The sequence below is a fragment of the Pseudodesulfovibrio nedwellii genome, from assembly GCF_027923765.1.
Lineage (GTDB): Bacteria > Desulfobacterota > Desulfovibrionia > Desulfovibrionales > Desulfovibrionaceae > Pseudodesulfovibrio > Pseudodesulfovibrio nedwellii.
On the sequence record NZ_AP026709.1, the window covers coordinates 3372374 to 3430044 of the forward strand.

Here is a 57671-nt window from a genome sequence, read left to right on the forward strand (position 1 = left end):
CCCTGAGCATATCCGTGCTCAGGGGCGTTTCATTATATCTGGGGGAAACAGCAGTACTGTGTGCTGCTACATGCTGTATTGATACTTCACGGCTGTCTTCATCGTGAATGTCTGCCCCTGAATGATCTTGGGCCGCTTTGTGAGGCCGCTTGCTGCCGTGATCGCTCGGAGGGCGGCGCGGTCAAGACGTTGATCGCCGGAGGAGCGGACCAGCCTGACATCGGTAAAGGAGTCGTTGGGTAAAATACGGAATGTGAAGAGGGCGTTGCCTATGAGACCTGAAAGGTCGCCGTTGCCGGGAAGAAATTTACGCCGTTCAATGGCCTCATGGACTTGGGTGAGAAAGTGCTTCACGGCCAGTCGCCGCAAGCGTTTGCCTGCGTCTTCACAATTCTCATCAGGGTCATCTTCCACAAAGCCCTGTTCAAGAGCAAGGGGATTGCCGGGGGTGCTGACGGAGACATCGAAATCCAGCGGGACAATGATTTGTTCCCCACCGACAACCGGTTCCTGATCCCAGTCCAGTTGCAACAGAAATATGTGGACCACGATCGAAATGGCAACGCAGGTGCCGAGAATCTGGCGCGAGGTCATTGATGTGCCTCGGCCTTTGCGGCTTCTTCTCCTTTGGTGCTGGTCGCGATAACGAGATTGCTGAATCCGTTGGACCTGACTAAATCCACAATGCGGACAAACTGTTCTACACGTGCCTGCGGGGCTGATTTGAGGAGAATGTGCGCTGGTTGTAGCGCGAGTGGCTGTGATGCCGTGGATTGCAGTTTGTAGGCGAGAGACAACAGGGTGATTGGCTTGGTATCACAAAAGACATCACCGTTGGTTCGCAGTTCTATTTCCATTGATTTGCCGGAAACCGGCTTGGAAGATTCGGCTGGCGGAAGTTCCATTTCCATGCCTTTTGCCGTGAATACGGTTGAAACAACGAAAAATATTAAAAGAATGAAGACGACATCCAAAAGTGGAGTGATGTCCGGTGAAGCAGGACGTGGTTTTTTCTGTTCAAAGGAAACCATGAAAAGACCTATTTGATCCCTTCAAGGAAGGTGTTGGTCATACGTTGCATGGCAAAGGCGTTTTTATCGTATTCACGACAAAACCAACGGTGTGCCAGAAGTGAAGGGATTGCGACACTTAACCCAGCGGCTGTTGTCAGGAGCGCCTGCCAGATACCGCCGGCAAGCATGGTAATATCGACGTTGCCGGACGCAGAGAGGCGGGAAAAAGCATTGATCATGCCGAGGACCGTGCCGAGCAGGCCTATGAGCGGGGCTGTGGTAGCAACTGTTGCCAGAAAATCCAGTCTGCGGCGGAATGAAAAAAGGACTTCTTCGCCGACACGATGGATTTTCTGTTCCTTTGCGGGGAGTGGCAGATCATTAAACAGTGCGTTGAAGAATTGAAGATAGGTCGGTGCAATGTCTTCTACTTCGTGCAGAGCTGCGTCGCTGCCTTGTGTCTGGAATAGATCAAAGATAGGTGTGAGTGCCCTGACAGAGGGAAGGCGGCGGGTGGTGAAAACAATAAATCGTTCAGCCATGACCGCAAGGGATGCAATGGAGAGGATAAGGAGCGGCCACATCATGAAACCGCCCTGTTGCAGCAGGTTCATGCATACCTCCGTTCAAGTTGTTCGAGCATGGTTACATCCATATTTTTGCCGATGGCCACAAGAAAGCTTTCGTCGTCAAATTTATTGCCGAGGCGGGAAAGTTCGTACCGCCCTGAGACATACTGTACTACTTCATGTTCGTCACTTTCTGCAACGTTCACGATTCCCTTGAGCCGAAAAACTTCCTTGGGGAGGTTGTCCAAGATTCCAAGAAGATCTTTTCGGCTCAAGGGTTCGTGAAAGGCAAAACGTCTGGATATGAATCCTTCCATGGCATGGGTATGGTTTGGGGGCGAGAGGAGGCCAGGAAGAAGACCTTCGACATTTTGCGTCAATGGATCGAAATCATAAAGAGTTCCCGGATTGATTGCGCCGTATTCGGTTTTAACCAGAAGAGCGCGGTTGTTCAAGGTGTGGAGGGTTTCGGTCAATGCCGTCTTCTCTTCAGCGGAAATCAAATCACATTTGTTGAGAATGATGGTGTCTGCGGCTTTTATTTGGTCGCGAGTGATGTCGCTTTCATTCAGCAGTGCCGGGGCGTTTTGTGCATCCACCAGAGTTGTGATGGAATCGAGCCGAACCTGCGGGCGCAATGTATCAATTTCGTTCAGGATATTGAAAGGATTAGCCAGTCCCGTTGTCTCTAGCACGATAACCTTGGGGCTGAATTGGGCATTGAGTTGCTCGATACCTTTAGAGAGATTACCTGCGAGTGTGCAGCACACACAACCTTCATCCAGTTCTATGATGGAATCGTCACCTTCAAGCAGTTTGCCGTCCACGCCGGTTTTGCCGATTTCATTTTGAATGATGGCGACTAGTTCGTCGCGTGCGGCGTGATACTCCAGAAGCTGGTTGAGAAAGGTAGTTTTGCCTGCGCCAAGGAAGCCGCTGAGAACAATGAGGCTGGGGCGGCTGTCAAAGGCGTATTCATGTTCACCGCTTTTGGCGATGGCTGAAAGGTTGTGTGTTTCCCACAGCAGGGCGGTGTCCAGAGGGGCCGGGAAGTGAGACCTCTCCGGTGCGCCGCCGCATGCGCTGAATTGCGGGATGATGGGAAATGCAAGTCTTTTTGATGTATCAACGTCTCCCCAGCCGAGAGTGTCGGTGAGGGCAGAAATTTTTTGGGAAATGGGGGATTGATTGCCCTGAGCATCGTAGGCAAATGCTTTTGCGGGGGATTCATTTCTGCCGAACCAGCACGGCGGTTCTCCTACGCAGTTGGAAATAGCCGCTCCAAGCACGAGCATAAAGTCCATGGCTATGGCGTGAGCCGGGATATCTTCTTCTGCCTGACCGGGGGCAATGACCCATTGTCCTTCTGAAGTGGCTATGCCGTCTTTGGCGACGCACAACTTGCGGTCAACGGCTGTAAGTTGCAGCGATATAGTGTCTTCATCCGTGCCAAGTGCCGTGGAGAGCATGCCGATGCGGAATGGTGCCGCCCATCCCTCGTTGGAGGAAAATTGACGGAGTGCTTCCGTGTAATCTGGCTGGACGACAGCCATATTGGCCGCAAGGGACATGGTGTCGAGCAGTGGTTCCTCTTCGGCGGGGAAATAATAGAGTCCGAGAACTGCGTGAAGCCCGTGTTCGTCGGTGTGTTCATTTTCGGTGCACAGGCCGAAGACACCGGGACGTGTGCGTACTCGCATGGTCCATGCCTGTTTGCCACGAGGGCAGACCGCCATGCCTTTCCAGCCGACCAGCCGTTTGAATTCATCATATTGGCATGCTGCCAGCAAACAGTTCACCACCATTTCCGGCATGTTGATCTGTTGGTCTCTGTTGCGCTGTGGGGGAAGGATTGCGGAAAGGTTCATGGGCGTTCTCGTTGTATGGCGTTCGGCCCGCTCAGAGAGCGGGCCGAACAGTTGGGATGGCTCGGAGGAATTAGCAGCCGAAGCTGATCTTGTCGCCGTTACCGAGGTAATCTTTTGAAGCGGACCGGAAGCGCGCGGTTCCACGCACGACCGGATATCCGGCTTCGATGAACTTCTTGGCGGTGAGGTGGCCGGTGCAATGGTTGCAGCCAATGCGCTCGAAGCCCCACTGTCCAAGGGAGATCACGAGGTCATCGTATTTGGGGTCCCAATCTTCAAAGGGTGAGATGTGCAGACCGCCATAGATGCCGTAGAACTTGTCTTTGTCGTACTTCAGGTTTGAGTAGGCAAAGTCGGCAAACTTCAGGATGCCCTGATGACAACAACCGGAGATGAGCACCAGCCCACGATCCTTGATGTTGAAGGCAAGGGAGGTTTCGCCGAATACGCGGTTGATGATGGGGACATCGAACTTGAGGAGTGCCATGCCCGGAATGATTTCCGTGACGGGCTTGTCTGCGATGACCAGATCTCCCTTGTAACCGGAGTCTTTGATGTACTGGAGGCCTTCTTCGTAGAAACCGTCGTGTACATACAAGGGAATACGGTTGTCGTATTTCATGGTGACGGGCAGACCCCAGAAGTGGTCCCAGTGCTCATGCGAGATGAACAGGGCTTCAATTTCTTGCTCCTGAAGCATCTTGTCGATGCCTTCACGTTTGAAGCTGTCTTCCATCCATTCATAGGACCAGCCGGTGTCCAGCAGGTACTTGTGGACGGTACCGTCGAGAGCTTCCACTTCGATAAGGCATGAATATCCACCCGGGTTGTCCGGGTGCAAAGCCAGTTTCTTTTGGATGTCCCATGCTTTTTTCAGGTCGTTGGGAAGCAGTTCCTTGATGGAACCAATGCCCTCTTTGTAGGAACCCTGCGCTGATCCCTTGCCGTTGGCAAATGGTGCCCAGTTCAGGGTGTATTGGTTGACAAGCAGGCCGCCTGCCTCGTGGATGTCGCCGATAAGGTGAGCATTGTTGAACCAACTGGTCTCGGAGATGTTGGTAATGCGGACGTTGCGGCATGCACCGAAGTCATGCTGTTTACGTTCCTTGTCGGGCATGGCGTCATAGGCCCAAGGGCTGTAGGAATACAGTCCCATTCCGGCGAATGCACCTGCGACAAGACCTGTTGCAGCGCCTTTTACAAAGTCGCGTCTGCTGATGTTCTTTTTATCGTTACTCATACTATTACTCCTTGTTCCCTGCGCTTACTTGATGATGGTGAAGTTGGCGCTGATCCACGGCAGGATCTTGATGATGGCGATGTACAGAATTGCGCCACCAGCCAGTCCGACAGCCAGACCCTTGGCAAGACCTGGGGTCCATTTCACGTCATGTGCGACGACTTCTTCTTTGATCTCTTCCAATTCTTCAGTGGTCTTGGGAACAGCCTTCCAGCCCGGCCAGCCATCCATGAACCAGACGTTGACCAGGAAGATGTTAATCAACCAGATCATGGGAATCATGGGGAACTGCTGGGGATGGGAGAAGCCTTTTTGGGTGCCGAGGAACAAGTGGGAAGTCTTATAGTAGACCACGTACACGAACACGGCGCCCAAAGCGGTCAGCAAGGTGCGGATGCACACGTTGACCGGGCGGCTGAATTTTGTCGGCCAGTTGTTGCAGTAGAAGGAGAGGTACAAGGAGGGAACCAGCCAGAAAATGGCCATTTCACCAACATGCAGCCAACGCCAGTCAGGAGCCATGAGGCGGCGGGTACCACGAATGGTTTCGCCCCAGACGAGGTCCTGAGCGTAGAACAGGAAGAAACACAGAGCCAGTGCAATACCGATGATTCCGAAGAAGGAAGCGGTACGACGCAGGTTGTCATTCTTGATCAGGTTAAAGGGATAGCGTTCCCAGATGGTTTCAAACAACCAGACGACGACGGTACAACACATGATCCATGCAATATGGAAGTTGCCGGAAACCGTGTTGGCGAAGTCTTCCCAGTAGGGAGGGCAAATGGCCGTGAACTTCTGCCAGGGGTAGAAGAGGATAGCCATGTGTGAGTGCATGGTCAGGAAGTAGACAATCATGCTGAAGAAGAAGGTGACGAGAACAATGGTGATGCCTCGTGCTGGCTGCTTCAAATTTTGCCAAGGCGCATTTTCGCAGGCCACAACCCAGCTCGGAGAAAGCCAGGAAGCGATGGCTGCGAACATCATGATGGCTTCGGCAGCATACTCAATGGAATAGAAATCGGTGAGGCCCATGGCTTCAAGGCGTGCGGGATCAAAGTAGGCGATACCATAGTTGCCGAGTACTCCAATGAAGAATCCCTTGATGAGGATGACCATGGCTGCGACACTGACGAGTATGAGTACCGCTCCCTTGACAAGTGGATGCGTTTTTTGGAGCCATGTTCGTTTGAACGGCCAGAAATCAAAGATATAAGCGACCCAAATAAACAGAATCAGCAGCCAGCGACAGACCATGTAGCCCACATAAGGGGTGTACATGCGCATAAGGCCGCGCGGATCCTGAAAAATCCACCATGTTGCATAAAAAAAGGCAAAAATGACAATCGTATTGATCAATGCCGGGATAGGCCCGTTCCAACGTTTGACCAGCTTTCGACTCTCAAGATAGCTGACACTACTGTTGTCCATGTTACATTCCTTTGGCGAGTTCGCTGGAGAGGGTGATCAATCCTCGTAAACCAACTATGCTCTTTTACAGTCTTTTTGACGTTCAGATTCCGAAACCAGTTTTTCCAATTGCCTAGGCGTTACAGTAGCCGGATCAATCCCGAGAGCCATGGCGCGTAAGAAACATTCATTCTCAGTCAGAGGAGCTTTTTCTGGCTCTTTCTGCTGACGAACGACATCCTCCACCTCCTCGGTGTGCCCTTTTCTCGGAATAAACCGGCTGAAAAATTCTCTTCGTTTCATGATGTGTGTTCTGGCTGCGAAATGGGTGATTTTAATTTTCTGGCAGGACCAGTTGGTGAAAGGTCTGCATGCATTGTTCAGCGAGGCTTTCCGCCTGTTCCGGTTGCCCATTTTTCAATGCGTTAAACAGCTCCACGTGATAGGCGAAAAGCGAGTCTATCTGTACCTCGGAAAGCCCTGTGCCGACGTGCTCAAGGTTTTGCGAAGCCACTGAAAGTTCATTCATCAACAGAATGAGATAATCGTTTTGGGAGGCCTCGGCCAAGGCCAGAAAAAAAGCGATGTATTGTCGACTGACCATGGAAAGGTCGAAGTTGACGATGGCCTCACCAAGTCGTGCCGTGGCTTTTTCCAGCGAGGCGATGTTCGCGGGAGAGAGGCGAAGAGCCTCGGCTTTTGCCAGTTTTGGGGCGACAAACATGAGAGTCTCAATCAACTGATGATTGGCGGTCTGACTTTTGCGTTTTCGCAGCATCTCCCAAGAAATGCGTCCCTGTTTACTTTTTAGATAACAGCCGCTCTTTTCCTTGATCTCAAGGTATCCCATGGTCTCAAGGTTGCAGAGCACCTCTCTGATAGTGTTGCGGCTTGTATGAAACATTTCAGCCAGTCGACGCTCCCCAGGAAGTCTGTCTCCTATGGAAAAGGAGCCTCCCTGAAGCATTGCGGTTACCTTTTGACAAAGTATGGGACGTTGTGCAGAAGCCATATCTGGTCCAACCAGTTTTGAGGTTTATTGAGTTTCTCCTTCCAATGAGATTGGTTTTATGAGCGATAAACCGTTGGTGCAAGGATTTTAACAAAATTGGACCTAAAACTGGTTGGACCAGATGGGGGCGGTCGGGATGATGTTTTGAATTGTCTGCTTTCTAAGCGCATGAAATAATTTGGCATAAAATATGCCTTTGTTGGGCTCCATGCATAAAAAAGTGCAGCTCACCAATTCATGTTTTGGTGTGCTGCACTTTTGATAGTTCTGTTTGGTTGGACCAGATCTCTTCCTTTATTTTTGTAGGCAACGCTCCAGATGTGTGAAGAACTCCTGGTGTAAAGCGGATAGAGGAGCGTCTGCGTCTGGGTCGTAACTTCCTTTCTGCGTTGAACAAAAAATGAGAACACTGGTCAGAATTCCATCTTCGAAAAAGGGCTGTGCATAATAGGAATGAATGCCGTGCGGGATGAAAAGAGCCCAATCAATGGGTTTGATGCTCTTTGATGTCTCCATAACAACATGGTTGTCGAGTTCGAAACGCACTATGTTTTTGGCAATGGAGCCTTCATATGGATGCACCAGGTCTTCCAGTTCTCCTCCGAATGGCTCTCCGACTCCTGTGACGGAAACAATTCCTTTGTCGATGAAGATTTTGGAAAGCATGATGGCTTCCGTGGGGGAGTTCTTCGGCAGTGCTTTAAGCATGCTTTCCAAGAGGGCTTTGACCGTAGAACATTTTCGCATGGCAGCACTGACAGTTTTGGATGGAAGGACTTCGTTTCCTCTGACTGGAACCCCTTTGCATGCCTTGCATTCATTGAGGTGCGACAGAGTGATCCAGAGGAGATTCTCTTCGTCGCGGGCGATGACTTGAATCCGTGCCGAACACTGATGGCTTCTGCCTATGCTGTCGGTCACATAGAGTTCACCATTCCAATAGTCTGAAAAGATGAGACTTTCATAGATTTGAAAGAGGTCTGTGCCGGGAGTGTCCTGCAACAGCTCCTGCAAATGAAGGTTGGTCAGTTGTTTTTTGCTGTACCCCAGCAATTGATCCGCTGCCGTGTTGACCATGCTGATGGAACGGTCAGTAAACCGGACAAGAAGTACGGGGTCATCAACGAGGTCGATCCTGACGGAAAGTCCAGGGCGGCCTTCTGTCGCCAGAATGGTACTGACATGAGAGGTGATATCCATGAGCACGCCTACGGAGCTTGTTGGGTGTTCAGGGTCAGGCATTCCCGCAAGTTTGAACCACCTATTTACTCCCTCATCCACTTGTATACGGAATACGCATGTCGCTTTTTGTCGATGGAGAAGCTGCTTGAGGCTGTGCTGAAACCGTTCTCGGTCTTCAGAGAGGACCAGCCGTTCAGCCGATTGCGGGTTTTGCATGATGGCTCGAACTTTTTCGCCATGCGGCTGGAGAGTGTGGGAATTGAGAAATGATATCTCTTTGCCAACAATATCAATTCTCCAGACAATGGCTGGAATTACTTCAAGATAGCTCTCAAGTCTTTTTCCCATCTCAGTACAGGAATCGGACTCGCCGTCCATTTGCTTCGACATTCTATTCCTTTGTCATCTAAATTGTTTTTAATATGAGACCGCCGTACTTATAAACGCCACTCATACTCCTTGGCAAATTGATTCATAGTGGCCTGACCAGTTATTGTTATCTATCAGAAAAAATGGTTTTTCTGGGCATATCATAAATTGATATCAATGTTGATGTTGCGAGGAGTGAGAATTGGAGAGAGAGGGGGCGAGGAGAAGGATAGGAAATGAGAATCCGCGCCCGAGAAGGACTTTCAGGCGCGGATTTTCCATGTTTTATTGCTGTGTATGTTCGTTTCTCAATCGTAGGGTGGCTGTGACCATGTTTCGCAGGGAGGCGAGAGTTTCAGGCCATGCCCTGGTCTTCAGGCCGCAATCGGGATTGACCCACAGACGTTCTGCGGGAATGACTTTCAGGGCTTTTTGCAGAAGCCAGTATATTTCGTTTGCGCCGGGAACTCTGGGGCTATGGATGTCGTAGACACCCGGACCGATTTCAGCGGGATATTGGTATGCGTTGAAAGCGTCGAGCAATTCCATGCCGCTACGGCTTGCTTCAATGCTAATGACGTCAGCATCCATTTCCGCAATGGATTTCATGATGACGTTGAATTCACTGTAGCACATATGAGAGTGTAACTGCGTACTGTCCTTGACGCCGCTGGACGCCAATTTGAAACAATCCACGGCCCATTGCAGGTATTCGTCCTGCTGGTCTTTTCGTATGGGCATGCCCTCACGAAGAGCCGCTTCATCGATTTGAATGACGTCGATTCCAGCTGTCTCAAGGTCCACAGCTTCATCACGAATTGTCAGTGCAATCTGGCGGCAGACTTCGCTTCGGGTGATGTCGTTACGGACGAAACTCCAGCATAGAATTGTCACTGGGCCAGTCAACATCCCTTTCATGGGTTTCTTTGTCAGGCTTTGGGCATAGACAGCCCAGTCCACGGTCATTTTTTCGGGACGGGATATGTCACCGTATATAATTGGAGGCTTGACGCATCGACTGCCGTAACTTTGGACCCAGCCGTTGGAGGTGAAGCAGAATCCTTTGAGTTGCTGGCCGAAGTATTCAACCATATCGTTTCTTTCCGGTTCGCCATGCACCAGGACATCAAGCTCCAATTCTTCCTGATGATTGACAACCTCTCGTATATGTCCTTGCATTGTTTTAATATACTGGCTTTCGGAAAGGGTGCCTTTTTTGTACTCTAGGCGGGCTTTTCGTATCTCGGCTGTCTGAGGATATGAGCCGATTGTCGTGGTCGGGAAGAGTGGGAGTTTGAGTCGATCCCGTTGAATGACAATACGTTCTGTGAAAGGGGAATTGCGGTTGAACATTTCAGGCGTGATTGCCTGCACTCTTTCGCGGGTTTGGTGATCAATGACATCGGGGTGAGCTGCTCGGGTAAGCAAAGCTGTCTTGTTTTCGTTGAATAACGATGGTGTTTCGGTGGTTGTTGCAGCGTGTTTCAGGGCGGCAACTTCCTCGCATTTCTGAATGGCAAAAGCCATCCACTGTTTGAGTGTAGGGTCCAGTTTTTTTTCTGCGGAGATGTCCACGGGAGAATGGAGGAGTGAGCAACTGGATCCGACCATGATGTGAGTGGCTTTGACTTTTTGGCGAACGATGTTCACTTGTCGTGCTGCAGCTTCAAGATCTGTTTTCCATATGTTCCTTCCATCCACGAGCCCCAGTGAGAGAGTAAAATGTGCTGGCAGCTTGGACAGAACTTCATCCAACTGGTTTGGTCCCCGAATCAAATCAATGTGGATACCATCAACAGGCAGAGACAAAGCCAGATCCAGGTTGTCACCGAGGTCGCCAAAGTAGGTCGTGAGCAGCAGGCGCGTGCTGTTGGTGACTGTACGCAGTTTGGAATATACGGACTGGAATGCAGTTTTGGCTTCGGCTGGGAGGTCGGTGCACAAAATCGGTTCATCAATTTGAATCCATGAACAATGTGCGGCGATTTCTGTGATGATTTCGCAATAAACATCAGTCATGTGTTCAAGGTGGTCCCATCGGTTGCAGCCATCAGTCTCTTTTGCAAGCAGGAGGAAGGTGAGCGGGCCGACAAGGACTGGTTTTGGCGAGTATCCGAGTCTTTTGACAGCTTTTATATCTGCCAGCAGTCGGGAGTTGTCCTTTTTGAAGGGCGTATTGGGGCTGAGTTCCGGGACAATGTAATGATAGTTGGAATCAAACCATTTGGTCATTTCCATGGCCGGAATGCTTTTCTCAGAGTTGCCTCTGGCCATATGGAAGTATGTCTTGCAGTCGACAGTATTCCCGTCATGCTGGAATCGTTGGGGGACTGCTCCAAGCATGGCGATAGTGTCTAGGATGTGGTCGTATAAAGAGAAGTCGCCGACTGGCAGCAGGTCCATTCCTGCCGTGGCCTGAAGATTCCAGTGGCGTTGCTTGAGTTCTCCGGCAGTGGAAACGAGTGCTGTTTCTGTTGTTTCCCCTCGCCAAAATTTTTCAAGTGCCCATTTCAATTCGCGGTTTTTCCCCATTCTAGGAAAACCCAATACGTGCGCGTTCATGTCTACTCCATGTTTCGGGTGAAAGACGAAGAGCGCGAGCCTCGGTTTGTTGGCAACAGAGAATGACACACCGGATGATATGATCCCGTGTCGTTATGAATATCTGCAACACCAACCTGATCGCGAGGTCGTTCGCTCTTTGGCAAGACGTCTTCTGGCTTCCGGCCCCATAGTGTTGAATCCCTTCCCGATAGCGGTGGTTTTCAACGGGTACTGCCGGTTACAGCGGCGCGTCCGCAGCGGTTTTTCACCGCTTTCCGTTTCTCGCCAAATCCTTATATCTAGATTTATTGATATTTGAGAATCCCATAAAAGGCAAGTCGGCTTTGTTCTGTGAGTCTGAAAAGTTGACAGAGGTGAGGTCTTGGCGGAGTTGAACGGTCTGTTTTTCGTATATAACAAGCTGTTTATTCGTCAGTTTTTTATTGTGTGTGCTCTGGGCTGGTGTGTCGTTCGATTTTGTTTTGTCACCTGTGTGTCTCTTGAATGTTTTGTTGGCGTTGTTTGTTTATGATTTTCTTGAATTCATCATTTGATTCAAACCGCATATTTTGCGGTGAAAGAACTTTTTATTTTGTCGTTTCAATTTCTCGAATTTGATAAATCCAGAGCTAACAGCTTGGAATTATATTTTATGTGACGGCAGACCTCTCAGAGTTTTTTTGGATCATATCGCTTTTGACTCAACAAATTTCATAAATCTGGTTGACTAAGTTTCATGCATGGTGCATTGCAGAGGCGTCGAAAGATAGAACGCCGTTCCACTGAGTGGAACAACTGATGCAGAACGGCACAGTAGGGATGAATAATCTCTGTAGTAATTTCAAAACGGGGATAATTTGAAGAGCTGATATAAAAAAATGATTTATTATTTAAAATTAATGAAACAAAATTACTCAAGGAGATAATTTTGAATACCAAGAGCCTATCAGCAAAATATTCTAGCGATACTGATACACATAAAGAATTGAACAGTTTAGTTTTCTGGGTGCCATTTTCACTTATTGCATTTTCTGTGATCATTGGTTTGATTCTGCCAGAGACATTTGGTCTTGTCGTTACGACTGGTCAGCAGTTTATCCTCAAAAATTTCAGTTGGCTTTTTTCAATTACAGGACTGTTTTGTTTAATAGTTATCAGCGTTGCATTCTTTTCCCAGTTCGGTAACATTGTCATTGGTGGTAAAAAAGCCAAACCTGTATTGAATAAGTGGCAATGGTTTTCCATTACGTTATGTACTACTATTGCTATTAATATCTTGTTCTGGCCCATCGTTGAACCTCTTCAGGATATGCTCGCACCTCCGCAGGCTCTCGGATTTGCCGCAAACACCTATGGTTCTGCCCGGTTCTCACTTGCTTCCATGTATATGAATTGGGGATTGGTTCCCTATTCCATCAACGCATTGCCCGCACTCGTGTTTGCCATTTGCTACTACAACCTGAAGCGTCCTTTCAGTTTAGGGTCTATCCTGTTCCCGATCCTTGGAGAAAGGGCAAACGGGAATATGGGCAAGGTCGTGGACATTGTCTCTCTTTATGCTTTGGCCTTGGGTATGGGCACTTCCCTTGGGACTGGCGTGCTCATGTTGTCCGGAGGACTTTCAAGAATTTTCCCATTCATTGAGAGTGCACCACAGACGTGGGGCATACTCATTATTATTGTTATGGTTATTTGCATTATTTCCTCCATCAGTGGTGTTCTGAAAGGGATGCGTATCCTTTCAGAACTCAATGCCAAGTTGTTATTTAGCTTGATGGCTGTTGTCTTTATTGTAGGGCCGACCGTCTTTATACTCGATTTCAGTGTTGAATCATTCGGTTCCTTTGTGGGGCACTTTTTTGAGCGGTGTTTGTTTACGGATTCGTTCCGTGTCGATTCCTGGCCGCAGAAGTGGACGGTGTTTTCGTTTGCGAACTACATGATTTGGGCACCGATTTCTGCCTTGTTCCTTGGTCGAATTTCCAAGGGGTACACAGTCAGGGAATTCATTTCAGTCAATGTCCTCTTTCCTATGGTTTATGTGTTCCTTCATGCTTCGGTTTTCAGCAGTACAGCAATTTGGCAACAGATTGTTGGTGGAGTGGATTTGCAGGCAAACATTGCTACCGGCATCGATGAAGCTGTGTATGTTTTGCTTGAAAATTTGCCTTTGGCGCACTTCATCATTCCTGTTTTCCTTTTTGCAGTGTTCATTTCCTTTATCACTGCTGCGGATTCAACCACTAACGCTATGGCATCCCTCACAACGAAGAATCTTTCTGAATCCAATCAGGAAGCACCGCCATTTCTCAAGATTGCTTGGGGAGTGATGATTGGGACTCTTGCATTTATCATGTTGGTCTTTTCAGGTCTCGATGGGATGAAAACTTTGACATATCTGGGTGGAGCACCGATCACATTGGTGATAATAGGGTCAGCGTTTTCCTTGATAAAGCTGATTCAGATGCAGAAGAAACTCGACATTCTGCAGTAATTCAATGGTTACGAAGGGGAGAGAGAAAATGTCTAATATCATCAGTTCGGTCGCAAGAGCGTTGGATGTCTTGTTGTACATAAATAGTCATAAAGATCCGGTGGGGATTTCAACCATCAGCAAGGATATGGGTATCTACAAAAGTACTGTATTCCGCACACTGGCAACACTGGAAGACAGGCATTTTGTGCAGCAGGACCCGGAAACCGGGAAGTATACACTTGGTGTCAGTCTGTTTTCAATGGCCAACAAGATCACGCTCTATGATGTGTTTGTTCCGTTCGTCAAAGAACTCAATTTGGAGTTCAAGGAGACAGTCAACGTATCGATGCTGGATAGAACGACCTCTGGACCGTACCAAAGTGTTGTCGTTGTAAAGGAAGATGCCGTTGATAACGTTCTGTCCGTCAGTCCGCAAGTTGGATCGAAAAACGATTGTTATTGTTCATCGGTTGGCAAGAGTCTGCTCGCCTTTTCGTCGGATATCTCCAACGAGACCCTGAAAAAATATGAATTTCAAAAATATTCTCCGAATACCATCAGCAGCTATGAAGAATTGGTCGCTGAATTGGCGAAGGTCAAACGTGATGGGTATTCTTTGGATAATGAAGAACAGGAAATCGGCCTCATATGTGTTGGTGTCCCAGTTTTTAATAAGAAAGGGGAAGCCATTGCAGCCATGAGTGTGTCCGGTCCATCCCAGCGCATCCAACATATCAATATTGAAAATGTCGTAACCAGATTGAAGCAGGTTGCGAGTGAAATAACGGAATTGGTTCAGACGTCAAGTCGCATCAAATAACTGAAACATCGAAGAGAATTAATTGTGAAGATACTTGCTATCAACCCCGGTGGAACGTCCACCAAAATCGCTGTCTTCAATAATGAAGAAGAGCTTTTCAGCGAGAACGTCATGCATCAGGAGTCGGAGTTGCACGACTTTGACTCCGTGTTTGATCAGTTTCGCTACCGCAAGGACGTCATCGTCGAGAGACTTCGGGCAAATGACTATCAGGTCGAAGATTTTGATTGCGTTGTAGGACGCGGCGGACTGCTCAAACCACTCGAAGGCGGCACGTATGAAGTCAATGACGCCATGATCGACGATCTGCGTAACGCCATAAACGGTGAACATCCCTCGAATCTCGGTCCTGTCATTGCCAAGGATATCGCCGATTCCATTGATGTTCCCGCTTTTGTCGTCGACCCCGTGTCCGTGGATGAATTTCTCGACATCGCGAAGATTTCCGGGATTTCCGATCTCCAACGTTCCAGTTGGATGCACGCGCTCAATCAGAAGGCTGTGTGTCGAGAAACTGCCGAGCGTCTCAACGGGAAATATCAGGATTTCAATTTTATCGTTGCGCATTTGGGGTCAGGAATTTCCATCGCTGCACATCTCAAGGGAAGCATGATTGATGGGAGCGGAGGTCGTTGCGACGGTCCGTTTTCTCCTGAACGATGCGGCGGTCTGCCGAGCTTTCCGCTGGTCGAACTTTGCTACAGCGGAAAATATACCCAGAAAGAGATGGTGAGCAAGATCAGCACCAAGGCGGGCATGTTTGATTACCTCGGTACCAAGGACATGATGGATATTGAAAACAGATACTTGGCCAAGGAAGAAAAGGTCGTGAACATACTGGATTCTTTCATTTATCAGACTGCCAAGGAAATCGCTGCATATGGTGCGTCACTGAGCGGTGACGTTGATCGAATTATTATCACCGGCGGCATCGCCCATTCGGCCTTGATTGTTGAGAAACTCAAGGAGCGGGTCGGCTATCTGGGCCAGTTCGAGGTCATTGCCGGTGAAAAGGAAATGACTGCACTGACTCTCGGTGCGCTTCGCGTGATGAGTGGAACTGAAGAAATTCAAACATATTAGCATGTAATTGGAGAATCTGTTGTGTTGAAAGATTTCAATGAATTAATCGAAAAAGCCAAATCCGGCAGACAATACAAGGTGTGTGTTGCCGCTGCCCAGGACGGAGAGCTGTTGCATGCCGTCAAGTTGGCTGTGGATATGGGATTCATGCGTCCGGTTTTGGTCGGCAATGAAAAAACAGTTCGTGATCTGGCCGCTGAAGTCGGGTTGACCGATTTCGAATTGGTCGCATGTGATGACGTTGACGAGTGCGCGGCTGTTGCTGTGGAAATCGTCAAGTCCGGTCGGGCTGACGTACTCATGAAGGGTATTATCAACACCGCGACCTACATGCGCGCTATCCTGAACAGGGAGACCGGTCTGCGGAACGGGAGCCTTATCAGTGCCTTGGCTGTTTACGATCTCAAGGAATATCATAAGCTGATTTATTGCAGTGACAGCGGGATAAATACTGCTCCTGATGTGGAGCAGAAGCAGGCAATTCTCGTCAATGCCCTTGGGGCCATGAAGCGCCTTGGCATGGATTGTCCCAACGTGGCTGCACTGACAGCAAGTGAAACCGTTCATCCGAAAATCCAGGCTTCAGTTGATGCCGATATGCTCGTGAAACTGGCAGAAAAGGGGGAAATTCCGAGTTGTGTCATTGAAGGCCCGATCGCTTTTGATGTGGCTTTTGATCGGCACGCGGCAGAGCACAAAGGTATCGACAGCAAAGTCAGCGGCGAGGTCGATTTGATTCTCGCACCTAACATTGAGACCGGGAATGCGCTTGGCAAATCCTGGTTGACTCTCAGCAATGCGAAATGGGCAGGGGTTGTGCTTGGAACGACTCATCCTGTGGTGCTCGGATCTCGTTCCGATACCGCAGAGGTGAAGATCAATTCCATTGCTCTCGCCTGCCTCCTGGCTCAGTCCTAGCTGTAGTTCATTCTTTAACTTGAGGAGAAATTGATGCAGGAAAGTAAAGGATTTAATGTAAAAACATTTGTCATCCTCTTTTTCATTGGCATGGGGTATGCCATCACTTACGCAGTTCCGTTTGTCCAGTACGTATTTTATGATACTACCATGCACGCTCTGGATGCGACCAATGCTCAACTCGGTACTCTTGTGGCCATCTTCGGCATCGGTAATATCGCCGGTGCACCCATTGGCGGTATCATTTCAGACAAGTACAACCATAAATTGGTTTATCTCGCCGGTTTGTTTGGAACATCCATGTTGTCTCTTTTGTGGGCATTCAATCTCAACTACGGCTTTTCGATCTTTATCTTTGCGGGCCTGGCGGTAACCGGACTGTTCCTGCTCTTCCCGGCACATATCAAGATCGTTCGCTCCTTGGTTGATGAATCCAAACAGGGTAAGGTCTTTGGTTTCGCTGAATCCTTCGCTGGTATCGGCAGCACCATTGTCAACGCTATTGCTCTGGCTATTTTCGCCAAGTACGCCAACGAAATCTTCGGTTTCAAGGCCGTTTTGATCTTTTTCTCCGTGTGTGGTGTCATTACTACCGCCATTCTGTATTACCTTATTGAAGATCCTAAAAAGGAAACGAAAGCTGAAGCTGCTTCCGGCAAAAGTTCTGACAAGATCACTCTCAAGGATTTCTTCATTGTTTTGAAGTGCCCCGGCACATGGTTTGCTGGTATTGCCGTCTTTTCCACTTATACTCTGTACTGCTCGCTGTCCTACTTCACTCCGTACTTCACCAACGTTCTCGGTGTTTCCGTGGTCTTTTCCGGCGGACTGGCCATTATCAGAACATACGGCCTCAGGTTTTTCTTGTGCCCGGTCGGTGGATATCTTGGCGACAAGATGAATTCTGTGACCAAGGTTCTTCTTTTCTCCTGGCTTGCATGTATCGGCGTGATCCTGACCATCATGTTCCTGCCTGAGCACACCGCCATTGGTATTGCCATCACTCTGATGCTGCTGCTGAGCGCATTCGTATTCACCGCTCGTGGTGCCATGTTCGCTGTTCCTTCCGAGGTTCAGATTCCCTTGAAGTATGCGGCTATCACCGGCGGTATCGTCTGTGCCATTGGCTATTCTCCCGACCTCTTCCAGTTCATCCTCTTTGGTAACTGGATCGATACTTATGGCAACGAAGCATACACCATGATCTTCACATACGACATCGTGATGACCGTTGTTGGTGTCATCAGTGCATTGCTGACCTTCAAGTACAAGAAGAGTCTTTCAAAGATGGTTGAAAAGGCAGCGTAATAAAAAGTCTGCTGTCTGAATAATATAACATAGAGGTTTGAAACGATTATGGATGTTATCACAGTCAAGGAAGAAAGATGCAAGGAATGCGGACTGTGCATTGCTCACTGTCCAAATGAAGCAATCTCTTTTTCCGACAAATTAAACAGTGCCGGTTACAGGCCTGTAGAAGTTGATGATGCCAAATGCATCAAGTGTGGCATTTGCTACACAATGTGTCCTGACGGGGTGTATGAGATCTCGCAGAAAGGCGAGTCAGGAGGAGAGAACTAAATGGGCGACATGATAAAAGGAAATATAGCAATCGCTGAAGCAGCGGTGAGGGCTGGCGTCAAATTGTACGCAGGGTACCCCATCACTCCTTCTACGGAGATTATGGAATATCTGTCCAAGCGTCTGCCCGAAGTCGGGGCAAGTTTTGTCCAGGCTGAAAGTGAACTTGCAGGTATCAATATGGTCATGGGTGCTGCCGCATGTGGCGTACGCGCTCTCACGGCTTCATCCGGTCCCGGCATCAGCCTCAAGCAGGAAGGCATTTCCTGCATCTCTGATGAAGAATTGGCCTGCGTTGTCATCAACGTGGTTCGGTACGGCAATGGACTTGGCACTCTTTATTCCGCACAGTGCGACTACCATCGCGAGACACGTGGTGGCGGTAACGGCGACTACCGTTGCATCGTTCTGTGTCCCGGAAGCATTCAGGAAGCAGTCGACCTTATGGCCACTGCCTATGAACTGGCTGAAAAGTACAGAATCGTCACTGTTATGATGACCGAGGGCGCACTTGGCCAGATGATGGAACCGTGCGAAATGCCTGATTTCATTGAGCCAGAAAAGCACCCTTGGGGATTTGACGGCAAGTATACCTATAAGAAAATCGGCATCTTTGATCGCAACTCCATGGATGAAGCTGTCGAACTGAACAAGAAGCATGAGACCATCAAGGCCGAAGAACAGCGTTGGGAAGAAGAAGGGTTGGAAGATGCGGATTACGTATTCGTTGCTTTCGGATTGCCCGGACGTTCCGTACAAGGCGCGGTCAAGGAATTGAGAGCCGAAGGTCATAAGGTCGGATTCATTCGTCCCATCACGACATGGCCATTCCCGGAGAAAGCCTTTGAAAACATCAACAAGGATGTGAAGGGTCTCATCTCGGTTGAAGCCAACGCCACCGGTCAACTCGTTGACGATGTCGCTCTGACTATCAAGAAAACAATCAAGGATCGCAACGTGTCTACATATTGCCTTCCCTGTGTGTATGGCATCCCCACCATTAAATTCACCAAGGAAGGGTTGCACAAGATTATGAGTGGCGAGATCAAGGAGGCTTACTAATGGCTAAAGCAAGAAAAGTGCCTGCCATCATTGATAACCCGATGTCGTTTTGTCCCGGTTGTGGGCATGGCATTGTGATCAGGCTCATAACTGAATGCCTTGAAGAGTTAGGGCAGGACCAGAACCTTATCTTCGCCCTTGGCGTTGGCTGTTCCAGCCTGCTGGGTGGTGGATTGGTAACCGATAGGTTGCATTGTCCTCATGGTCGTGCCTCCGCAGTTGCCACTGGTATGAAACGGGTTCAGCCTGAGAATACCATTGTCGCATATCAAGGTGATGGCGATGCCTACAGCATCGGAATTGCCGAGACCATCAATGCGGCTTACCGCAACGAGAACTTCACCATGATTGCCATCAATAATACCAACTACGGTATGACCGGTGGACAGATGAGTTGGACAACCATGCCCGGGCAGGTGACCACCACTTCGCCTTTGGGTCGTGATTGCGAAATCACTGGTAATCCTCTCAAATTCCCTGAGTTGGTCGCCAGCCAGTTCGATGTGGCTTTTGCCGCTCGTGGCGCCGTGACCTCTCCCAAGCATGTCAACAAACTAAAAAAGTACATCAAGAATGGTCTTGAGGCACAGTTGAATGGTGAAGGCTACTCGGTCATTGAAGTGCTGTCACCGTGCCCGACCAACTGGAAGCTGACTCCCTTGAATTCCATGAAACGGATCGACGAGGAACTTATCCCTTACTATCCGCTGGGTGTCTTCAAGGAAAGGAAGGAGAACTAGAATGCGTGAGATAATATACGCAGGTTTTGGTGGGCAGGGAGTGCTGACTTCCGGTCTGATCATGTCGCAGGTCGCTGTTTTTAAGGGCCAGAATGCAACATGGATTCCTTCTTACGGCTCTGCCATGCGCGGCGGAACTGCAAACTGCACCGTCAAGTACGGTGAGGACACCATCTATAATCCGGCTCAGGAAGAACCTGATGTGTTGCTGGCTATGAACGGTCCATCTTTTCAGATGTTCTATCCCATGGTCAAACCCGGTGGAATTATCGTGGTCAACAGTGACATGGTTGATTGTGACGTGAACGTCCGTGACGACGTGAATGTTTACAAATTGGCGTGCAGCACTTTGGCCAAGGAGATCAAGCAGCCCCGTGGCGCGAACGTTATCGCAGCCGCAGCCATAATCAAGCTGGCAGGCGATTTCTCCATGGAAGACGGAATCCAGGGCATGAACGATATGTTCAGAAAGAAAGGAAAAGAAAAATTCGAAGCCGGCAACATGAAGGCTTTTGAATGTGGGTATAACGCCGTTTAGTTTGCGAGCGGGCCTCCAGACGGATCGCACTCTGTCTGGGGGCCCTTATAGGCGGTTGTCGCCTAAACCATACAATGAAATTTGATGCAGACACCCTTTTTCATATGTACAGAAAAGTGTCGGAGCTCCCGCCCGATGCATTTCATAAGGAGTTCCTATGTGTCCTATTGATGTATTTATTGCTGATGTCAAGAATACGTTCCCGGAAGAAAGAGTCCATACGGAAGAGTTGTTGGTAAAGGCTTATTCCGTTGATGGTAGCCCTTTTGAGCCCATTGCCAAAGCGGTTGTTGATGTCACGACCCCGCAAGAACTGGAAGCGTTACTTCGTTATTCCCATGCCCACAAGGTCAGTTTGACTTTTCGTGGAGCAGGCACTGGTGTGAGCGGGCAGACTATTGCCGAAGAAGTCACTGTGCGACTTGTCGGTCCGCACTGGAAGCGTTTGGAAATTCTTGATGACGGAGAGCGGGTGCGCGCAGGATGTTGCGTTGTTGGTGGTGATATCAATGCGGCCCTTGTTCCGTACAAACGCCTCATGACGTCTGACCCTTCCTCGGTCAACAGTGCATTCATCGGTGGCATGGCTGCCACCAATGCGGCTGGTTTGAGCTGTACCATCGACAAGAATTTGTATCATATGATGACAGGTCTACACTTTACTTTGGTGGATGGAACCACTGTGAACACGGAAGACGAAGCTAGTGTGGCCGCTTTCAGGAAGAGTCACGCTAAAATGCTTCAGGACCTTCTCGATATTCGTGAACGGATTCTCAATGACGAAGTCATGGATGAAAAAGTCAGACGCAAATTTTCTATCAGGAACACGGCAGGTTACAGCCTGAATGCGTTTACTGATTACGAGGACCCTGTCGAGTTGCTTCAGCATCTTATCATTGGTTCCGAGGGTACCCTTGCCTTTATTCATTCCATCACGATCCGTACTGGTGTGCTCAAGCCCTTGCGTGCGACTGCTCTGGTCGGTTTCACGTCTCTTGACGAAGCTATTCAAGGCGTCCTGCGTCTTGAAAAGACGTGTGATATGTATGCCGTTGAATTTCTCAACTGTGTTTCGTTGAGCGCATTGATGCAGTTGCCGGAATTCCCGAATTCCCTTCAGGGGTTGGGTGATGACGGGTGCGCATTGCTTCTGGAAACACGCGGTGAGGATGCTGCAACGCTGAATACTAACGTCGGTCTTGTACTTGAAGCGCTGAGTGGAGTGGACGTTGCCGTCCAGCCCGAGTTCGTGATGGATCACGAAGTCTGCGAATCTTTGTGGAATATTCGTCGTGCCTTGTTCCCGATTCTTGCTGGTACCCGTGCTCCTGATGAATATGCATATTCCGAGGACTACTGCGTCCCCATTGAGAATCTGCCCCAGGCCTGTAGTTCTTTCGTGGAAATCCTTGCCAAGCATGGGTTCACCGAATCCGGTGTGCATGGTCATGCTTTACACGGCAACATTCACTTTTCGATTCCGCTCAGACTCAACGTGGAAGAAGATTTGGCCAGAATGGGTGAACTCATCGCCGAGGTTGGAGATGTTGTTCTGTCATTGGGTGGCGCCCTCAAGGCTGAGCACGGTACCGGTCGAGCCGTAGCACCGTTCGTTCGTCTGGAGTGGGGTGATGATTTGTATAAAGTAATGCAAGACCTCAAGCACGTCATTGATCCAGAGAACCTGCTCAACCCCAAGGTTATTCTCAATGATGATCCGCGCTGCCATCTGACCAATTTGAAATACGCCGGGCCGGTGGATAAGATTGTTGACACCTGTGTGGACTGTGGCTTTTGTGAATACGTTTGTCCTTCCAAGGAAGTTGGCCTCTCTTCCCGTCAGCGTATTTATATCCTGCGCGCCATCGCATGTCTGCGGGCTTCAGGCGATCTGACCAAGGCCGAAGCATGGCAAAAACTGTTTGACAAGAAGGGCCGCGACCTGTGTGCCACTGACGGACTGTGTTCCATGCGTTGCCCTCTTGGCCTCGACATCGCCGGATACATGAAAAAATTGCGTAACGAAGCACTGACGGAAACCGAGATTTCCCGTGCCGACAAGGTTGCGAAGCATTTCAAGCTTGTCGAAAGCACTGCTTCTTCCATGCTGCATGTGGCATCCGCTGCACATAAGCTCATGGGGCATACTTTGGCGACCAAGACGGCTCCCCTTATCAAGGGTATCACGGGCATGACTGTCCCTGATCTGCGTGAGATCAAATTAACCGGCGGTTCCACAATGCCGACTTCCAGGAAAACAAACGGTGAAAACAGGGTTGTTTACTTCCCATCCTGCGCGGTTCGGACAATGGGCTATGCCGACGATGGTGTTCACAAGAATGAGCCGCTTATCGATGTGACATTGCGTTTGCTGGAAAGAGCAGGATTCACGGTAATCATCCCGGACAAGACCAAGGGACTGTGCTGTGGTAAGGCTTTTGAGACCAAAGGCATGTTTGAGCAGGCTGATTATAAATCCGATGAGCTTGGAAGAGTTCTGCTTCGTGAAACCGGCAATGGAAGTATTCCGGTTCTGTGTGACACAAGCCCTTGCCTTGCGCGTATGAGGAAAACACTCGACGAGAGGCTTGATTTGTATGAACCGGCCGAATTCGTCTTGAACTTCCTTGCTGACAAGCTTTGCTTTACCAAGAAGACTCGGAGTGTTGCATTGCACCCGACATGTTCCACACGTGAAATGGGATTGGTTGAAACCCTTCGTCAGGTTGCAGAGAAATGTGTGACCGAAGTCGTCATTCCCGAAGAGATTCACTGCTGTGGATTCTCCGGTGACAAGGGCTTTACCCATCCTGAACTCAACGCCTCTGCATTACGCACTCTCGAAGAGAGCACCCGTGGGTGTTCCGAAGGGTACAGTACCTCCCGTACATGTGAGATCGGCCTGACACTCCACGGCGGCAAGACATACCGAAACATACTCTATCTTATCGATGAGTGTACAACCAACAAATAGCTGACCCCAAAGAGTGATGCCCCCATCACCTTGTCTTGAGGCATTCCCTTAACCGTGCCTCCAGTCACACCTCAACCTCTTTGGTTGGAACAGCTCACCCCCAAGACCGGCAGGCGCCCCCTGTCGGTCATTTTTATTTAACAATGATGAAAACAGGTGGTTTTAGGTGAGAAATTAGATTTTACCAAAGGAGGTGAAACACCTATTACAAAAATAGAAATGTGTTTTTACCGATTCTCAGGAAAAAACCCCACAGTGACATAAATCACTGCGGGGCTTCGTATTTTTGGAGCCAGGAATCGGAGTTGAACCGACGACCTACTGATTACGAATATGTTGGTGAGGATGTAGATGGTTGTTGTCTATATGCTTGAAAACGTTCTCTTTGTTTGGTTTGATCGGATTGTGGTATCTTTTGGATACTGCCGAAAATCGTCTAAAACTGCCTGAAATTGTCCGCAAACCTGCGTACAATGCGGACAATCTGCGTACACTATTTGGGTGGAGCGACTGACTGATTTTTGGTCAGTAAGTCATCGTCTTATGCCTCATAATTGTTCCACTTGGCTGCTTGAGTAGTTGGGTTCTATCTGTCCTTTGTATTTTTCTACTTCCATTTTTTGCAAAAACTATATAGCTTCCTGATCTAGGCGCTCACCGGAGTGCCGTCCCGTCCAAGCTGTTACCAGCATCCGGTTGCATATAGACAATTCACTCCATAGTCATGACCACTTAAATCGGTCTGCCAGAGCGGGGGGTGCAGAGCAAAAACGATTTAGGAGTTATTATGACTGCTGCCGACTCTACTCGTATTTCCAATCTTAAGCGACGCGCAAAAAAAATGCTTAAAGGCCTACAGGCTGGTGAGCGAAGTGCTACGCATGCGTTCCAACAGGATCGTATTGCGGAAATGCTTGGGTGCCCTGTTAATGATCTTGATTGCATCACATCTAAAGCCAAACACAAACATGCACTAGAGATTGTCGCCATCGCCGAAGGCTTTGAAGGCTGGCGTGATTTAAAGGGTTTTGAAAACCAAAACCGCCCCTTACTGCCTTGGTTTGCTCAACGCATGATGGAAGAGTGCATGAACGCAACAAGTGATCTCAGATCAATTCTTTCATCTATAGAAGAGTGTCCTGAAAACCTCATTTCAGATAGATTGAAGGAAAGCTGTTTGAGTGTGCAAAATTCAATTGATCTTGTGGCTTCGAACATTCCCAACATGGATTCTGCTATTCATCAATCGTGCTCCGAACTCAGTGATGCAAGCACAGAACTCTTTCGCTCTATTGTCATCTCTCCTAAAGGTGTCTCAGATAGTGTTCTTTTTACCTACCGAGCCGAGGATATTGTGAAATATGCTGAACTGTTAGTTCTCCTCGCCGAAAGAAAAGTCGCCTATGAAATACATGATGCATCCGAGTTTTGTTATCAACATGATGGAGCCAAGCGGTTAGGTCAGCTAAGTGAGTTGGAGAGCTCGATAAGCAAGGCCCAGAAAATGGCAGTCGATATCCAAACTGGAATTATTGTTAGCCCGCCGCATGATAAATTAAGTGAGTTTTGTGCTCATGGGTATATGGAAAAGGCGTGCATGGCTTTGGATCATCTTGCTAGAGTCACCCAGAAACGCCTGTCCGGGGATTTGCCAGCATGGCTTGTATCACGCTCTGCCATAACTATTCTTCAAGCGTTGACCTGGATAAAGGACGACGCAGAAAAGAATACCGGAACTCAAGTAGACCTCACCAGTCTAGACAAACTAAATTGGCAAATTCAGTCGATAAAAATGTTGGAATGGAAGATTACGACAGAAGCTCTAGTTGCACCTTAAGGACAGTCAATTGCTAGAATGTTTGTAGTTCGTGAGGGCTTTAAAATATTTAGTTTTTACTGCAGTTGGTAGCGAAATAAGCCGTTTCGCTTCTTGAGAACAATTAATCTGATGGGTGCAATATGAATTCACATGATGAAATGAAACAGTATCATTTAGATATGTATAATGAGTATGTTGAGAGAGGGTATGTTGATAAAATTGAGTCGCTCAAAGATATATACATTTTCGGACCTAGGAGTGGACAGAATTTAGATTATTTTCATAATTTATTGCCATTGGTTCTAGATACTTTTGGAGACAGAACTTTTAATGTGATTGAGCGATATCATCACCTTAAAGCAACACCTCTGAAAAAATGGCCTAATGGGACCATGAGTGTTTTTATTACTGCTGAGTCCATTTTGTTTAAAGGTAAAGTGGATGGATTTTTTACGTATAGAGATAAAAATGGTTTCACTTGTGAGTATCTTAGCGATGGTCATGGGAGAATAGATCGAGCCTTCAAGGTGAAGGCGGAATAATGGTAATTTCAGATGTTTGAGAATTGAAAAATAGCCCTCTACTGTTTGGTAGAGGGCTTTTATTTATGTGTTTTAGAAATGGGGCCACTGAGCGGTGTTTTAAGGTGGACAGCTTGAATCAACCTTGAGGAAAGTGTGCATTCTGGAGTGAGTTATTTAGGGTGTCCCGAATTACTGATTATTAGTCAGTAAGTCGCACTGGCCTTACGGCCACTTCTGGCGTGTATGGAGCACTCTGGCGATTTCCACATGCTCAGTTACCTTGTAGACCAAAACATACGACTGATCAGGGATCACAAGCTCTCGTGTTCCTTCCAGTTGACCGGGGCGCCCTGAGTTGGGGAATTGGGCAAGCAGTTCGACTGACGTAAAGAGCCTGTTGACGAGGTTCTGGCCTACGTCCTTTTCCTGCTTTTCAATGAAGTATCGGAGAATGGTTGCAATATCTCGATGGGCGCTATCTGCCCATTTAATCAACATCGTAGCCCATCTCCCTGATGGTGCTTTTCACCTGATCATGGGTAACAGTCTTTCCGGTTTCCAGATCATCCAATCCCTTGGTTACCTGCTCCCTGAACCAGAAATCATAGTCCAAGAAGTTGTCAACGGCTTCCTTGATGATGGAAGTGCGGGACTTGCCGAGCCCTTTTGCTATTTCATCCAAGCGAGCCAAGGTTTCGGCATCGAAACGTGCGCTGATTGATGTTGTTTGCATCCTCATCTCTCCTTTGTGTGCCACAAACGTAGCACAGGTTTTGTTCAGCGGCAAGCTCTCTCCTATTCTTGTCCGGTTTAAAAGGATGAACTGGTTCAAACCGTTTGAGCAGATGCAACGCCTCTATTGAGAGTGTAATAAATATGGTTGGTAGATCACCCTCAGAATAAGGAGTCGTTATGAACAGAGGCACTCAGTGGGGCAAGTTGGAGTTCAATGAAAGTGACGAGTATTATGAAGCCATGCTCCCGGATTATCAGTTACTCGAAAAATGGGATGAAGAGCATGAAGGTGGGGGGCAAGTCTGGTCTTTCAGTCTAAGGCAACTCACTCAGCAAATTGAAGATGAATTGATGTCTATGTGGAAGTCAAAGGTTGAGCTTGTCTATGATATTGGGCTTAAGCTGCATCAGTTTAGATCGGTTCTGTCCTATCGTTTTGAAGAAAGCGTCAATGAGCGTCTGCCTTTTAGTTACTCAACTGCATGTAACTATATAAACGTTTTCAAAAGGTTTGATTCGGCGCAGGATGCGGCCTTATTCGATTCAAAAGTCATGTACGCTATGGCAACCAAGAATTTCCCATATGAAGTAAGGAAAGACATGATTTCGAGAGCGAAGAAAGGGGAAGTCGTTACTCTTGAAGAAGTTCGTGATGCCAGGGATGCGGTTAGAAGGGAAGCTGCCAGTGGGATGAATGAAGAGAGCAATCCGATTGAACCCAATAAGACCCCATATATGGATCTGGCAGAACGGATCAAATCTTCATTGGAAGATATCGTTTCTGAGGTTGAAGAATTCTCTTTTCCTGATGCCTTGTCGGAGAATGAAGAGTGGAGCCAATTGGCTGTGTGGTCTTTGTTGGAGGAGCTCGGAAAGGTTTTTGAACCCGATAAGTAGAACTCCAACCGTTGGAGTTTTAGAATTGGCATTAGCCATATACTGTAAGCAAAATATATACATATATACTTTCATTATCCCCGTCTGGGGAGCTGTGGAGATGTTCATTGTACCAAGATTGGAGATTACAATACGAGAGCTATGCTGTTCAGAATGCCGCGCGAATACACCAAGGTATGGTTGCGAAGGCTTGTTCTCGAATAACAGCCGTTGTTCCGCACATACACAGAGTCACCATGTCTTTGAAAAAGGCACCAGTGAACCTGTTGCGTGCGCGTTTGCCTAAGTTCAGGCAACTTGCCCCAGATGGTAGGCGGTCGGGTTATAACTATATGGCCTTCTTTCATCTCCAGGGGATAGAGTTTAAAATTTACTACTGGAACAAACCCAAAAAAGCTGGAGCGATGATAGAAGTGACTAGTCCTAGCCCAGCATCTTTGGAGGATTTGTGGAAGAGGCTCAAAGCTCTGCACATGACTTCGGTGGAGTACGCCATCGATTTTAAGTGCAAGGAGGCGGCTGATGCTCCTTTGGTGCATTGGCTGCTTAGGCGGTATATTCGTTTTGCAAACTATACCGGTCCGGTTACATCTGCAGGCCGTGTCTTCACTGGGATTGACGATGAGGGAGATGAGAATAGCGTTTCTTATTTCTGGGATAATGTCAGGAAATATATTGCCGTAAAGATTTATGAGCGGGGGCTAGATCTCCCCGATGATGAGAAAAGGGACGGCAAGCCGTCTTGGTCAATGGACTGCTTAGATAGAGTTCGGCTAGAGTTTACGTTTAAAAATGACAAAGCGAAAGAGAAGCGCAAAAGGCTCAATGTAAAATACTTGAATGGATTTCGAAGATGCCCTCGGATGCTAGAATTGCTTGATGGACAATTTGCCTTCAGTGTTTTCAAGAAGGGTAACCATCTACCAAGGGAGTGGGATCATTACCCTGAGCTTGATGCATCTGGTGGAATAGAGTCTTTTCATGTTGAATGGCTAGCCGCAGCTAATAAGGTGAGCAATCCATACCAATGCTACCGAGATTCAGTGTTGATGGCTCCACTTATGAAGAAGATTCAATTGGCGTTGAAAGACTATGACCAGCGATGGACAATTCAAGCCGATAAAGCTCGGATGAAAGTTGGGACTTTTGAAGGGAAATTTTTGCAATGGGAAGTTATATAATCCGATGGTATGTAAATTGTTTAAAAAAAGGGGTCTGTGTTAGCGCATCAGCACAGACCCTAGTTTATGGATTATTGTAGTTCTCGAACAAAGCGTAGAGTGTCGTTTTGAGCTTCGACAGCGGACAAAACCATCAGCTCATTGTCGGCGGGGTTCATGGTGAGGCCTACCAATTTTCCTGTAGATAGTCTTAACGCCATGAAACAAACTCCATCTGCGTCAGCAGGTGTAAACTTCATAACATCAAGTGTGCTACGCCTTTCGTTAATGATCAAGGCATAAGGCTTATGCCTCATGTCGAAACCCCACTCTTCTCCGGTTGAATCGACAACCCAATAGGCGGATGCTTCTAATCGGAAGTCTGCTTCTGTATACTGCTTGGCCCCGCCTTGAGTGAAGAGAAGAACCGCCCCTCCAAGTACGATCGGGATGAAAAAGACCAGGACAGCTTTGGGCCACTCGAAAGCCTGTGCGCCCACCGGCAATTGCTTTTTGGCTTTGATGCCTGCGTATATGTTTACCGGGATTGCTGTAAGCGGGGTAAAGCTGATTGCTGCCAATATTAGGCCCTTCACCAACTGACCGTATCCGGCATAATAGGCCCCGCCAAAGAGCAGGCCCATCCAACTGAATCCTTTTTTCACTTCCGTGTTTTTCATGTCGTCTCCTATGTTTAATTGTGAGCTTGTGCCCTCTGATATGAATTGTATGGGGGTGCCGTTCCATTTTTCGGAATGGAGTGCATGTGGTGACAAATGCTTTGCAAAGGCATTTCTGTAGTGAGTGGAGTTTTCGATAGCTTTGTCTGTTAGGAGTTAATGAGTTTCTCCCAACGTCTGACCAAAGCCCACGACTCATGGTTTGGTTCTTCATTCCCTGCCAGCCGAAATTCGTCGATGACGAATCTGTTTGATGATCTCAAGAGCATGAGTGTTCCCCGTTGCGGAGACAGGACGCGATACACAGTTGCTTCGCCATTGATCACATCGTCGGCAAAGTATGCGACACAATGTTCCATCTCTTCTCCTTCGATAAACAGTCCAGAGATGCTGGTTATCGCTTCAATTTCAGGAGTCCCTGGAGCCATTGGCATGTGAAGCCCAAAGTGGGATACGTCGGAGAATTCTTCGTCTTCGAACATTACGAGGGAGCCAATATTTCTTTCGACCCAACGAATATGAAGAGTACAAATCTGGTCGTATGATGAACACCTCTGTAGGGCTTCCATCGGGTTGCCGTGTCCGATACCCCAAGCTGCGTCCATGGCTTCATGAATCTTGATTTGGATTTCGCCACAAAGGTCTATGTCTTTGCCTTTGCCTGAAATAAGGCTCTTCACTAGTGGCACTTTTAGCGCATAATCCTCTGTAATGAAGTAGCTGAGAATGTCTAAATTCACCTGTGTACAATGTCGAAGAGAGTTGATGTTGGCATCATTCTCAACAAGTGCACTGACCAGTTGGAACTCCTTGGCATTGTATCGAGTGGCCTGGATCTTTTTGATGAAACTGACAGAGAGTGCATTACTTCCAGGATACATTCGTTTTAGGATTGCTTTTTGCTTGCTCTCAAGAAGGGGCTTGGCCTTTTGGTATGTTAGTTTATTGGAGGCGACTTTGCTTGCTATAAGCCACAGTAATATGGGGTTTGAATCAGCGAGATCGATAGCTGCTCGTGTGGCCCTCATGAGCCTTAAGATGGTGTGTTGCAGGTGGTGAAATCGGATCGCTTTGGTGCGAATACCCTTAGGAATACTACCTATGATTTCTTCAAAGTAGGAATTGGTTAAAAACCGATGACTCATATGATGGAGGAGCTGGATCTCTGAGTCCGTTCTAATAGGAAGCCAATTGTCGCCAACAAGTAAGGAGAGCTCAAGGCCCATGCTCCAAGGGGAGAGGCAATAGCTAACTTCATTAATTTGAAAATACAGGCAGTCATCAGCTAGGCAGAGCATTTCGGTATGGTGATGGGTGAGGATCATGATTGTTCCTTGGGGTGTTCGTGTTCTGTTTATGGCAATATATGGTGGGGTTGTTCCAAATTTTGGAATGACGTCCATGTAAAAAAATGTCATGATTACAGAAGAAAGGAGGTCGTCATGCCAGCAAAGAAAGATCCGTATGCCTCGCCAGCAGAGAAGGTGATGGGCTTATTGGGACTGTTGCTTTTTACAGACAGGAAATATTCCCTGAAACAATTGGCAACTAAGTTCCGCTGCTCAAAGCAGAATATATTGCGGTATGCAGAGCAAATCGAACGGAGCCATGTCGTTAGCTTGAAAACAGAAATGGTTGAGGGTGAACGATATTATTGGTCAGAGAAGAAGCCGCAGTTGAAGAGTCTCCATTTCACCCCTGAAGAATTGCAACATTTGGCATTGTGTCGAGATTTGGTTGCTCACTTAATGCCTGTCTCTATACAAAATGAGATCGAAGCTACATTGCTGAAGGCTACAGCCTTTGCTGAGACGGCTATTCTCCCTGACTTTGGTTCATTCTGTGGGGTTCAATTCAAGGGCCGAATCGACTACTCGCCATTTCACCAGGTAATAAAAGACATTGTGGCTGCGAGTGCAGCAAAGCAGCTTTGCTCTGTGCAGTATGTGACCACCAGATCGCCAAAGGCTAAGGAATATCTCTTCGCGCCGGTGAAGCTGTTGGCATTCAGGGAGAGCCTCTATACTCACGGTTGGCTTTTGCGTGAAATAGGAGACCTTGAGCCCGCACATGAGATCACCTTTGCCATCCAGAGGATAGAGAATCTGGATGTGCTCAATGACGCCCATGGTTTCACCGATGAGCCTCCTGAGCCCAAAGGGTTTGGTGTGATTGACCATGAAGACTTCCGAGTCAAAGTGAAGTTTGACAACTCCGTCGCAGGTTACGTTCAGGAACGCATTTGGAGCGATGACCAGTCCATCAAGCAGTACAAGAACGGCAATATCGATCTTGAATTCGCTGCAAATAGCTGGTGGGAGGTCAAATCCTGGGTTTTGAGCTTCGGAGGCAAAGCAAAGGTCGTTTTCCCGAAAGAGCTTCGAAGTGAGATAAAAGAGGCTGCTGAAGCCATTCTAGCTGCTAATAGCTAGGTTTTCTCTGGTAACTTCCGTACATTCGCGTAGTTGATGACTTTGATTCTCCACCAGTCGCGGCGTTGGTCTGTTTTTATATGGGGAGCGGGGTCTAGGATATACCTGTCTAGTCCGCATTTCACTGAAAGAACCCAATGACTGTAATTCCCTGGCCTATGCAACTCCAAAAGGCTCAAGGGGCTGATCGTTTTGTAGGTCGTAAATGGGGTGTTTCTTGATAAGGAATAACCATATTCGGCTAGCAAATCCCGAAGGTCGTACACAGTGGTGTAGAAGGGACCAATTGGATCAAATCCGAACCATTCTACGGCCATATTTCTGATATCCTGATAGGGTACTTCTGTGATCATAGCCACACATGCAAAGCCACAGCCGGTGCTGTTTTCTTGAATTACACGGTTCATTTTCTAAGTTGTTGTAATTTCAGCAACAATGACTAGCGAGAATGTGGCTCCCTGACTGAATACTATGTTTATTCCACTAGGAGCTCCTACCCCTACCACTTCATCAAGTGGTTGAACCGAGTCAATGGGGTAGGATTTGAGTAATTTTATCCGTTCTTCATTATTCAAAAGCGGGTCGAAGAGGCCAAGAAGTATATCTTCCATATCACGTGAATTCATGCCTATCGCCTCCGTATTTCGGGTATTCTGCTGGCTCTTTTGATTGTCCAGGCGGCCTCTGTCTCGCAGTCCACTTCAACCCAAGCTATTTTGATATCCTTCAGTTCCTGGAAGGAGACGTATCCCCACTCTGCATTGAGGTAGTCCTGGTTCAGGATTGCGTAACCGAAAAAGGTGTCCTCGCCGTCGAATTCAGCAATGTACCAATCACACCCGCCGATGAAAAAGTGGAGGTGTATTTCCTTGTTTTCGAGTGAGATTTCTTCGGTTTCGTAGAGCCTAGGCATTCGGTCCAATCTTTCTTGGGATGGTTCATTCCACATGGTGTCTCCTGAATTTTGGACGCAACAAAGCCCCGGCTGAATCCTCAGTCGGTATAGTGCGTCATTATTTGTCTAGATTAGTCGAGGATGGCGTTAGCCAAAGCCTGATTCATTTCAGGCAGGACGTCCGCGTAATGGGCTGTCATATTAATGCTCGCATGGCCGAGCTGCTTCTGAACGAAGCGGAGATTGTTGGTTTTGGCTAAGAGCATGGTTGCATAGGTGTGGCGGCAGCTATGGATAGAATAGTGTGCGGGTAGTTTTGCAGCCTTGAGTGCCTGTTTAAAGCTTAAATTGAGAGCCGTCGTGGTGTAATGGTTCCCGCCACGGCCTGAGAAGAGAGGTGCGTCCAATGAGGTTGGTTCCTGCCACTTCTCTTTGCGCTTGATGAATTGCCGTAGTTGGCTGGTCAGTTGCTTGTCTAAGTATACATCTCGTCTTTTCCCTCCTTTCCCATATTGGACTATTAGGTAGTTTTCAGCGTTAACAAGAAATAGATCTCCGATGCACAGTGCAGCCAATTCGCTAACTCGTAAGCCGCTGCCCAAAGCGAGGAGCACAACCATATGCCGAATCAGCCAGAGTCGCTTTGTACGATCGGGCTGTCCTCGTGCTTTACGTTGACAGATAGTTGGGAGTCGTTTGGCTTGTGATTCAGAGAAAAACATGTCGCGAGTGATGCGGTAGTTTTTCATAACTACATTATAACATAATATCAAAAAAAGTCAATTGTTTATGTCGAATAGCTGGTATGAGTTGGTGTGCGAGAGAGGCCTCTTTCATTGGAGTTTGAAATTTAAGATTTCATACAAAATCTTAAAAAGTATAGCACGTATTGGAGCTTGTTTCCCCTTACTGTATAGGGTGACGCTTTGTGGCAGGTGTGTGATTTTTGCTTAACGATTAAAAATACGATTCTATCACTTCTATAAAGAACTGTCTGAACGTTTCTCTGTTAATTTGTTTTATTCCCGGGATTGAATACAAATTCGTTAAGTCGGTGGCTATTTCGCGAATTGAGACTGGTGAGACTCCTAGGGATTTGTATACATCACCTTCAAGTCTCGCAACGTGTAGAGCAAAGGCGTCAAGATTCATTCCGTCGATGGAAATTGGGGAAGCTGTGTTGATATAGAACAAGAAACTTTCGCTATGCTTTTCGTTACGGAAATTAACACTAAAAAACCAAACAGATTTATTCTTCTTTTCTAGAGTGAAGAAGTCCTCCTCTGGTAGGCCGTATTCTTTTATGGAGATTGCAATATCTGGGTACGATCTGTCCATCTCGTGCATGTTTAAAGACGCTTTTGCCAGCAAGATGGCCGTTTCTAGGCTTTTTCTGATAAAAAACGAGTCATTTCGTTCTATCAAAAGCTCCTTTCGTGCCTTAAAATCGACAGTCTCATTCTCTTGCTCATCTTCTGCTGTAATGAAATCATTGTAGTCGTTGATTGCAATATTGTATTCTCTCAGTATTAAATGGATGAACTTTGATATATCTCCATTTACTGCTGAATCAAGTGATTCAATATATTGAGGCCTGTTGTTGTGGTCGATTATTAGGATTGGATATTCGTAATTGAGAAGTATTGTATTGAGAAGCAGCCTTGCTGTCCTTCCATTTCCTTCTCTGAATGGATGGATATACACAAATTTTGTATGAAGAGAGGACGCTACTTCAATTGGAGATCTCCTGGGGTGGCTCTTTATCTCCGAAGATAGTTCTTTCATTAGGCCACCAACATATTCAGATGCTGGGGGCGTGAAGCTAGCTCCACCAATTTTGAAGTCTTTCATTGGGGGCCTGTATTGGCCTGCTTCTTTTTCAACCCCCTGCATAATTATACGATTTACTTCTCTTAAAAAACGTTCAGGTGCGTCAAAGAGCTGGGTATAGTTTTCCAAAACCCAATAATATGCCTTAAGAAGATTCTTTGCCTCAGCTTCAATTGGTTGTAATTTATTACTTAGTTCCTTCAGCGCAACAGTTTCTCCATATGAGAGATCTATTTGTTCTATCTTATTTGAATTGTAGACTAGCGAGCTGTCTTGATAGTGCGCAAATTCAATGAGTCGCTTTGGGTTGATACTGCCTGTGTTGCGCATCGCGTTGATAGTCGCATCCATATTGCGTAATTCACGTTTAATGTCGTTGCCTATTCCAAATTTTGGATATTCAACTAGTTCTTCAATTTTGTCTAAACGCTTGTGGACTTCGACAATATAACTGTTTGTATTGCCAAAATCTAAGCCGAAGAAGGTGTTTCCTTCCCGGATGTTTAGGTTTGGGAGTTCGAATTCGGCAAGAGTGTGCTGAAGCCATCCCTCGGCGGCTCTATGGCCTTTGCCTTTTACGAGCAATTCTGGCTTGATGTAACCGTCTTCTTTGAAAGAGATTTTTAGCTTGGCTTTATTTTTAAGCTTTCCTTTGACGTTCAGTGTCGCGACATCATTGAGGTGGTTCAGCGTGAAGTCTCCTGTTGCTAAATCTTCAAATGGCTTGTCGGAGAAACAGTAATAGAAACGCTGAGGGTTAATTTTATTTGGGAGTGTTATTTCGCATGTGAGATCGTGGTCCTCTATGTGGAGGGGGGCATCAAAGATTAGCCCGTCAGATCGCTTTACTCCATCGCACACTGTGGTGAGTGGGATTATCGCCGAGTGTCTTTCTCTCTGCACTCCAACATAAAGTTGATTAACAATGCACGATGAAAGTTTGTTGGTTTGGAGTTCTGGATTCTTATCACTTTGGTGAGCACACTCAAGAGCCAGGCCAAGAGCAACTGTTTCGCCAATATTGTTGACTCGTAATATGTCTTCTTGATCTACATGAGCACCATAGGCTTGGCATATGAGATCTTTGAGGAACGGGGCTTTAGAAGAACCACCTGCAAGAATGATTTTTCCAATGATGAGCTTGCGCTTATTCTTTTTTCCTTTAGCTTTTGAAATCTTTGATTGCGCAAGTCTGATAGTCTTTTTTACTAGCCGGTGCCAATCCTGTTCCCATTTTTTCTTAATAAGTCTTTTTAGATCGTTCCCATTGATTTTTTGGATGATTTCAAGGTCAGGGTGCAGCCATCCTTTGGGGAAGGTCATAGTTTCATGAATGTCCCTGTAGTCGTTACGCATAACGGCTTCACGGCCAAGTTGTTCACAAAGTTTAATTTTGACCCTTTCAGCCATCAGTTTAGCTCTGGGATCTAAGGTATGTAGGTCTTTTGTTGGATCGTTTTTCCAGTTTATACCCCTTTGTCTTGCTCTTCCTATTGTGAACTGTATTAGCGATTCATCAACAGTCATCCCTCCACAAAATTCTGATTCAATCCCAAGTGGGACAGAATAGGCACTCGTACGATCAAGTTCACCATCTTTGTTGGACCTGATAATGCAGCTATTAAAAGTGCTGCCCCCGATATCTATTATCAAGATATCCTCGTCTATCGAGAAAGATTCTTGCGCGCGGAAGGAGTGTTTGTACGCGTTAAAAACGGCAAAAGGTTCATAGAAGAATTCGGGTGCCTTTTGACCTAGTTTTCTAAATATTGCACGAATATTTGATCTGTATCGTTCCAACCAACGTTTATCAGATATTGCAGGCTGGCCGATAATGACTTTGTCAGGGATTTCTTGGTGAGATAGAAGCTTTTCAAGATATATTTCAGCAGCCTCTTTGGCTGATATAGTTTTAATGTTTTGAGTGTCCGGCAGCTTGGCTTTCGAAGTCCCTTTTATTTGATTAGTTGGTGGGAGTGTCCAGTATTTGCGTTTTTCGAATTCTGTCGCAGGTGCTCCAATGTCCTTTTTGAAGTTGAAAACATTTGTGACGTTATCAAAACCTAGATCTTTTGCTTGGGAACCTATTATGTATTCGCTGGCTTCATTTCTAGAAACAACCGTTGGAGTCTCGTCTTGATGGATTCGTTTGAGTGGCATTGAGTCTTCCTTGGTGTCTGTTGAAAGTGGGCGCTTGAGCGTAAGGGATTATGAAGTAGAAAAACTGCTAATGTCTATAGAATGCTATTGGTCTTTTGTTAAGTGGTTGTAGTTAGTTTTTTTAGGATGTTGTGCACTTCTAGTTTGTATTGGGCCGAGTTGGATAGAGAGGTGGACTCATTTTGGGAGCCTTATCTCCTTTCTGACTCTCTCATTGACCAAAAACTTCGTGTCATCTATCACTGAATTGTTTCAACGCTTTAGACGTAGAATCGCTGCGTGGTTTGGATACGAAAAATGGGCAGGCCAAGTGAATAAGAAAAAGCTCTCCGAACGTGATATTTGTACGAAGTTTATTACTCCCGCGCTTGAGAAAGCGGGCTGGGATATAACAACGCAGATTCGCGAGGAATTTCCTCTTACGGCTGGGCGGATAATTGTTCGAGGAAAGCTCCATACACGTGCCAAGAATCGCCGAGCTGATTATGTCTTGTTTCACAAACCGAATATCCCGGTCGCCATAATTGAGGCCAAGGATAATAAGCATTCTATTGGCGATGGCATGCAGCAGGGTTTGGGCTATGCTGAGATGCTCCAGGTTCCATTCGTCTTTAGCTCCAATGGTGATGGTTTTCTCTTCCATAATAAAATTGCCACAGATGGTGTTATTGAGCGAGAACTCAGTCTTGACGAATTCCCTTCACCTGAAGTCCTCTGGCAACAGTGGGCAGTGCATCAGGGATTGGATGAACAACAGACCGATCTTGTTGCTCAGGATTACCATAGTGACGGGAGTGGAAAAACTCCGCGCTACTATCAGCTTCTCGCGGTGAATAAAACTATCGAGGCTATTGCCAAAGGTCAGAATCGCATCCTGTTGGTGATGGCAACCGGCACAGGTAAAACCTTCACCGCCTTTCAGATCATCTGGCGTTTGTGGAGATCCAAGACGAAGAAACGTATCCTTTTCCTTGCTGATAGGAATATCCTGGTCGATCAAACGATGACGAACGACTTTAAGCCATTTGGATCGGCAATGACCAAGATCCAAAAGCGGCAGGCGAATAAGTCCTATGAAATCTACCTCTCTCTTTATCAGGCTGTGACTGGCACTGAGGAAGAGCAGAATATCTACAAACAATTCAGCCCTGAGTTCTTTGACCTGATAATTATTGATGAGTGCCATCGAGGTAGTGCTGCTGCTGATTCAGCTTGGCGTAATATTTTGGAATACTTCTCTGCCGCTACGCAGATCGGATTGACTGCAACTCCCAAGGAGACCAAGGACGTTTCGAATATCGATTACTTCGGCGATCCTATTTATACTTATTCTCTTCGCCAAGGAATTAACGATGGCTTCCTCGCTCCATACAAAGTCGTGCGTATCGATCTGGACAAAGACCTGACAGGCTGGCGTCCCGATAAAGGGATGACGGATAAGAACGGGAACGTCATTGAGGATCGAATCTATAACCAGAAAGACTTCGACAAAACTCTGGTCCTCCCCACAAGAACTCAGCTCGTTGCGAAAAAGATTAGTGACTTTCTCCGCCAGACCAATCGTTTTGATAAGACCATCGTATTTTGTGAGAACATAGATCACGCTGAACGAATGCGTCAGGCTTTGGTGAATGAAAATGGTGATCTTGCTACGGAGAGTTCCAAGTACGTCATGCGGATTACGGGCGATAATGAGGAAGGCAAAGCAGAGCTTGATAACTTCATTTTCCCTGAATCGAAATATCCGGTCATAGCCACTACCTCAAAGTTGATGACTACTGGCGTTGATGCTCAGACTTGCAAGCTCATTGTCTTGGATCAGAATATCAAGTCCATGACAGAGTTCAAACAGATCATTGGGCGCGGTACTCGAATTAATGAGGACTATGGCAAGTTCTACTTCACCATTATTGATTTCAAGAAAGCAACAGAACTCTTTGCTGATCCTGACTTTGACGGTGATCCTGTCCAGATATACGAACCTGGCCCTGATGATCCAACAGTCCCCCCCGAAGATGAAGAACCTATAATCATTGATGAGGGAGAAGATGGCGAAGAAGTGATCATCGACTTTGATCCTGAGGGAGAAGGTGAAGACGAGGGAGAAGGTACTCGGCGTTATGTTGTCGAAGGCGTTAAGGTCAAAGTTGCTTCCGAGCGGGTTCAATACTTTGATGCCGAAGGCAACCTGATTACTGAGTCTTTGAAAGACTACACCCGTAAAACTCTGACAAAAGAGTTCACTTCGTTGGATGACTTCCTGCGCCGCTGGTCTAGTGCTGAGAAGAAACAAGCGATTATTGAAGAGCTTGCTGAACAAGGTGTGTTCTTCGAGGCTCTGGCTGAAGAGATCGGACGAGATTATGGTCCCTTCGATTTGGTGTGCCATGTTGCATGGGGTGCTCCTCCGCTGACACGCAGAGAACGTGCGGATCAAGTCAAGAAACGCGATTACTTTACGAAGTATGGAGAACAGGCCCAACGAGTGCTGGAAGCGTTGGTGGATAAATACGCAGATGAAGGTGTCACTCAAATCGAAGAGACACAGATTCTTACCATATCGCCTTTCACGGAACTCGGGACACCTATTGAGATTATTAAAGACTTTGGTGGCCTGGATCAGTACCACAAAGCAATACAGGAACTTGAAGAAGCCCTTTATTCGGCATAGCAATATAATTGGAGACAACTAATTCATGTCTATAACGACCTTGATCAAGACTATTCAGGACATCATGCGAAAGGATGTCGGCGTAGATGGTGATGCACAGCGTATCAGTCAGATAGTATGGCTACTGTTTTTGAAAATCTTTGATGACAAGGAACAAGAGTGGGAAATCACTGTTCCAGGTTATACATCTCCACTGCAAAACCGCTTTCGTTGGTCCAATTGGGCAAAGGATGCCGAAGGTATCACTGGCGAAGAGTTGATTGATTTCGTCAACAACGGTCTTTTCCCTTCATTGAAGAAGCTGGCAACCACTGCCGGTGTGTCTGAGCGTGGACTGGTTGTTGGTTCGGTTTTTGAGGACGCTTTCAACTACATGAAGTCTGGAACGTTGTTGCGACAGGTCATCAACACGATTGAAGACGATGTTGATTTCAACTCCTCCACTGACCGCCACCTGTTCAATGACATCTATGAAAAGATTCTCGCAGACCTGCAATCTGCGGGGAATGCAGGTGAGTACTATACCCCTCGCGCAGTGACGCAGTTTATGGTGGACATACTGAACCCGCAGTTGGGTGAATCTGTTCTTGACCCTGCTTGTGGCACTGGTGGCTTTCTTACCTGTGTCATTGAGCATTTAAGGAAGCAGGAAAAGACACCGGAAGATAAGCAGACGATTCAGACATCAATCCATGGCGTTGAGAAGAAGCCGTTGCCACATATGCTTTCTGTTACGAACATGATGCTCCATGATGTCGATGTTCCCACCAACATTCGCCACGACAACACACTGAGCCGTCCGCTTAAGGATTATGCCCCTAAAGATCGTGTTGATATGGTCATCACTAACCCTCCCTTTGGTGGCATGGAAGAAGACGGTATTGAGAAGAACTTCCCACGGAAATATCAGACGCGTGAAACCGCTGATCTGTTCATGGCGCTTATAATGCACTTGCTCAAGCATGACACTGGCAGAGCTGCTGTAGTCCTTCCCGATGGCTTCCTGTTTGGCGAAGGTGTTAAGACAAAGATCAAGACAGAGCTTTTAGAAGAGTTCAATCTGCATACCATCGTTCGTCTGCCCAAAGGCGTGTTCAGTCCATATACCAGTATCGCCACCAATATTCTGTTTTTTGAAAAAGGTGGCCCGACTAAAGACATATGGTTCTTTGAGCACCCGTATCCCAAAGGATACAAGTCCTACTCGCGCGGTAAGCCTCTGACCATTAAAGAATTTGATCGTGAGAAAGAATGGTGGGGGGGGGCGAGTCGCAAGGGGCGAAAAGCTACTGAATATGCGTGGAAGATGTCTGCAAAAGAGATTGTCGAACGCAAGTTCAATATTGACTGTAAAAATCCGTATGAAGACGAAGTCATCTATCGTGACCCAGAAGAATTGATGCAGGAGTACCAGGAGACAGTCCGGCAGCTTGAAACAGTGCAGAACGCTCTTAAGCACGAGCTCATACAAGCTCTTGGTGGCGAGTAATGGAACTTTTGGAAAAGCATTTCGACACCGCTTTTGCGGCTCCTGACGGGATAAAGAAGCTGCGCGAGTTGATTCTAACTTTGGCAATGCAGGGTAAACTGGTCGAGCAAGATCCGAATGATCAGCCAGCCAGTGAACTGTTGAAGGAGATCGAGGCAGAGAAAGCACGGTTGGTGAAAGAGAAGAAGATCAAGAAGCCTAAACAGCTCGCTAAGATAAAAGCTGATGAAGTTCCGTATGCATTGCCAGCAGGATGGGAATGGGGACGTTTTGGGGATTTAGTGTTGGTTCTTAATGGTCGGGCTTACAAAAAGAATGAGTTGTTGGATTCTGGAACCCCAGTTTTGCGAGTCGGAAATCTGTTTACATCTAAGCAGTGGTATTATTCAGACCTTACCTTGGATGAGGATAAATACATAAATAGTGAAGATTTAATATATGCTTGGTCTGCTTCCTTTGGTCCATTTATCTGGGAAGGAGGAAAGGCAATCTATCATTATCACATTTGGAAATTGAAGTTCTTCATAGAGGGCTCTCCGTACAAAGAATATTTGTATAACTACCTGTTGGATGCCACTGACAGAATAAAAAGAGCAGGTAGTGGTATTGCTATGATTCATATGACAAAGGGGCGGATGGAAGAGCTGCTTGTGCCCCTTCCTCCCCTCGCAGAGCAGCACCGTATTGTCGCCAAAATTGACCAACTCATGGCCCGTTGTGATGAGCTGGAAAAGCTCCGCATCGAGCAGGAGCAAAAACGGCTTGCTGTTCATACTTCCGCGCTCAAGCAATTGTTGGATGCGCAGGAGCAGGACCGCTTTGCCAATGCCTGGAAGTTCCTAACCACCAACTTCGGCGAACTCTACACAGTAAAAGAGAATGTAGTCGAACTCCGCAAAGCCATCCTCCAACTCGCCGTTATGGGCAAACTGGTTGAGCAAGATCCGAGTGATCAGCCAGCCAGTGAGTTGCTGATGGAGATCGAGGCAGAGAAAGCGCGGTTGCTGAAAGAGAAGAAGGTTCGGAAAGTAAAGCCGCTACCTGAATTCTCGTTGAAAGACATGCCATATGCGTTGCCAGAGAGGTGGGAGTGGGTACGCCTTGAAGATGTCGTTGAGCTTGGGAGTGGTGTAACAAAGGGGCGCAAACTTGCCGGGAAAAAACTCATCTCAATTCCGTATTTGCGCGTTGCGAATGTGCAAAGAGGCTATCTTGATCTTGCAGTAATCAAGGAGATCGAAATTGTCGAAAATGAAGTTGAAAAATATAGCTTAAAATATGGTGACCTTTTGATTACTGAGGGAGGAGATTGGGATAAAGTAGGTCGGACATGTTTATGGCGTGAAGAGGTACCAGTTTGTGGACACCAGAACCATATTTTTCGGGCCAGAAAGGTTCTTAACAAGCAAAATGAAAACTGGCTTGAAAAGTGCCTAAATTCTCCAATATCAAGACAATACTTTGCGGGAGCATCAAAGCAAACAACCAATTTGGCATCTATAAACAAAACACAACTCCGAGGTTGTCCAATACCAATGCCTCCTCTCACAGAGCAACGCCGAATTGTCGAGAAGCTGGATCAACTCATGACCCTATGCGACGACCTCGAACACCAAATCGACACCGCAACCAATACACAGAACAACTTGCTCAATGCCGTGATGGCTCAGGTGTAGAGTATGAATACATTGTTTCGATTGCTTTTGACTTTTAACGCGACATCTTTGCTGGTGATTGTCTTTTTAGTGCAGAATGGTTTTTCTTTAGGGTATTTTTTTGCCAAATGTCCGTATCTCGTCGGCTTGCCTAATGCTGTGTCCTACGTTGGCTATTTATTTGTACCTGTAGCCCTTACTGGATTAAGCGTTTTGCTTAGCGCATGGCTTGGTAAAGATAGTTTTGACGATGGAGAGATTGTTAGCATTGAACACGCTAATAACAGTTTTTTGCCGAGCTATTTGGGGTATTTTTTCGTCGCATTGAGCGTCGGGAATTGGGAAACGTTAGTATTTGTATACAGCGTATTATTTGTGTTCACTTTTCTTTCCCAAGCTCTCTATTTTAACCCATTGTTTTTGTTATTTGGTTTTAGTTTTTATAATATAACTACAAAAAATGAAGCTGTTGTTTTTTTAATTAGCCGTCGGAGCTACAAGATCCCACTTGATGTGATTATCCCTAAGGCGCACCGTATTAACAATTACACATTTATAGAGCGATAAACGATGAATCATTTAATTGCACGAATCAGAACAAGGAAAAAAGAGAGATTATTTAAGTTACTCTCTGATCAAGAAAATGTTTTTGACCTTGATGTCGAGAATTTGTCTTTAGTTGACTATGATGTTGATCATAATCTAGACGAGGAATCTTGGTTCAAAGTAGAAGAGTTTAGTCAAAAAGATTACTTTTTAGAGTATGTTGGGCGTGCTTTTGTTGCAGCAGAGTATAATGATTTAAAAAAGGAAGAATTTACTAAGATTGCTTTTTTGTGCTCGGTGCAAGGTGGAAATTTCTTTTTTCAAAAGGTTTCACCGTCAACTTATTTAACAAAAAAATTTATTGGGTTTGGTGATGTTGCGTGTCTTGAAACCAGTGATACTCGACTTTATGTGAACCAATATCCCGATGCTGTGTATTTAGCAGAGGAAGATGTCTTGGTGTTTAAGAAGTTGGCGACGATATCTAGTATTTTTCCAGGAATTGACACTATATATAAAGAAGCCACTAACGATGAAGTTCAGGAGTTCTTAAACAAAGATTTCATCGAGTTGCGTGATGGTTTCAATTTAGACAAAGTGTCAAAACCTAACAGGGCACGTATTGCTTTGGCACTAAATAGCTTGGGAGACATGAAGCCTGACGATCAAAAAAGTATGCTGAACTATATTCATGGCTATAGTGATGAGCGGCTTGAGTACGACCAAGACAACAAAATATTTTCTATTCAAACCGACGAGCAGCTTAAGCTATTGCTTTATGGGATTGAAGAGCGGTTCTACACAACTCCAATTGGGCAGCAAAAGCGTTTGGCAAACTCCGTACAAAGCTTGGGGTAGGCTGATTGTACGGGGCGGAGCGTGATTCGCGAATTCGAACAACACGGCTATCACAAGTCCCTCAATGATGACGATTTAACGTCGGAGATGGCAAAGCTACATTACGAAAACTTGGCTAAGGATGGAGTGGAAGCTGAAGCTGTCGAGAATGATGCCTGATGATTGGGAATGCCGAAGTAGAGGGTTAGATTATGTCTACATCAGAACATGGTTATAATTTTAGAAACGCTGTCGCTCAACTTGCTGGACAAGAGGTGCAGAAAACTCCTCTGTTGCCTGTTTATGAGGCTATCCACAATTCAATTCAGGCTATCCAGCTTGCCGACCGAGATGAGGGAGAGATTCGTGTCGAATTTATCAGAGATGAAGGCGACATGGATCCAAAGCGGATTGTGGAGATCCGTGTCTCGGACAATGGTATAGGTTTTACTAAAGAGAACCTTGGTTCGTTTGGGGAACTTTTTTCGGATTATAAAAAGAAGAAATACAACTGCAAGGGGATAGGCCGTCTGGCTTATTTCGCATTGTTTTATAAAGTCCATATCAAAAGTGTATTTGAGGAGAACGAAAAGCTCTTTCTTTTGGATGAAGTTGTTACAGAGAATAATTTTTATGACCTTCCCGATGTACAGGCACAAGAGGTTAGCGACATTGCCGTTCAGACTTCTATCACTCTCACCGGCGTGAACCCAAGTCTCTCTGATTTACTGAAGATCCTTCCTGGCACATTGAAAAATGACCTTACACAGCATTTTCTTCCTTCTTTGCTCTCTATCAAGAATATCAAAATAAAGATTTCCGACGATGAAGAGTATTACTTGGATGAAAACGTTAAAGACGTGACTCAAGATGACCCCGTGGTCGTTGGAAAGAGTGTCTTTGATGTTTATCATTTGAAGAATAGAGCTCCTCGCAACGCGTCTCATAAAGTCATTTTGTCCGCTGATGGCCGAAGTGTAAAAGAGAAGGCTTTACACTTTCTTCCTGCTGGAAAAATTGGAGAAAATGATGATAGGTTTTATTTAAACACAGTTGTTATTTCTGACTATCTCAACGGGAAACTCAACCATCAGAGGACAGATTTTAATATTCCTAAAACGAAGTCCTTAGCGAAGGATGAACCTGATCTCGAAAGTATCTACGGGGTAGTTACTGAAAAGGCGAGATCGTATACGCAAGACAACATTAAGCAATTTGAAGATATACAAGATAAGCTTATCAAAAAAGTGTTTGAGGATCTTCCTCATCTGGCATTTTTGGAAGAAGACTCGCAGGTAAAAAAAGGATTGAAACTGGGTGATGATGCTAACGTTGTGAAAGATGCGTATGTGAAACGTTTTGCGGAGAAGCAGGTTGAAAGCTTTAACTACGTAAAAGTGATCACTAAGAAATATGAATCTAATGAAATCCCTAATTTTGATGAATTTCGAAAAGAATCTTTGGGCAAGCTCGAAGAAGGAATGAAGCTAAATCATGCACCGCTTGTTTCATATGTAAAGTATAGAGACTTTGTCCTTGGTCTGTATGACAAACTTCTTGAAAAAAGAGATGACGATAAATACCAGCCAGAAAAAGTCCTTCACGACCTCCTCTTCCCATCTAAAACAAGTAGTGACGATTGCTCGGGGGATTATTTCAACCATAATCTTTGGCTTATCGACGACAGATACGCAGTGTACGATTACGTGGCATCAGACCTAAAAGAGTACCAAATTTCTGGGGATGAATATGAAGCAAAGGACAAACGGTATGACATTTTTGCCGCCTATAAAGATCCAATTGGTGCCGAACATAATGTTTTTATTGTAGAGCTAAAAAGAACGAGCGACCCGCTCTCAGAAGATAACGATCCAGTGAGGCAAATTGTACAATATGCTGAGAGGATTATGGATGGGAAGCTGCTGCATCATGATGGAAAACGCATCAATGTATCAGATAATACGCAATATTTTGGGCTTGTGTTGTGTGACGTGCATAATAATTATTTTAGGAACACAATGGTACGTCGACATAGTTTGAAAGAACGTCCCGATTCAAGGTCATATCATTCAGTACTTCTTCAGAATCGGTTGTTTCTAGAGGTGATGAATTATGAAAACTTGCTTGAGATCGCACGTGCTCGGAATAAGGTTTTCATTGATAAGCTTAATTATAAATAGGCTGCTAGCTATTCTGTTTTGCACTAGTGAGTACCGGATGGAGCTACCGATCAATTTTAGTTTTTTAAGATTTCGTATAAAATCTTAAAAACTGCGACGAAGATACCATCTGTAACGGGTATGGAATCTCCGTAGCTATTTTCTTTTTGAGTGACTGTAGTAGGGCTTTTCCTGTTTATTGCTAATGATGAAGCAACATGCAGACCATGCGTCATTCTCTTCGGTTGTAATTGGTAGACGATGCATATTTACATTGAAATTATATCCATAGTCCTCCATCACATTCTCTTTGAACCGGTTTAGAGTCATCTCTACTCGTTCTTTAGCTTTGTTTTTGCCTGCTGGAGATGTGGTTGAAGAAGTGAAAAAAGTAAATATTCCAAAGTCTAGGCTTGAAGATCCGCTCTTTCTGTTTAACATGCTAGAGATTCTTTTAAGATCATTCCTGCATGTCTCTGAATAACCGTAAACACGGTTTTTTACCTCGACTATTGCTCGAGGGTCCCCATCTCCATAATATATCACAATATCAGAACGCCCGTTGTGTCGGATGTCTTTTGGAAGTTGCCCGCGTCCAATCGCTCTGGCTGAGTCTAGAATGTCTTTTACATTTGATTCCATTGTTAAATAAATTGGGGATAATTCAGAAAGGCTGGCTGCAATATAGGTTGTCATCATGTATTCAGGAGCCCAGCCTAGCCATTCTCCCCCAGTCCACTTACAATAATTCTCCTGTGCTGTCTCAATCCCCGCGAGGACTGCCTCAGCTACTTTCTCCCTGCTTACAGCTCGTGACATTTGTTCTCCATTTGCTTTGTGGTGTTTATGTATAAAGCAAATGCCACCGAAAGGTGGTTTTATCAATAAACATATCACAGAGAGTAGGTTTAGCTTTCCCCTTTAATCGCTATTTTTATAGCTTAAGGGGTTTTATATGCTTTCAGTTTCACAAAGACTTGGGCGGAGGGTAAGAACCCTGCGGAAAAAAATGGGATTAACGCAGGATGCTCTTGCAGAGGCCGCGTCCTTATCTGGCAAGTATATTGGCGAGATAGAGCGTGGGGAAGTGAATGTTACTATTCAATCTCTTGAGCAATTGGCAACAGGGTTGAGGATCAAGATTCATGAACTAATCAAGTGTGAGCATGAGGCTGAAATAGATTTTTTGCGGATGGAACTTATGGAGTATATCACCCAATGCTCTGAGGTAGAGGTCAAATTGGCTTATAAGCTCATGGTGGCATTGAGGTAGCTATGAAGTCTTTTAAATTTAGTGATAGTAAGTCCTTATATTACAATTGGTTTAAACTTCAAAGTTATGTGTTGTTCCCTCGTAGCCCAACGAGGAGGAAAAAGACTTTTGACTTCTTGTATTATCGATTTTTGTTCAAGCATAGAGGCAATCCTGCGTTTGAATTAGAAAAAGTTTCGTTACGCAGAACCGCCGAAGTTTTGGACAGGCTAATAGTGCAAAGAAAGTTTTTTGAAGCCTTAGCGAATCGACGTCATTCCGTAATCACAGCAGCCATAATGGGACGTCTTTTCCTATCCATGACAGTCCATGATTTTCCAGAACCTAGCCAGAACAAGGCTGTGTTATTGTATAATTATCGGTTCAGCGACAGGCGCGAAGATAAAGGCCATCAAAAGAACTATGGAGTAAGGCACGCAAAGGATAGTCTCAACCAGCATCGGGATGTTCTCCCTTACTGCGTAGCAAACATGTTTAGCAAACCAGTGCGTGCTCAGTCTTGTGAAGAGTTTGGGGCTTTAGTTGAACATAATCTATGTTTGGCTGAGTCGTTTAAGGATTATTGCGAAAGACATACCCAAGCTAGATTGGGGGGAGTGGCAAAGGCGTTCGTTTATCCTGATAAATTACTGAGTGTGGAATATTGGAAAAAACTTTCACGAGTTAAGCAGGATACTCTTTTCTCATATTCACAGAAGCAAATGGTCAAGTACGCAATTAGGGCTGGTTTGAACTGCCCAAAGATTTATTCACTTTACTCGCCATGACGAGGCGATTGTTTTAACCAGGCTATTCCTTTGAACCGGTTCAAAGCAGAGTCGTCGATGACAAAAATAGAAATCCTCCTATGCTTAATGCGTAGGAGGATTTCATGTCTAATAAGCCGCTGAACACAAAGCGGAGCTGCTGGCTCAAAATGGGACAGGCGATGAGTATGCTCAACGTCAGTCGCGATACCATGCGCTCTTACTGTGAACAGGGGCTTGTTTGTGCAAAGAAATTGCCGTCAGGGCATTGGCGAATTGAGCAGGGTAGCGTTGACCAATTCATGCAAACTAGCTCAAGGCTTGTTGTTGAACGTTTGCGGGGACTTATGTTATGACTATAGGCATAATGGGACTCCGTAAGCCTTTCAAAAGAGGGAAGTATTGGTACTGTGAAATTAACCGGCGACGGGTGAGTCTTCGCACCTCCGAAAAGTTTGAAGCGACTCAGATTTTTAACGGGTTGAAGCGAGAGTATTTGGCTGGTCGTCTTGAAGAGTTGCAGAGTGAGTGCAAGACAACTCTGGGTGAATTTGCAGATGAATACCTTGAATGGGCAGAGTCCACGCAAAAGATTAGAACATTCCGCGCCAACAGGCTTGCTTTGGATAAGTTGCTAGCGGTTGCGGAACGTTCGAAGAAGCTGGATCAACTGAACTTCAAGCCTTTGGACGCCCTTGTTGCAAAAGGCAAAAAGGGCAAGCTGAAGACTTCCTCAATCAACAACCACATCCGCCATGTTAGGGCTCTCTTCAACAAAGCCGTTGATTGGGGGCTTGTTGAAAAGAACCCCTTCAGAGGCTTCAAAGAGTTGAAGTCAGAGCCCCGGCCACCGGCATTTCTTTCCGCGAAAGAGTGTGTGGAACTCATTTCTTCAATTGAAGATATGGAGCTGCGCCGTTTCGTAACAGCTTCGCTGTACACAGGGCGGCGTCGTGGAGAACTTTTTTACTTAAAGTGGAGTGACGTTGATTTTGAGCGAGATTGCTATCTTGTTCGGAAAAGCAAGACCCACTTGGTGCGGAGTTATCCCATGCATCCTGAGTTTCGTGCTCTTTTGAAATCCTTCGATGACCGTCAGGGGCGTGTGTTTAAGCGGTGGGAGCATCCAGACACGGTGACAGGGCTTGTTAAGCAAGCCCTCATCAATGCTGGGCATCCTGAAATGCGGTTGCACGACCTTCGACACACCTTTGCGTCGAATCTGGCGGAGGCTGGTGAATCGCTTCAGGCAATAGGTGAGCTGTTAGGGCACACGGATAAACGGACCACGGAGATATATGCTCATCTATCGGATCAGCATCTTCGTGATTCGTTGAAGCGTTTGAAGTTGAACGTCTAATCGAAAGGAAGTCGACATGGAAAAGAAAGTAAGGATTAAGGTTAAGGTTGCGCCTGAGGCTGAAGCAAGACTCAAGAAACTATGTGAAGCAACGGGGAGATCAAATGGAGAAATGTTAGAGATCATTTTAGTTAATAGTGGAGATTTCCTTTTTAGGAATTTGCTTTGGCAATGTATGGAGTTACATCCTAGTCAGGAAGAAAAAGTGTGTAATGCTGTTGTCGCGACAAAGGCAGGCTCAAGGCATTCATATATGATATCGTCAAGCATAAGAGATGGGCTGAAAAAGGCTGTGTCGCTATCAGCTTTTAACATGGGAGAGATAATAACCTTGGCAATAAGTCATTGTGAGCAAATTCATCAATTGAACAAAGTTGATGACGACGCTCGGAAGGAGGCGGTCGATACGTGCCTGAAAGGGATTCTGTTGGCCCAGAGGCGGTTTTCGGATGAAATTGAGGCAATGCGAAGTAGATGGGATGAAATCCTTTCACTGTACTTCACTCCAGAGGTCTCGCCAGCCTATCAAGAGTTGAAAATGTTTTTCGATGGCTTGTCAGGATTTGAGGCATATGGAAGTAATTTGGTAGCCTCCAAAGATTGCTGCCGTCGGGATGCAAGAAGCCGCAATGCTGAGCATACGCGTGGAGTCGCTTGGTCAGATATAGAGGCCGATCATAACGCTTGCCACGGTTTTAGATGATTGTTTGCGTACAATTTGCGTACAGTCCACTCTTTCACTCTAAACAGAAAAAGCCCCTCGGTGATATAACTCACTGAGGGGCTTAAACTTTCCTGGAGCCAGGAATCGGAGTTGAACCGACGACCTACTGATTACGAATCAGTTGCTCTACCAACTGAGCTATCCTGGCGAAATGGGAGTCGATTTTTAAACCAAGGGGCGGTGCGGGGTCAAGGGAAAAGACGGGGTTTTGTGAAATGTTATTGGGGAGAGGGAGGTTGTTGGTCTTTCTTTTGAGTTTACAATGATCACGAGAGCTTGATATGCTAGCGTAAGTGTAAGCAATTTTGATGTTTAAAGGTGAGGGGCCATGCGTATTCGTTTTTTTCTTGTTATTTCTACTCTGTTTTTGTTGTGTCTTCTGTCGGCCCCTTTCTCTGTGGCCATGGCGGGGGGAGGCGGAGATTCCGGTTCCATGGAAAATGTGACGATTCCGCAGGATGCCTCACCTGATCAGCTCAGGGATATTATGGGTTCTTTGAGCGACGAACAAGTGCGTGGGTTGCTGATTCAGGAATTGAAGAAAGAAGCGGATGCTACGCGAAAACCTGAGAAGGTGAAGGGGCTTGCGGGTTTTGTCCAGCGTATGCGTAAAGGGTCTACTTTTTTGCGCGATCGGTTTGAATATCTTTTTTCTGGAGCGGCCGCTGCTCCGAGAGAATTGCCTGCGAAAGTGAAGAATATACTTGGTGGTGAAGACAACTTGACCGTTGGTAAATTGCTTCTTGCGTTGGTTATCCTTACCTCTCTTTGGCTTGGAGCCATGTTTGTTTTCCGGAAGAAAACCGTCAATATTCGTAAGAGCTTTGAAGTCACGCCACCGGATGCCGTGTGGTATACCTGTATGGGGCGGCTGCTCATGCGAGCCTTGCTGGATCTTTTCGGTGTGATTTTGATTTTGGCGGTGGTCTTTGCTGGATATCTTATCCTTTTCAGCGAAGGAGCTGCGAGCAAGCCTGTTATTATTGCATGGTTGTCTGCCATTGTTTTTTTGGAGTTGGTCAAGCTGGTGACCCGGTTTATACTGGCACCCAAGGCTCCTGCTCTTCGTTATTTGCCTTTGAGTGATAGTGCAGCACATTATCTATATAAATGGACAGTCTGGGTTGGTCGAATTATTGCGGTCGGCTTACTTTTGACCACGCTTTTGCGACTTGAAGGCGGGAGTGAAGCCCTGATTTTGTTGGTTTCCACCTTGTGCGGTTTGACTGTTGTTTTTGTCCTTATACTCTTGATTTTATGGAACAGCAGGCCTGTTGCTGAAACGCTTAAATCACGGAGTACGCCCGGTTCCTTGGGATATCAGTTTGCAAGTTTTTGGCACGTGGCTGCGATTGCTTATGTCTTGGGATTCTGGGTTTTTTGGGTTGTGGGGCTTATGATTTTTGGCACTAAAGCCATGTTGCCTGGTGTTATGACTTTGCTCGCCGTGCCGTTGTACCTCCTTTTTGACTGGGGCACACAACGGTTGGTCGCGTTTGCTGCCGACATGGCGGGGCCTGCTATTCCCGAAGATTCTGCAGAAGAGGATCAGGAGCCGGATGAAAGCGGTGAATCGGTTGGGCTTATCGAAAAACATGCGACACGTTTCCAGACATTTCTCAGCAAGGGCTTTCGTTTTATCCTGTTAGCGGGTTTTGTTTTTGGACTACTTCGTGTGTGGGGTGCCGATTTTGATTTGGGACGAGCTACTGTTCGGGCGGCTTTTAATACGCTGATTACTTTGGTGCTTGCCTATATCGTCTGGGTTTTCATCAGTCGAACAATCGAACGAAAACTGACGGCCAAGGCTGCGGATCAAGGTGCTGGTGGCGGCCATGAAGGTGGTGGGCCAGGTGGTGATCGTTTTGCCACCTTGTTGCAGTTGTTGAAGAAATTTATTTTTGGTGCTTTGTTGGTCGTTACCGTGTTAATTATTCTGTCTTCACTCGGTGTGGATATTGGGCCGCTTATCGCAGGCGCATCAGTATTTGGCATTGCTATTGGTTTTGGCGCACAGACGTTAGTTAAGGATATTATTTCAGGTATTTTTTTCTTGACGGATGACGCTTTTCGAGTGGGTGACTATATCGAAACCGGCGGAGCCATGGGCACGGTTGAGGAAATTTCCGTGCGTTCTTTAAAACTTCGGCACCATCTTGGTTTCTTATATACCATTCCGTTCGGGTCCATGAAGTTGGTCAAGAATAATACGCGCGATTGGGCTGTCATGAAACTGCAATATTTGGTGCCGTTTGATACAGATATTCAGCAGGTGAAGAAGATTATCAAGAAGATCAATAAAGAAGTACGCGCTGTGCCTGAGCTTGATGCTGTGATGCTTGGCGATATCAAAAGTCAGGGTGTCAAAGCCATGGAAGAATACGGTATGCGGATGCGGGTCAAGTTCATGACAAAGCCCGGTGGTCAGTTTGTACTGCGTAAGCTTGTACTTGCAAAAATGCGTAAGGAATTTGCCGAAGCCGGTATTGAGTTTGCGCGTCCTCGTGTTTCTGTTCAAATTCCAGATGGTGCGGAATTGTCGGATGGCGAGCGAACCCAGGTGGCTGCAGCAGCAGCCAAGACCATTGATGACAAAGAAAAACAGAAAGCTGCGGCAAAGAAAAAAGGCAAAAAATAAGCAGGGTAGAGCTGGAAGATGGATTGCATGTTGACGTTTCATAACAATGGCGATCATCTCATCGCCATTGTTTCAGGTGTGGTGAATTCATTTGAAGATCTTTCAGCCATGGCACATGGTGTGGTTGAAATGACTTCGGAGCATTGGAGTAAAAAGGCCCTGGTGGATTTTCGGACAGTATCCATGAATATTGATTTTTTGAGTGCTCAGACCCTTGCAAATGATTTGGAAGATGAAGGGGTGCAGCTTTTTGGGATTCGTTTGGCATGTCTTTATACTCATGAAAATATCGATATATATAGAGTTTTTGAGACAGCGCATCAGAACAGATCTTTGAATTTTAAAATCTTCGAGCATGAGGATGAAGCTGTTGATTGGCTCATGTCTTGACCTAGGTTGTGTTGACTAATCGGTTTGCTTTGTCCCTTGTCCCTGACGGCTGTTCGGGTTACGAGTTCAACCAGTTGCTTAATTCATACGCCGAGGACCAATCGTTTGACCGTTGATACCAATCTGTACGCTTTTTTTTCTCCTGACACAGTTGCTGTGATCGGGGCTTCCGCCACTCCTGGCAAGGTGGGGCACACCATTGTCTCCAACATGATTGAAGCCGGGTTTAAAGGTAAACTCTTCCCCGTGAATCCCAAGGGCGGAGAGATTCAGGGATTACCCGTCATAACGGATATTGCCGATTTGCCACACGGGCTTGATCTCGGTGTTATTTCCGTGCCGCCACAGTATGTTATTCCGGCCATTGAGGCCCTTGGCGAGCGAGGGGCAAAATCCGCTATTGTCATCACAGCTGGGTTCAAGGAAGCTGGTAAGGACGGGTATCTTCTGGAGCAGGAAATCATCGCTATGTCCGAGAAATACGGCATCGCGATACTCGGTCCCAACTGTCTTGGCATGATGAATTCGGCCCACGGCGTTAATGCGTCCTTTGCTGCAGGGCACCCCACTCCCGGTTCTATCGCTTTTTTTTCGCAGTCCGGAGCATTGTGCGTGGCAATTCTTGACTGGGCGCTCGGGGCGAATATTGGTTTTTCCAAGTTTATATCCTTGGGCAACAAAGCCGTTCTTGATGAAGCGGACATGCTCGATTATCTCAACAAGGACGAGGAGACAAAGGTCATCCTCGGGTATATTGAGAACGTGGAGCATGGTGAGTCTTTCCTCAAGGCGGCGCGTAAGACCTGTTTAAATAAGCCAGTTATCATGATAAAGTCCGGTACGACTGCTGCCGGAGCCAAGGCTGCTTCGTCGCATACCGGAGCCATTGCCGGTTCCGATCAGTCGTATTCGGCCGCGTTTCATCAGTCCGGTGTGATTCGGGTGGGAGATGTGGCATCGCTGTTTAATTTAGCACAGGCGTTTTCTAGCCAGCCTTTGCCCAAAGGACCGAATCTGGCAGTCGTGACCAACTCCGGCGGTCCTGGTATTTTGACTGCGGATGCAGCGGATCGTTCTCGCTTGACTATGGCAGCCTTGTCGCAAAAGACGATTCAGCGGCTTCAGAAATTTCTTCCTAGCTACGCGGCTTTTTACAATCCGGTTGATATCATCGGTGATGCTGACGCTAAACGGTATAGGCAGGCTTTAGACGTAGTTTCCGAAGATCCAATGGTCCATTCCATTCTGGTGTTGCTCACACCGACGGCTTCGGTAGAGATTGAACAGACGGCTGAGGCGGTCATTCGCATGGCCAGAAAGTGTGGCAAACCGGTTTTCGCTTGTTTTATGGGTAAGACCCGTGTTGCACCGGCTCGGAAGCTGCTTATGGATGCAGGGATTCCGTGTTACGCCTTCCCGGAACCCGCCGTACATTCCATCGAAGCCATGTATAGCTATTACCTCTGGAAGAATCGTCCCAAGCCGGAATATATTGAGGTTAATCGCGATCTGGAGCAGGCGCGGGAAGTCGTCCGTGAGCATATGCGACGTAATCAGCCTGAGATCGTGGAATTTGAAGCTCAGCAGGTGCTTAAGGCGTACGGCTTGCCCACACCGCAGACAGTGTTGGCTCGGTCCTCTGATGAAGCTGTGGCCGCTGCCGAGGAGATTGGCTATCCCGTGGTTCTCAAGATCGCGTCGCCGGATATTTCTCACAAGTCTGATGTTGGTGGAGTCAAAGTGAATTTGTGGAATGCCACAGAGGTCATGAAGACTTTTAAGTCGATAACGGCCAAGGCCCAGCGTATGCGTCGTGATGCTTATATCGCAGGTTGTCTGGTGCAGGAAATGGCTCCTCCGGGCGTTAAGGAAGTGATCATTGGCTTTAAGCGGGATGAGGAATTCGGCCCTATGCTGATGTTTGGTCTGGGTGGTATTTATGTTGAGATCATGAAAGATATTTCGTTCAAGCTTGCACCGCTTTCACGACAGGACTCATTTGAGATTGTGCGTGAAATTAAGTCGTACATGTTGCTCAAGGGGTTGAAGGGTGAGAAGCCTGTGAACTTCACGGCACTGGAAGAGATTATCATGGTTATGTCACGGTTGGCGATTGATCTCCCAGAGGTTTGGGAAGCTGAGTTCAACCCGGTTCTTGTTAATCATGAGAGGGCCATTGTTGCGGATGTGCGGATGACTCTTCATTTGAAAGATAAGTAGGGTTTCGGTTTTCCATTTGCCTCTAAGGTCCGCTGTCAGGATCACAGCAAAGAAGGCGTTTTTTGCCTGCTTTTTCCGCTTCGAAAAAAGCAGGTCGCCGTAAAGGCGAGACCTTTTCAGCAATACCGTTTGCATTTTCACTGCGGGTGCTCGCAACACCCACCAAACAAAAAGTCCTTTCCCCTCTCATCGTTGTTGCTGGTGAGCACTGTTTGCTTCTAAATCTTTCGATCAAAGGCTGGGTTCGGTTTTTATTTAGTTGGAGAAAAGAAACGGCCTTTGAAGGAAGAACAGTTGGGTGTGTTTTCCCCAAGACAAAGGTCCTTTTGTGGTTGTCGAAGAGCTTAAAAGAAAAAAAATATCACCTACACCGAACTTCTAGTTTCCCGTCGGGAGTTAAATCCCGATTTCTTCAGGCTCGCTGCTCAAAGCGACTCATTTCTTCCTAATATCAGTAACAGCTTCCCCCTCAATTCCCCAATTGTCCGTATCCACTTCGTCGATAATGACAACGGTGGTCTTCGGATTCTTCCCCAGCACATCAGCCAGCAGATTGGTTACACCTTTGATTAGTTGTTTCTTTTGCTCGGCGGTTGCGTCTTCTTTGGTAATGCGAATGTTGACGTATGGCATTGGGCTTTCCTTTTTACTCAGAGGCAGTATTACTCGGCAAAATTACGGTGATGGTGGTGCCTGCCTCTTCGGATGTTTCCAGCGAAATAACGCCCCCCATGGCTTCTGTCATGAGCTTGGCAGAGTATGTTCCTAGGCCTGTACCGGTGACTTTATCCGCCGTGGCATATTTGTCAAAAAAAGTGTCTTGGACAGCGACTGGCACAATCGTGGGATTGTGAATGGCGATGGTGACGGTGGGAGAATCCCTAATATCCATGCTTATATGCTGGCCTAAAGCAGAGGCTTCAATACCATTTTTCATCAAATTTGCGAGTAGTGAATAGCATAGACTTTCATCAGCAGGAATGATCATTGATTCATCTAGTGCGAGCGATTTCTCAGATCGAGTGGCCACTATGGTAACGCCCTTCATGCCCGCCAGCCCCGAAAGATCCACAATCACTCGATGCGCAATTGCCAAAATATCGACATCTTGCGGTTCATATCGGTACATGCCGGTTTCCATCTTGTAGATATCAAGACTGCGGTTTATGAGGTCCAAGCCTGTGCTGACGGATGTCCGCATGTCGTTCAACATGATTTTCTGGTCTTCGTCGAGCGTGGTGTAGTTGCGCAGGTACTCTATGCCGTTGAGTGCGCCAATGAGCGGTGATTTGATGTCATGCCGGGTGATTTGTTCCACGTCTGCCTTGAGGGTCTCAGCATGTTTTCGTTCGCGGATACGGCTGGATTCCAATCTGAATAGAATACTGCCGACAACAAACAGGCTGCAACACGCCAGAATTGTTCCGTATGTAGCCAGTGCGTTGACGCGGTTGAGTTTTTGCATGTGAGCCGAAACATCAGAGACCAACTCAAATGCGCCGAGAAAGGAGTCTCCACGCATGATCGGGACGCAGGTCTCAAGGATATCTATTTCCTTTGTGGCGCCATGAGCGTCGATTCCTTCTTCGCGTTTAAGTTCACCGCTTGGCAGTCCTTTCAAGGTCCTTTCAAAGAATGTTGTTTCCTTACTGCGTGTGCCGATTTCATTGAAATCAGTGGAGTATAGAACGAGACCCGTAGCCGAATAGACTTTGATTTTTAAAAGGCCGAGTTCGTTTTCCATTCTAAAGATGGCTGCAGTGAACCCTGTGTTTTCAAGGACTGTATGAGTCAGTTTGGAGTGTTTGGCAGCCGGGGGAATGACATATTTTGCCAGTCGTCCGGTTTCCTCCATAATGGATGAAATGAAAATTTTTGAATAGGCGGGATAAATGATTTTTACGTTGATGAGTGGCAACCCGACGGCCGTAATGAATGCCAACACCAGAAGGCCGATCAAAGGGCGACTGTATCGCGTGTTGGTCGAAAACTGGTTCTTATTCATAGTCCGTTTTCCCTGATGGTTGAAGAGGATTCATTGAATATAATCATAGCATATGGTCGGTCCGAGGCAAGCTGTTTAGAATCTCACGCTACGTGATGAAATGATTGTCACCTATTAACAAGGAGATTGAGGTAACAAAAAACCGTCTTTGTCGCCGTTAAAAAGGCAACAAAGACGGTTGTTTTGGTGCGTCTGATCTTTCTACAGAATATAGCGGGAGAGGTCGCGATCTTCCACGACGTGGTCGAGTTGATCTGTGACATAGTCTCGGTCGATAATAACTTCTTGTCCTGATTTGTCCGGGGCTTCGAAGGAGAGGTTCGCCAGAATTTTTTCCATGATGGTGTAGAGTCTGCGAGCTCCGATATTTTCGGTCTCCTCATTGATTTTTTCGGCCATGGCCGAGATCTCTTCCAGCGCTTCCTGTGTG

53 protein-coding genes, 1 tRNA gene and 1 riboswitch (1 of these 55 cut by a window edge) are annotated in these 57671 nt (G+C 46.6%); of the genes, 30 read left to right on the forward strand and 24 right to left on the reverse strand.

Features of this window, described 5'->3' with window-relative positions; translation table 11 throughout:
* Window positions 1-66 precede the first annotated feature (66 nt).
* The 10 genes from SYK_RS15730 to metE all read right to left on the reverse strand — a co-directional run bounded on the left by SYK_RS15730 (window position 67) and on the right by metE (window position 11222).
* Window positions 67-594 (reverse strand): TonB family protein, encoded by a 528-nt coding sequence (locus SYK_RS15730; RefSeq protein WP_281761222.1) that lies wholly within the window; start codon window positions 592-594, stop codon window positions 67-69.
* The gene (locus SYK_RS15735; protein WP_281761223.1) at window positions 591-1031 is read right to left on the reverse strand and encodes an ExbD/TolR family protein; all 441 of its coding nucleotides are present in this window, start codon (window positions 1029-1031) and stop codon (window positions 591-593) included. Before SYK_RS15735 ends, SYK_RS15730 begins: the two co-directional genes overlap by 4 nt.
* Before the next feature lie 8 nt (window positions 1032-1039).
* The gene (locus tag SYK_RS15740; RefSeq protein ID WP_281761224.1) at window positions 1040-1627 is read right to left on the reverse strand and encodes a MotA/TolQ/ExbB proton channel family protein; all 588 of its coding nucleotides are present in this window, start codon (window positions 1625-1627) and stop codon (window positions 1040-1042) included.
* A complete protein-coding gene (locus tag SYK_RS15745; protein ID WP_281761225.1) occupies window positions 1624-3450 on the reverse strand; it encodes a CobW family GTP-binding protein in 1827 nt (608 codons plus the stop codon). The genes SYK_RS15740 and SYK_RS15745 overlap by 4 nt, the downstream gene beginning before the upstream one ends.
* A 70-nt stretch (window positions 3451-3520) precedes the next feature.
* Window positions 3521-4690, reverse strand: coding sequence for an MBL fold metallo-hydrolase (locus SYK_RS15750; RefSeq protein ID WP_281761226.1), 1170 nt, complete (start codon window positions 4688-4690; stop codon window positions 3521-3523).
* A 24-nt stretch (window positions 4691-4714) separates the two neighbouring features.
* The gene (locus tag SYK_RS15755) at window positions 4715-6118 is read right to left on the reverse strand and encodes a hypothetical protein (RefSeq protein WP_281761227.1); all 1404 of its coding nucleotides are present in this window, start codon (window positions 6116-6118) and stop codon (window positions 4715-4717) included.
* A 54-nt stretch (window positions 6119-6172) separates the two neighbouring features.
* The gene (locus SYK_RS15760) at window positions 6173-6400 is read right to left on the reverse strand and encodes a hypothetical protein (RefSeq protein ID WP_281761228.1); all 228 of its coding nucleotides are present in this window, start codon (window positions 6398-6400) and stop codon (window positions 6173-6175) included.
* A gap of 31 nt (window positions 6401-6431) precedes the next feature.
* Window positions 6432-7109: a FadR/GntR family transcriptional regulator gene (locus SYK_RS15765; RefSeq protein ID WP_281761229.1), complete on the reverse strand. Its 678-nt coding sequence runs from the start codon at window positions 7107-7109 to the stop codon at window positions 6432-6434.
* 294 nt (window positions 7110-7403) lie between these two features.
* Complete coding sequence (locus tag SYK_RS15770) at window positions 7404-8681, reverse strand: PAS domain-containing protein (RefSeq protein ID WP_281761230.1); 1278 nt, start codon at window positions 8679-8681, stop codon at window positions 7404-7406.
* 264 nt (window positions 8682-8945) lie between these two features.
* A complete protein-coding gene (metE, locus tag SYK_RS15775) occupies window positions 8946-11222 on the reverse strand; it encodes a 5-methyltetrahydropteroyltriglutamate--homocysteine S-methyltransferase (RefSeq protein ID WP_281761231.1) in 2277 nt (758 codons plus the stop codon).
* 131 nt (window positions 11223-11353) lie between these two features.
* Window positions 11354-11535, reverse strand: a riboswitch (cobalamin riboswitch).
* A 597-nt stretch (window positions 11536-12132) separates the two neighbouring features.
* On the opposite strand from metE, the gene SYK_RS15780 reads away from it, so the two are divergent.
* The 12 genes from SYK_RS15780 (at window position 12133) to SYK_RS15835 (ending at window position 25757) form a co-directional block, all read left to right on the forward strand.
* Window positions 12133-13698 (forward strand): BCCT family transporter, encoded by a 1566-nt coding sequence (locus SYK_RS15780; protein WP_281761232.1) that lies wholly within the window; start codon window positions 12133-12135, stop codon window positions 13696-13698.
* Window positions 13699-13726: 28 nt separating this feature from the next.
* Complete coding sequence (locus SYK_RS15785) at window positions 13727-14500, forward strand: IclR family transcriptional regulator (RefSeq protein ID WP_281761233.1); 774 nt, start codon at window positions 13727-13729, stop codon at window positions 14498-14500.
* 24 nt (window positions 14501-14524) lie between these two features.
* Window positions 14525-15583 carry a butyrate kinase gene (buk, locus tag SYK_RS15790; protein WP_281761234.1) on the forward strand — a complete coding sequence of 353 codons (1059 nt, stop codon included), beginning with the start codon at window positions 14525-14527 and terminating at the stop codon, window positions 15581-15583.
* Between the two features lie 21 nt (window positions 15584-15604).
* Window positions 15605-16501 (forward strand): phosphate acyltransferase, encoded by an 897-nt coding sequence (locus SYK_RS15795; protein WP_281761235.1) that lies wholly within the window; start codon window positions 15605-15607, stop codon window positions 16499-16501.
* 33 nt (window positions 16502-16534) lie between these two features.
* Window positions 16535-17809, forward strand: coding sequence for an MFS transporter (locus SYK_RS15800; protein WP_281761236.1), 1275 nt, complete (start codon window positions 16535-16537; stop codon window positions 17807-17809).
* Between the two features lie 48 nt (window positions 17810-17857).
* Window positions 17858-18082, forward strand: coding sequence for a 4Fe-4S binding protein (locus SYK_RS15805; RefSeq protein ID WP_281761237.1), 225 nt, complete (start codon window positions 17858-17860; stop codon window positions 18080-18082).
* Complete coding sequence (locus SYK_RS15810; RefSeq protein ID WP_281761238.1) at window positions 18083-19144, forward strand: 3-methyl-2-oxobutanoate dehydrogenase subunit beta; 1062 nt, start codon at window positions 18083-18085, stop codon at window positions 19142-19144.
* Window positions 19144-19884, forward strand: coding sequence for a thiamine pyrophosphate-dependent enzyme (locus tag SYK_RS15815; protein WP_281761239.1), 741 nt, complete (start codon window positions 19144-19146; stop codon window positions 19882-19884). Before SYK_RS15810 ends, SYK_RS15815 begins: the two co-directional genes overlap by 1 nt.
* 1 nt (window position 19885) lies before the next feature.
* On the forward strand, window positions 19886-20422 hold the full coding sequence (locus SYK_RS15820; RefSeq protein ID WP_281761240.1) for a 2-oxoacid:ferredoxin oxidoreductase subunit gamma family protein: 537 nt from the start codon (window positions 19886-19888) through the stop codon (window positions 20420-20422).
* A gap of 157 nt (window positions 20423-20579) precedes the next feature.
* Window positions 20580-23396 carry an FAD-binding and (Fe-S)-binding domain-containing protein gene (locus tag SYK_RS15825; RefSeq protein ID WP_281761241.1) on the forward strand — a complete coding sequence of 939 codons (2817 nt, stop codon included), beginning with the start codon at window positions 20580-20582 and terminating at the stop codon, window positions 23394-23396.
* A gap of 787 nt (window positions 23397-24183) precedes the next feature.
* Window positions 24184-25233 carry a hypothetical protein gene (locus SYK_RS15830; protein WP_281761242.1) on the forward strand — a complete coding sequence of 350 codons (1050 nt, stop codon included), beginning with the start codon at window positions 24184-24186 and terminating at the stop codon, window positions 25231-25233.
* 122 nt (window positions 25234-25355) lie between these two features.
* Window positions 25356-25757 (forward strand): hypothetical protein, encoded by a 402-nt coding sequence (locus tag SYK_RS15835; RefSeq protein ID WP_281761243.1) that lies wholly within the window; start codon window positions 25356-25358, stop codon window positions 25755-25757.
* Window positions 25758-25961: 204 nt separating this feature from the next.
* Here SYK_RS15835 and SYK_RS15840 read toward each other — a convergent pair whose 3' ends face one another.
* Window positions 25962-26237, reverse strand: a complete 276-nt coding sequence (locus SYK_RS15840; RefSeq protein WP_281761244.1) for a type II toxin-antitoxin system RelE/ParE family toxin — start codon at window positions 26235-26237, stop codon at window positions 25962-25964.
* On the reverse strand, window positions 26227-26472 hold the full coding sequence (locus tag SYK_RS15845; RefSeq protein ID WP_281761245.1) for a CopG family ribbon-helix-helix protein: 246 nt from the start codon (window positions 26470-26472) through the stop codon (window positions 26227-26229). Before SYK_RS15845 ends, SYK_RS15840 begins: the two co-directional genes overlap by 11 nt.
* Before the next feature lie 179 nt (window positions 26473-26651).
* On the opposite strand from SYK_RS15845, the gene SYK_RS15850 reads away from it, so the two are divergent.
* Both SYK_RS15850 and SYK_RS15855 read left to right on the forward strand, forming a co-directional pair.
* Entirely contained in the window at window positions 26652-27371 is a 720-nt protein-coding gene (locus SYK_RS15850) for a hypothetical protein (RefSeq protein ID WP_281761246.1), read from the forward strand.
* Window positions 27372-27607: 236 nt separating this feature from the next.
* On the forward strand, window positions 27608-28552 hold the full coding sequence (locus SYK_RS15855) for a hypothetical protein (RefSeq protein WP_281761247.1): 945 nt from the start codon (window positions 27608-27610) through the stop codon (window positions 28550-28552).
* Between the two features lie 71 nt (window positions 28553-28623).
* Here the strand turns inward: SYK_RS15855 and SYK_RS15860 are convergent, their stop codons facing one another.
* A complete protein-coding gene (locus SYK_RS15860; RefSeq protein WP_281761248.1) occupies window positions 28624-29211 on the reverse strand; it encodes a hypothetical protein in 588 nt (195 codons plus the stop codon).
* 149 nt (window positions 29212-29360) lie between these two features.
* On the reverse strand, window positions 29361-30239 hold the full coding sequence (locus SYK_RS15865) for a PcfJ domain-containing protein (protein WP_281761249.1): 879 nt from the start codon (window positions 30237-30239) through the stop codon (window positions 29361-29363).
* 414 nt (window positions 30240-30653) lie between these two features.
* On the opposite strand from SYK_RS15865, the gene SYK_RS15870 reads away from it, so the two are divergent.
* Entirely contained in the window at window positions 30654-31643 is a 990-nt protein-coding gene (locus SYK_RS15870) for a helix-turn-helix transcriptional regulator (protein WP_281761250.1), read from the forward strand.
* Here the strand turns inward: SYK_RS15870 and SYK_RS15875 are convergent.
* The 5 genes from SYK_RS15875 to SYK_RS15895 all read right to left on the reverse strand — a co-directional run bounded on the left by SYK_RS15875 (window position 31640) and on the right by SYK_RS15895 (window position 36528).
* Window positions 31640-32002, reverse strand: a complete 363-nt coding sequence (locus SYK_RS15875) for a hypothetical protein (RefSeq protein WP_281761251.1) — start codon at window positions 32000-32002, stop codon at window positions 31640-31642. The two genes, SYK_RS15870 and SYK_RS15875, sit on opposite strands and share 4 nt — an antisense overlap.
* A gap of 51 nt (window positions 32003-32053) precedes the next feature.
* Window positions 32054-32269 (reverse strand): hypothetical protein, encoded by a 216-nt coding sequence (locus tag SYK_RS15880; protein WP_281761252.1) that lies wholly within the window; start codon window positions 32267-32269, stop codon window positions 32054-32056.
* A 2-nt stretch (window positions 32270-32271) separates the two neighbouring features.
* Entirely contained in the window at window positions 32272-32592 is a 321-nt protein-coding gene (locus SYK_RS15885) for a DUF2958 domain-containing protein (RefSeq protein ID WP_281761253.1), read from the reverse strand.
* Window positions 32593-32669: 77 nt separating this feature from the next.
* Window positions 32670-33287 carry a tyrosine-type recombinase/integrase gene (locus tag SYK_RS15890; protein WP_281761254.1) on the reverse strand — a complete coding sequence of 206 codons (618 nt, stop codon included), beginning with the start codon at window positions 33285-33287 and terminating at the stop codon, window positions 32670-32672.
* Window positions 33288-33495: 208 nt separating this feature from the next.
* Window positions 33496-36528, reverse strand: coding sequence for a Fic family protein (locus tag SYK_RS15895; protein WP_281761255.1), 3033 nt, complete (start codon window positions 36526-36528; stop codon window positions 33496-33498).
* A 310-nt stretch (window positions 36529-36838) separates the two neighbouring features.
* Here SYK_RS15895 and hsdR point away from each other — a divergent pair, with 310 nt between their 5' ends.
* Genes hsdR through SYK_RS15930 form a run of 7 tightly spaced genes read left to right on the forward strand, consistent with a single transcriptional unit; the run spans window position 36839 to window position 45906 of the window.
* Window positions 36839-39199: an EcoAI/FtnUII family type I restriction enzme subunit R gene (hsdR, locus tag SYK_RS15900; protein ID WP_281761256.1), complete on the forward strand. Its 2361-nt coding sequence runs from the start codon at window positions 36839-36841 to the stop codon at window positions 39197-39199.
* Window positions 39200-39224: 25 nt separating this feature from the next.
* On the forward strand, window positions 39225-40688 hold the full coding sequence (locus SYK_RS15905; RefSeq protein ID WP_281761257.1) for a type I restriction-modification system subunit M: 1464 nt from the start codon (window positions 39225-39227) through the stop codon (window positions 40686-40688).
* On the forward strand, window positions 40688-42364 hold the full coding sequence (locus SYK_RS15910; protein WP_281761258.1) for a restriction endonuclease subunit S: 1677 nt from the start codon (window positions 40688-40690) through the stop codon (window positions 42362-42364). The genes SYK_RS15905 and SYK_RS15910 overlap by 1 nt, the downstream gene beginning before the upstream one ends.
* A 3-nt stretch (window positions 42365-42367) precedes the next feature.
* Entirely contained in the window at window positions 42368-42910 is a 543-nt protein-coding gene (locus tag SYK_RS15915) for a hypothetical protein (RefSeq protein WP_281761259.1), read from the forward strand.
* A 3-nt stretch (window positions 42911-42913) separates the two neighbouring features.
* Window positions 42914-43747 carry a hypothetical protein gene (locus SYK_RS15920; protein ID WP_281761260.1) on the forward strand — a complete coding sequence of 278 codons (834 nt, stop codon included), beginning with the start codon at window positions 42914-42916 and terminating at the stop codon, window positions 43745-43747.
* Window positions 43748-43768: 21 nt separating this feature from the next.
* Entirely contained in the window at window positions 43769-43906 is a 138-nt protein-coding gene (locus SYK_RS15925; protein ID WP_281761261.1) for a hypothetical protein, read from the forward strand.
* A gap of 32 nt (window positions 43907-43938) precedes the next feature.
* A complete protein-coding gene (locus SYK_RS15930; RefSeq protein ID WP_281761262.1) occupies window positions 43939-45906 on the forward strand; it encodes an ATP-binding protein in 1968 nt (655 codons plus the stop codon).
* 135 nt (window positions 45907-46041) lie between these two features.
* Here the strand turns inward: SYK_RS15930 and SYK_RS15935 are convergent, their stop codons facing one another.
* Window positions 46042-46704, reverse strand: coding sequence for a hypothetical protein (locus tag SYK_RS15935; protein WP_281761263.1), 663 nt, complete (start codon window positions 46702-46704; stop codon window positions 46042-46044).
* 136 nt (window positions 46705-46840) lie between these two features.
* Here SYK_RS15935 and SYK_RS15940 point away from each other — a divergent pair, with 136 nt between their 5' ends.
* The 5 genes from SYK_RS15940 to SYK_RS15960 all read left to right on the forward strand — a co-directional run bounded on the left by SYK_RS15940 (window position 46841) and on the right by SYK_RS15960 (window position 49967).
* A complete protein-coding gene (locus tag SYK_RS15940) occupies window positions 46841-47158 on the forward strand; it encodes a helix-turn-helix domain-containing protein (RefSeq protein WP_281761264.1) in 318 nt (105 codons plus the stop codon).
* Window positions 47159-47160: 2 nt separating this feature from the next.
* Window positions 47161-47925, forward strand: coding sequence for a hypothetical protein (locus tag SYK_RS15945; protein WP_281761265.1), 765 nt, complete (start codon window positions 47161-47163; stop codon window positions 47923-47925).
* A gap of 104 nt (window positions 47926-48029) precedes the next feature.
* Complete coding sequence (locus tag SYK_RS15950) at window positions 48030-48260, forward strand: helix-turn-helix domain-containing protein (RefSeq protein WP_281761266.1); 231 nt, start codon at window positions 48030-48032, stop codon at window positions 48258-48260.
* On the forward strand, window positions 48257-49264 hold the full coding sequence (locus SYK_RS15955) for a tyrosine-type recombinase/integrase (protein ID WP_281761267.1): 1008 nt from the start codon (window positions 48257-48259) through the stop codon (window positions 49262-49264). The genes SYK_RS15950 and SYK_RS15955 overlap by 4 nt, the downstream gene beginning before the upstream one ends.
* 16 nt (window positions 49265-49280) lie before the next feature.
* Complete coding sequence (locus tag SYK_RS15960) at window positions 49281-49967, forward strand: hypothetical protein (RefSeq protein ID WP_281761268.1); 687 nt, start codon at window positions 49281-49283, stop codon at window positions 49965-49967.
* A 93-nt stretch (window positions 49968-50060) separates the two neighbouring features.
* Here the strand turns inward: SYK_RS15960 and SYK_RS15965 are convergent.
* Window positions 50061-50136, reverse strand: a tRNA-Thr gene (locus SYK_RS15965).
* A 180-nt stretch (window positions 50137-50316) separates the two neighbouring features.
* On the opposite strand from SYK_RS15965, the gene SYK_RS15970 reads away from it, so the two are divergent.
* From SYK_RS15970 to acs, 3 genes are all read left to right on the forward strand, one after another.
* Window positions 50317-52626 carry a mechanosensitive ion channel domain-containing protein gene (locus SYK_RS15970; protein WP_281761269.1) on the forward strand — a complete coding sequence of 770 codons (2310 nt, stop codon included), beginning with the start codon at window positions 50317-50319 and terminating at the stop codon, window positions 52624-52626.
* A 27-nt stretch (window positions 52627-52653) separates the two neighbouring features.
* Window positions 52654-53016, forward strand: coding sequence for a hypothetical protein (locus tag SYK_RS15975; RefSeq protein ID WP_281761270.1), 363 nt, complete (start codon window positions 52654-52656; stop codon window positions 53014-53016).
* A gap of 105 nt (window positions 53017-53121) precedes the next feature.
* Entirely contained in the window at window positions 53122-55236 is a 2115-nt protein-coding gene (gene acs, locus SYK_RS15980; RefSeq protein WP_281761271.1) for an acetate--CoA ligase alpha subunit, read from the forward strand.
* A gap of 435 nt (window positions 55237-55671) precedes the next feature.
* On the opposite strand, the gene SYK_RS15985 is transcribed toward acs, so the two are convergent.
* From SYK_RS15985 to hslU, 3 genes are all read right to left on the reverse strand, one after another.
* A complete protein-coding gene (locus SYK_RS15985; RefSeq protein ID WP_281761272.1) occupies window positions 55672-55869 on the reverse strand; it encodes a 2-hydroxymuconate tautomerase family protein in 198 nt (65 codons plus the stop codon).
* 13 nt (window positions 55870-55882) lie between these two features.
* Window positions 55883-57241, reverse strand: coding sequence for a sensor histidine kinase (locus SYK_RS15990; protein ID WP_281761273.1), 1359 nt, complete (start codon window positions 57239-57241; stop codon window positions 55883-55885).
* 201 nt (window positions 57242-57442) lie between these two features.
* Window positions 57443-57671 carry the end of an ATP-dependent protease ATPase subunit HslU gene (gene hslU, locus SYK_RS15995; RefSeq protein ID WP_281761274.1) on the reverse strand. It continues 1160 nt past the right edge of the window, so 229 of the gene's 1389 nt are visible here — the last part of the coding sequence; the start codon falls outside the window, past its right edge; its stop codon occupies window positions 57443-57445.

Coding starts and splice junctions, on each gene's coding strand:
- SYK_RS15730 (WP_281761222.1), bottom strand. CDS start 594: ATGACCTCGCGCCAGATTCTCGGCACCTGCGTTGCCATTTCGATCGTG.
- SYK_RS15735 (WP_281761223.1), bottom strand. CDS start 1,031: ATGGTTTCCTTTGAACAGAAAAAACCACGTCCTGCTTCACCGGACATC.
- SYK_RS15740 (WP_281761224.1), bottom strand. CDS start 1,627: ATGAACCTGCTGCAACAGGGCGGTTTCATGATGTGGCCGCTCCTTATC.
- SYK_RS15745 (WP_281761225.1), bottom strand. CDS start 3,450: ATGAACCTTTCCGCAATCCTTCCCCCACAGCGCAACAGAGACCAACAG.
- SYK_RS15750 (WP_281761226.1), bottom strand. CDS start 4,690: ATGAGTAACGATAAAAAGAACATCAGCAGACGCGACTTTGTAAAAGGC.
- SYK_RS15755 (WP_281761227.1), bottom strand. CDS start 6,118: ATGGACAACAGTAGTGTCAGCTATCTTGAGAGTCGAAAGCTGGTCAAA.
- SYK_RS15760 (WP_281761228.1), bottom strand. CDS start 6,400: ATGAAACGAAGAGAATTTTTCAGCCGGTTTATTCCGAGAAAAGGGCAC.
- SYK_RS15765 (WP_281761229.1), bottom strand. CDS start 7,109: ATGGCTTCTGCACAACGTCCCATACTTTGTCAAAAGGTAACCGCAATG.
- SYK_RS15770 (WP_281761230.1), bottom strand. CDS start 8,681: ATGTCGAAGCAAATGGACGGCGAGTCCGATTCCTGTACTGAGATGGGA.
- metE (WP_281761231.1), bottom strand. CDS start 11,222: ATGAACGCGCACGTATTGGGTTTTCCTAGAATGGGGAAAAACCGCGAA.
- SYK_RS15785 (WP_281761233.1), top strand. CDS start 13,727: ATGTCTAATATCATCAGTTCGGTCGCAAGAGCGTTGGATGTCTTGTTG.
- SYK_RS15800 (WP_281761236.1), top strand. CDS start 16,535: ATGCAGGAAAGTAAAGGATTTAATGTAAAAACATTTGTCATCCTCTTT.
- SYK_RS15805 (WP_281761237.1), top strand. CDS start 17,858: ATGGATGTTATCACAGTCAAGGAAGAAAGATGCAAGGAATGCGGACTG.
- SYK_RS15810 (WP_281761238.1), top strand. CDS start 18,083: ATGGGCGACATGATAAAAGGAAATATAGCAATCGCTGAAGCAGCGGTG.
- SYK_RS15815 (WP_281761239.1), top strand. CDS start 19,144: ATGGCTAAAGCAAGAAAAGTGCCTGCCATCATTGATAACCCGATGTCG.
- SYK_RS15820 (WP_281761240.1), top strand. CDS start 19,886: ATGCGTGAGATAATATACGCAGGTTTTGGTGGGCAGGGAGTGCTGACT.
- SYK_RS15825 (WP_281761241.1), top strand. CDS start 20,580: ATGTGTCCTATTGATGTATTTATTGCTGATGTCAAGAATACGTTCCCG.
- SYK_RS15830 (WP_281761242.1), top strand. CDS start 24,184: ATGACTGCTGCCGACTCTACTCGTATTTCCAATCTTAAGCGACGCGCA.
- SYK_RS15835 (WP_281761243.1), top strand. CDS start 25,356: ATGAATTCACATGATGAAATGAAACAGTATCATTTAGATATGTATAAT.
- SYK_RS15840 (WP_281761244.1), bottom strand. CDS start 26,237: ATGTTGATTAAATGGGCAGATAGCGCCCATCGAGATATTGCAACCATT.
- SYK_RS15845 (WP_281761245.1), bottom strand. CDS start 26,472: ATGCAAACAACATCAATCAGCGCACGTTTCGATGCCGAAACCTTGGCT.
- SYK_RS15850 (WP_281761246.1), top strand. CDS start 26,652: ATGAACAGAGGCACTCAGTGGGGCAAGTTGGAGTTCAATGAAAGTGAC.
- SYK_RS15855 (WP_281761247.1), top strand. CDS start 27,608: ATGTCTTTGAAAAAGGCACCAGTGAACCTGTTGCGTGCGCGTTTGCCT.
- SYK_RS15860 (WP_281761248.1), bottom strand. CDS start 29,211: ATGAAAAACACGGAAGTGAAAAAAGGATTCAGTTGGATGGGCCTGCTC.
- SYK_RS15865 (WP_281761249.1), bottom strand. CDS start 30,239: ATGAGGGCCACACGAGCAGCTATCGATCTCGCTGATTCAAACCCCATA.
- SYK_RS15870 (WP_281761250.1), top strand. CDS start 30,654: ATGCCAGCAAAGAAAGATCCGTATGCCTCGCCAGCAGAGAAGGTGATG.
- SYK_RS15880 (WP_281761252.1), bottom strand. CDS start 32,269: ATGAATTCACGTGATATGGAAGATATACTTCTTGGCCTCTTCGACCCG.
- SYK_RS15885 (WP_281761253.1), bottom strand. CDS start 32,592: ATGTGGAATGAACCATCCCAAGAAAGATTGGACCGAATGCCTAGGCTC.
- SYK_RS15890 (WP_281761254.1), bottom strand. CDS start 33,287: ATGAAAAACTACCGCATCACTCGCGACATGTTTTTCTCTGAATCACAA.
- SYK_RS15895 (WP_281761255.1), bottom strand. CDS start 36,528: ATGCCACTCAAACGAATCCATCAAGACGAGACTCCAACGGTTGTTTCT.
- SYK_RS15905 (WP_281761257.1), top strand. CDS start 39,225: ATGTCTATAACGACCTTGATCAAGACTATTCAGGACATCATGCGAAAG.
- SYK_RS15910 (WP_281761258.1), top strand. CDS start 40,688: ATGGAACTTTTGGAAAAGCATTTCGACACCGCTTTTGCGGCTCCTGAC.
- SYK_RS15915 (WP_281761259.1), top strand. CDS start 42,368: ATGAATACATTGTTTCGATTGCTTTTGACTTTTAACGCGACATCTTTG.
- SYK_RS15920 (WP_281761260.1), top strand. CDS start 42,914: ATGAATCATTTAATTGCACGAATCAGAACAAGGAAAAAAGAGAGATTA.
- SYK_RS15930 (WP_281761262.1), top strand. CDS start 43,939: ATGTCTACATCAGAACATGGTTATAATTTTAGAAACGCTGTCGCTCAA.
- SYK_RS15935 (WP_281761263.1), bottom strand. CDS start 46,704: ATGTCACGAGCTGTAAGCAGGGAGAAAGTAGCTGAGGCAGTCCTCGCG.
- SYK_RS15940 (WP_281761264.1), top strand. CDS start 46,841: ATGCTTTCAGTTTCACAAAGACTTGGGCGGAGGGTAAGAACCCTGCGG.
- SYK_RS15945 (WP_281761265.1), top strand. CDS start 47,161: ATGAAGTCTTTTAAATTTAGTGATAGTAAGTCCTTATATTACAATTGG.
- SYK_RS15950 (WP_281761266.1), top strand. CDS start 48,030: ATGTCTAATAAGCCGCTGAACACAAAGCGGAGCTGCTGGCTCAAAATG.
- SYK_RS15955 (WP_281761267.1), top strand. CDS start 48,257: ATGACTATAGGCATAATGGGACTCCGTAAGCCTTTCAAAAGAGGGAAG.
- SYK_RS15960 (WP_281761268.1), top strand. CDS start 49,281: ATGGAAAAGAAAGTAAGGATTAAGGTTAAGGTTGCGCCTGAGGCTGAA.
- SYK_RS15970 (WP_281761269.1), top strand. CDS start 50,317: ATGCGTATTCGTTTTTTTCTTGTTATTTCTACTCTGTTTTTGTTGTGT.
- SYK_RS15975 (WP_281761270.1), top strand. CDS start 52,654: ATGTTGACGTTTCATAACAATGGCGATCATCTCATCGCCATTGTTTCA.
- SYK_RS15985 (WP_281761272.1), bottom strand. CDS start 55,869: ATGCCATACGTCAACATTCGCATTACCAAAGAAGACGCAACCGCCGAG.
- SYK_RS15990 (WP_281761273.1), bottom strand. CDS start 57,241: ATGAATAAGAACCAGTTTTCGACCAACACGCGATACAGTCGCCCTTTG.